This is a genomic window from Nocardiopsis sp. NPDC006139, assembly GCF_040614155.1.
Taxonomy (GTDB): Bacteria; Actinomycetota; Actinomycetes; order Streptosporangiales; family Streptosporangiaceae; genus Nocardiopsis; species Nocardiopsis changdeensis.
In genome coordinates, this window is record NZ_JBEXTT010000006.1 from 230,687 (window position 1) to 287,577 (window position 56,891).

Below are 56,891 nucleotides of genomic sequence, written 5' to 3' on the forward strand. Positions count from 1 at the left end.
CCGGGGGTGTCGGGGTGCAGCAGGCGGGCGAGCCGCCGGTGGGCGGACGAGGCCGCCGCGGGCACGGTGTCGTCGGCGGGCAGCGGCCCGAACAGGTCGGACGGGTCGCGGGCGGTGAGGACGGCGCGGGCGGCCTCCTCGACGGTCATCGGGACCTCCACGGGGGTCATGGGGCGCTCCTGAGCAGCGGCGGGTGCAGGGCGGCGGTGCCGCCCGCCCGGTACAGGCGGGGGCGGCGGCCCCCGCCGGAGCCGCCGCGGTCGGCGAGCTCCCCGGTGTCCCGGACGAAGCCGGGGGCGGCGAGGATCTTGCGGTGGAAGTTGGCGGCGTGCAGGGACCGGTCCCACACCGCCTCGTACACCTCGCGCAGGTCGGTGATGGTGAACACCGGCGGCAGGAACGCGGTGGCCAGGGAGGTGTACTCCAGCTTGGCGCGGGCCCGCTCGACGGCGTCGGCGATGATCCGCGCGTGGTCGAAGGCGGGCTCGTACCGCGCGGTGCCGCCGTGCCCGAGGTCGCGCCAGGGGACCCAGGCGGCCTCGGCGGTGTCGCGGCCCTGCTCGGGGTCGGGCAGGTCGGGGGCGAGCAGCATGTACGCCACCGAGAAGACCCGCATGCGGGGGTCGCGGCCGCGGGCGCCGTAGGTGCCCAGCTGCTCCAGGTGCAGGGTGGTGGGCAGGGCGGTCTTCTCGGCCAGGACGCGCAGCGCGGCGTCGGGCAGGTCGGGGTCGGCGGGCCCCCGGGGGTCGTCCTCGGCCCGGACGAAGCCGCCGGGCAGCGCCCACCGGCCCTTCTGCGGGCTGGCGCCCCGGCGGACCAGCAGCACCAGCGGCTCCCGGGCGCGGATGGTCATCGCCACGACGTCGACGGTCACCGCGACGGGGGCGTAGGCGTGCGGGTCGTAGGCGGCCAGGAACTCCCGTTCGTCCGCGTCCCGCCGCATCCCGTCGTCCACCATGGTCGGTCCAGTTCTTCTCAGAGTGAGTTTTTCTCGCTTCGAGAAGAACTTAGCACGGCCCCCGCCGCGGAGTCCACCCCCTTTTCCCGGCCGGGCCGCCCGGTCCGGTACGGTCGGTCCGGCGGAAGGGGAGAGCGTGGAGAGCCTGGCGGACCTGGTGGGACCGGGCGCGACCGTCGCCCTGGGCGACGGGTTCGGCGCCCCGCGGAGCGTCACCGCCGACCTGTGCGCGGCCGCCGCGCGCGCCGGCGGCGTCCGCCTCGTCCTGGGCTGGGTCCCCGAGGCCGACCCCGGGCTCGACCCCGCCGCGTTCGCCGACGCCCGCACCGTCATGCCCGGCTGGGGCCTGCGCGACCACGTCGACCGCGGCCTCATCGCCCACCCGCCGGTGCGCATGTCCGCCGTCCCCGCCCTGCTGCACGGCCTGTGGCGTCCCGACCTGCTCGTCGCCTCGGTGGTCCCGGTGCCCGGCGGGTACGCCTTCGGCAGCGAGGCCGGCTGGCTGCGCACCGCCGTCGAGGCGGGCGCCCTGGTCGCCGGGGTGGTCTCGCCGAACCTGCCCCGCGCCGACGCCGGGCCGCCGCTGCCCGCCGACCGCGTCGTCGTCATCGGGGAGAGCGACCGCACCGCCGGGACCCTGCGCCCCTCGCCCACCGGCCCCGACCAGGCCGCCATCGCCCGCCACCTGGCGCCCCTCATCCCCGCCGGCGCCCGCCTCCAGCTCGGCTTCGGCCCCGTGCCCGCCGCCCTGGCCGCCGAGCTGCGGGTCCCCGTGCGCATCGACTCCGGGCCGCTGCCCGAGGCCGCCGTCGACCTCGACGAGCGCGGCCTGCTGCTGGGCGACCCCGTGGGCATGTACCTCGTCGGCGGCCCGCGCCTGCACGCCTGGGCCGACGGCCGCCCCCTGCTGCACTCCGTGGAACACGTCCTGGCCCCCGGCCGCCTGTCCGCCGACCCCTTCGTCGCCGTCAACACCGCGGTGGAGATCGACCACGACGGCCAGGTCAACGTCGAGGGCACCGCCCGGGGCGTGCTCGGCGGCATCGGCGGCCACTCCGACTACGCCGCGGCCGCCACCCGCTCCGTCGGCGGGCTCAGCGTCATCGCCGTCCCCACCCGCCACCGCGGCCGTTCCACCCTGGTCGAACGCCTCTCCCGGCCGGTCACCACCCCCTCCCAGGACGTGGAGGTCGTGGTCACCGAGCGCGGCGTCGCCGACCTGCGCGGCCTCTCCCGGGCCGAGCGCCGCGCCGCCCTGGCCGACCTGTGGGGGACCGGCCGCGCCTGAACGCCCCCGCCCCGTCCCCGGGCCCCGGTACGCTCGACCGGCACGGCCCCCGAGACACGCCGGGCCGGGCGCGGGACTCCTGTCGTCCCGCGGCATTAGCATGGTGCGAACGAACGTTCGAGAAAGGTGTGGGGCGCGTGCGCGTGCTGGGAATCGACCCGGGGCTCACCCGGTGCGGCGTCGGCGCCGTCGAGGGCGCCATCGGCCGCCCCCTGAGCCTCATCGGCGCCGACGCCATCCGCACCTCCCCCGACGAGGACCTGCCCCAGCGCCTGCTGGGCGTCGAGCGCGGCATCGAGCGCTGGCTCGACGAGGTCCGCCCCGACGCCGTCGCCGTCGAGCGGGTCTTCGCCCAGCACAACCTCAGCACCGTCATGGGCACCGCCCAGGCCAGCGGCATCGCCCTGGTCTGCGCCGCCCGCCGCGGCCTGCCCGTCGCCCTGCACACCCCCAGCGAGGCCAAGGCCGCCATCACCGGCAGCGGCCGCGCGGACAAGGCGCAGGTCGGCACCATGGTCGCGCGTATCCTCGGACTCGACGGCCCGCCCCGCCCCGCCGACGCGGCCGACGCGGTCGCCCTGGCCATCTGCCACATCTGGCGCGGCGGCGCCCAGGCCCGGGTGGCCCAGGCACAGCAGGACTTCGCCCGCAAGGTCGAACTGGCCCGCCGCGCCCGCGGCGCCCGCCCCTAGGGAAGGAGAAGGGCACCCGGTGCCCCCATGACATGATCGCGTTCCTCACCGGCCGGGTGGCCGCACGCGGCGCCGGCAGCGCCGTCATCGACGTCGGCGGGGTCGGCATGTCCGTGCAGTGCACCCCGAGCGCCCTGTCCCGCCTGCACGTGGGGGAGACCGGCACCGTCGCCACCAGCCTCGTCGTGCGCGAGGACTCCCTCACCCTCTTCGGATTCGCCGACGACGACGAGAAGCACCTGTTCGAGCAGCTCCAGACCGCCTCCGGGGTCGGCCCCCGGCTGGCCCTGGCCATGCTCTCGGTGCACAGCCCCGACTCCCTGCGCCACGCCGTGGCCACCGAGGACACCAACGCCCTGACCCGGGTCCCGGGCATCGGCAAGAAGGGCGCCCAGCGCATCGTCCTGGAGCTGCGCGGGAAGATCGACCCGCCCGTCTTCACCGACGGCACCCTGCCGCCGGTCCCGGACGGCGCCGGGGCCGGGCCCAACGGCGCCTGGCGCACCCAGGTGGTCTCCGGCCTGGTCAACCTGGGCTGGTCCGCCAAGGACGCCGAGGCCGCGGCCGCCGCCGTCGCGCCCCAGGCCGAGGAGACCGCCGACGTCGCCGTCCTGCTGCGCAGCGCCCTGCGCACCCTCAGCCGCGCCTAGGAGGGCCCACCGTGTACGACGACCACGACCGACCGACGGGACCGGCGGACCGGGACCTCCCCGGGCCGTACGCCCGGGAGGCCGTCTCCTCCGAGGCCGGAGCCGACGAGCGCCGGCTGGAGGGCGCCCTGCGGCCGCGCGCGCTCGACGAGTTCGTCGGCCAGGAACGGGTGCGCGAACAGCTCTCCCTGGTCCTGGACAGCGCCCGCAAGCGCAACCGCGCCCCCGACCACATCCTCATGTCCGGCGGCCCGGGCCTGGGCAAGACCACCCTGGCCATGATCATCGCCGCCGAGCTGGGCTCCCCCCTGCGCATCACCTCCGGCCCCGCCATCGAGCGCTCCGGCGACCTGGCCGCGGTGCTGTCCACCCTCCAGGAGGGCGAGGTGCTGTTCCTGGACGAGATCCACCGGATGGCCCGCCCCGCCGAGGAGATGCTCTACGTCGCCATGGAGGACTTCCGGGTCGACGTGGTCGTGGGCAAGGGACCCGGCGCCACCGCCATCCCCCTGGAGATCGCCCCCTTCACCCTGGTCGGCGCCACCACCCGGGCCGGGATGCTGCCCGCCCCGCTGCGCGACCGGTTCGGGTTCACCGCCCACATGGACTTCTACTCGGCCGAGGAGCTGGAGCGCATCCTGCACCGCTCGGCCGGGCTGCTCGGCGTCCCGCTGGCCGAGGACGCCGCCCGCGAGATCGCCGGGCGCTCGCGCGGCACGCCCCGCATCGCCAACCGGCTGCTGCGCCGGGTCCGCGACTACGCCGAGGTGCGCGGCGACGGGATCATGTCCCTGGACACCGCCCGCGCCACCCTGGAGCTGTACGAGGTGGACGCCCTGGGCCTGGACCGCCTCGACCGCGCCATCCTCGACGTGCTGCTCCGCCGCTTCCGCGGCGGCCCGGTGGGCCTGTCCACCCTGGCCGTGTCGGTGGGGGAGGAGGCCGAGACCGTGGAGGTGGTCGCCGAGCCGTTCCTGGTCCGCTCCGGGTTCCTGGCCCGCACCCCGCGCGGCCGGGTCGCCACTCCGCTCGCCTGGGCCCACCTGGGGCTCACACCCCCGCCGGACGCCGCCTTCGGCGCGGCCGCCGCGGCCCAGGGCGGCGGCACCACGGGTTCCGGCGGTGCCAACGGAACCAACGGCAACGGGTCCTCGGGCACCCCCTGAACCGCCCCGGCGCGGGTCGCGGCCGCCTCCGGAGGCGGGGTGCGACCGTTAACACTCCGATCCGCGCCGGTTGGGGAACGGTGACCGGCGACACGTAAGCTGTGACGGACCGACGGAGATACGGGGTGACACCCCGGTCCGGAGAGTGCGTTCCGGCACCGAAGGAACGCATCGGCCGCCCGGAACGTTGTAGCCACCGGGTGCCGTGCGGGCCGAACACGTCCGACCGGCACGAACAGGGTGGCCGCCGCGTCGACCGCGCCGCCGGCCACAGACGAAGACTTCAGGAAGGACGCCCCGTGCAGGGCCTTTACCAACTCGCCGACGGAGCCGCGCCCGCGGGCGGAGGAATCCTCTCCTCGCTCCCCATGATCGCCCTCATCCTCCTGGTGTTCTGGCTGCTCATCTGGCGGCCCAACCAGAAGCGGCGCCAGCAGGAGGCGCAGATGCAGAGCGCCCTCGTCCCCGGGGTCGAGGTCATGACCAAGGCGGGTATCTACGGCACCGTCGTCGAGGTCCAGGACAACGACGTGATCCTCGAGATCTCGCCGGGCACCCGGATCCGCATGCTCAAGCCGGGCATCGGTGAGATCCTCACCCCGCAGGCCGACGACACGCCGGTCGAGGACCGCCCCGACTTCGGCGACGACGACCCCAAGCCCAACAACTGACGGCCGCCGCACGCGCCCCGTGGCGATACCGCCCCGGGGTCGGCGGCCCGGCGCGCCGACGCGCGGATCCTCCGGTACCGGCCCCCACCGGGGCCGGTACCGCCGTGTGCGGCCGCCCCAGCGGCCGCCCCCGCAGGAGCGCCGGCACCGCACGGCACGGACGTGCCGCAACGACAGCCACCCCGGAACACCAGTAAGGTCCACACCGCACCATGGCCCACGACGACACCCCCGCGGACACCGCCGCCGCCCCGGACCTGCTCCTGGGCCGCATCCGCGACATCCCGGACTTCCCCAAGCCCGGCATCCTGTTCAAGGACATCACGCCGCTGCTCAACGACCCCGCGGCGCTGGCCGCCACCGTCGCCGGCCTCGCCGAGCCCTTCCGGGACGCCGGCGTGGACCACGTGGTCGGTCTGGAGGCCCGCGGATTCATCTTCGGCGCCCCGGTGGCCCTGGCGCTCGGCGCCGGGTTCGTCCCCGCGCGCAAAGCCGGGAAACTGCCCGCGGCCGTGATCGAGCAGCCCTATGATCTGGAGTACGGGACCGCGACCGTGGAGATCCACGCCGACGCGGTCACCGAGGGCTCCCGGGTGCTCATCGTCGACGACGTGCTGGCCACCGGGGGCACCGGGCGGGCCGCGGTGGACCTGGTCCGCAAGGCGGGTGGTACGGTCGTGGGATTCTCCGTCCTGATGGAGCTCACGGCTCTCGGGGGGCGCGAGAGGCTGTCCGACGTGGAGCCGCACGCCCTCCTCTCGGTCTGAGAGACCCGCCCGCACCCGCCGACCCGACGTCCGGCGTACCGGGATCCGGCGTACCGGAGGCCCCCTGAGCCCGCGGCCGCCGACCGCGTCGCCGCGCGTCAGCGCCGGTGGGAGGCGGGCGGGGGACACTAGACTGGACGGGGAGCGGCACCGCGGCCGTGATCGGCGACCGGACCTGAAGATACGCACGTGCACCGGAGAAGCCGGGCGACGCCGACCGCCCGTACGATCCGGGCGGAACCGCGGGAGGTAGGCATGCCAGGCGAAGTGGTCCCGACCGGGGAGGTAACCGGGAACGGGACGCGACAGGACGCCGCCCGCCCCGGGACCGACGGGAACGCCCCCACGACCGACGACCGCCAGGAGGGCGCCGCCACGGCGGCGCCCTCCACCGCATCCACGCCCTCCACCGTGCGGGTCCGCAGGAGACTCGCCCGACTCGGCGCCCAGCGGGGAGTGACGATGAACCCGGTGCTGGAACCACTGATCAAGACCGTGCGCGCCACCCACCCCAAGGTGGACGTGCGGCTCATCGAGCGCGCCTACGAAGTGGCCGCCCACCACCACCGGGACCAGAAACGCAAGAGCGGCGACCCCTACATCACCCACCCGCTCGCCGTCGCCACCATCCTCGCCGAACTCGGCATGCAGGAGGCCACCCTGGCCGCCGCCCTGCTGCACGACACCGTCGAGGACACCGGGTACACGCTCGGCGAGCTGCGCGCGGACTTCGGCGACGAGATCGCCGAGCTGGTCGACGGCGTCACCAAGCTCGACAAGGTCAAGTACGGCGAGGCCACCCAGGCCGAGACCGTCCGCAAGATGGTCGTGGCCATGGCCCGCGACATCCGCGTGCTGGTCATCAAGCTCTGCGACCGGCTGCACAACATGCGCACCCTGCGCTACCTGCCCTCGGTCGCCAAACGAGAGAAGAAGGCCCGCGAGACCCTGGAGATCTTCGCCCCCCTCGCCCACCGCCTGGGCATGAACACCATCAAGTGGGAGCTGGAGGACCTGGCGTTCGCCACCCTCTACCCCAAGCGGTTCGACGAGATCGCCCGCCTGGTGTCCGAGCGCGCCCCCCGCCGCGACGTGTACCTCCAGGAGGTCATCGAGGCGGTCTCCGGCGACCTGCGCGAGTCCAAGATCAAGGCCACCGTCAAGGGGCGGCCCAAGCACTACTACTCGATCTACCAGAAGATGATCGCCCGCAACGTCGGCTTCGACGAGATCTACGACCTCATCGCCGTGCGGGTGCTGGTGGACAGCGTCCGCGACTGCTATGCGGCCCTGGGGACCATCCACGCCAGGTGGAACCCCGTGCCCGGGCGGTTCAAGGACTACATCGCCATGCCCAAGTTCAACATGTACCAGTCGCTGCACACGACGGTCATCGGACCCTCGGGCAACCCGGTGGAGCTGCAGATCCGCACCCGCGCCATGCACCGGCGCGCCGAGTACGGCATCGCCGCCCACTGGAAGTACAAGGAGGACCGCAACAGCGGCGGGACCGCGGCCACGCCCAAGGGCGGCTCCGACATGGCGTGGCTGCGCCAGCTCATCGACTGGCAGCAGGAGACCAAGGACCCCGGCGAGTTCCTGGAGTCGCTGCGCTTCGACCTGTCGGTGCAGGAGGTGTTCGTCTTCACCCCGCAGGGCGACGTCATCTCGCTGCCGCAGGGCGCCACCGCGGTCGACTTCGCCTACGCCGTGCACACCGAGGTCGGCCACCGCACGGTGGGCGCCCGGGTCAACGGCCGCCTGGTGTCGCTGGAGACCGAGCTGCACAACGGCGAGACCGTCGAGATCATCACCTCCAAGGACCCCGACGCCGGGCCGAACCGCGACTGGCTCGACTTCGTCAAGAGCGCCCGCGCCCGCAACAAGATCCGGCACTGGTTCACCAAGGAGCGCCGCGAGGCCGCGATCGAGCAGGGCAAGGAGGAGATCGCGAAGGTCATGCGCAAGCAGGAGCTCCCGGTCAAGCGCCTGTTCAGCGGGGAGTCCATCGTCGCCCTGGCCGACGAGCTGCGCTATCCCGACGTGGACGCCCTGTACGCGGCGGTGGGGGAGCGGCAGGTCAGCGCCCAGAACGTGGTCGCCAAGCTGGTCGACTCCATGGGCCTGGCCGACGACCACCCCGAGGACATCGCCGAGCCGGCGCTGCCCGCCAAGGCGCCCCGCCAGCGCCAGCCCGGCAACCCGGGCGTGGTCGTGGAGGGCGACGCCGACGTGTGGGCGCGCCTGTCCAAGTGCTGCACGCCGGTGCCCGGGGACGACATCGTCGGCTTCGTGACCCGCGGCAACGGGGTGTCGGTGCACCGCGCCGACTGCGTGAACATCGCGACCCTGGACCCCGAGCGCAAGGTGCGGGTGGACTGGTCGCCGACGGAGGACTCGCTGTTCCTGGTGGCCCTCCAGGTGGAGGCGCTGGACCGGGCCCGGCTGCTGTCGGACATCACCCGGGTGCTCTCGGACCAGCACGTCAACATCCTGTCGGCGACGGTGCAGACCAGCCGGGACCGGGTCGCCCAGAGCCGGTTCACGTTCGAGATGGCCGACCCCGCCCACCTGGGCAGCGTGCTGCGCGCGGTGCGCAACGTGGACGGCGTCTACGACGTGTACCGCGTCCGCAACTGACCGCCCGGGCGGGCGCCGCGGGCGTCCGCCCTCACCCGTCGGCGCGCCGCCCGTGGACGGTCATGCCGCTCGTCAGGGTCAGGGCCCAGGGCTCGTCGACCCCGTCCAGGTCCAGGGCGGTGATCAGGTGGCACATCAGGCCCATGGCCATGAAGTACCGGACCTGCTCCCGGGTGCCGCCGGACAGCTCGTGCACCAGGGTGACCGTCGAGGCGTACCCGCGCCGCATGCACTCCCGGACCTCGGGGACGTCGGCCGCGCTCTGGGCGTGCACCTGGAGCATGAGCAGGTCGCGGTCGGCGATCAGCTCCGCGTAGGAGTCGCCCATCGCGGCCAGGACCTGGGCCGCGGGGGCGCCGGGCGCCTTCTCCGCGCCCTCGCGCAGGGCCTGTTCGATGAGCCCGAAGCAGCGGTCCAGCGTGGCCGTGAACAGGCCCAGCTTGCTGCCGAACAGCCGGAAGACGTAGGCCTGCGAGATCCCGGCCGCGTCGGCGATCTCCGTCACCGGGGTGGCGTGGTAGCCGCTCCGGGCGAAGACGGGCACCGCGTGCCGCAGGATCGCCGCCCTGCGCGCCTCGGCCGTGGAACGGCCCGCTTCGGTAACGCTCATGTAAGTGAGTACACACTCATGAACGTCCGGTGTCAATCCGAACGGCGGCCCCGGCCCGCGAGGGGCCGGGGCCGCACCTCAGATGCGGATCGTCGTGGACCGCACGATCTGGAACACCGGGTGCCGGTGCGCCTCCGCCTCGAAGGCCTCGGCCGGCGCGTCCGGCGGGGCCTCGAAGTACGGTGCCACCACCAGTGCGCGGGGGTGGTCCACGTACTCGCGCAGCACCGGGGCCGCCTCCGCGGCGTCCAGTTCGCGCACGCTGACCAGCTCGATCCAGCCGCCCTTGCGCAGCGTCGCGAACCCGTCCGCGCGGATGTTGCGCACCCAGTCGACCTCCCCGTAGGGGGCGACCAGGAACCGGCCCTCGTTGTTGTCCACGAGGTTGATCGGGACGGTGCGCAGGAAGCCCGTCCTGCGCCCCCGCGTCGTGAGCAGGTACGTGTCGGGCGGGCACACCCCGTACTTGACGAAGCCGCCGAGCGCCGCGTTGAGCACCCGTCGGCCGCGCGTCATCTCGAACCGCTTCGCCGGTTCGTCCACCATCTGGCTACTCCCTCGATCGCTTGCCCCCCATTGTGGTGGTTGCCCGGGGGGAACGGCAGGCCGGAGGTCACCGGAAGGCCGAGATGCCGGTCACCGCCTGTCCGATGCTCAGCGCGTGGATCTCCTCGGTGCCCTCGTAGGTGGCCACCGTCTCCAGGTTCACCATGTGCCGCATCACCGGGTACTCCAGCGTGATCCCGTTGGCCCCGTGCACCGACCGGGCCGCCGCGGCCACCCGCTGGGCCGCGGCGACGTTGGCGAACTTGCCGAAGCTGACGTGGTTGTGGTGGGCCAGCCCCCGGTCCTTGAGCCGCCCGATCTGGAGGGCGGTCAGATCGGCGTGGCCGACGTCCACGACCATGTCGGCGAGCTTGCGCTGAGTCAGCTGGAAGCCGGCGATCGGCCTGCCGAACTGCTCGCGGGTGCCCGCGTACTCCAGCGCCGCCTCGTAGCAGGCGCGGGCCGCGCCCGCCGCGCCCCACACGATCCCGTAGCGGGCCTCGTTGAGGCAGGACAGCGGGGAGCCCAGCCCGCGCGAGCCCGGCAGGACCGCGTCGGCGGGCAGCCGGACCCCCTCCAGCACCAGCTCGGAGGTGATGGAGGCGCGCAGCGACAGCTTCCTGTGGACGACGTTGGCGGTGAACCCGGGGGTGTCGGTGGGCACCGCGAACCCGCGGATGCCCTCGTCGGTGGCGGCCCACACCACGGCGACATCGGCGACGGACCCGTTGGTGATCCACATCTTGGTGCCGTCGAGCACCCAGTCGGAGCCGTCCCGGCGGGCGCGCGTGCGCATCGAGCCCGGGTCGGAGCCGGAGTCGGGCTCGGTCAGGCCGAAGCAGCCGATGGCCTCGCCCGCGGCCATGCGGGGCAGCCAGTGCTCCTTCTGCTCCTCGGAGCCGTACTTGTGGATCGCGGCCATGGCGAGGGAGCCCTGCACGGACACGAAGCTGCGCAGCCCCGAGTCCACCGCCTCCAGCTCGCGGCAGGCCACGCCGTAGGCGACGGCGCTGGAGCCGCCGCAGCCGTACCCCTCCAGGTGCATGCCGAGCACGCCCAGGTCGCCGAACGCCTTGGCCAGGCCGCGCGGGTCGGGCAGGGTGCCGGCCTCGAACCAGTCCGCCACGTGGGGCAGCAGCTCGCGGGCGGCGAACGCCCGGACCGCGTCGCGCACGTCGCGCTCGGTGTCGTCCAGTCCGGCGTCCACGGCCAGGAAGTCGCGGGGGTCCGGGGCGGGTGCCTTGCGGTCGCTCATGGGTTTCCTTTCGGGTGCTGTTGGACGGCGCCGCGTTCGACCATCGCGTCGATCAGGTCCGCGGCCAGGCCCAGTTCGGTGAGGATCTCCCGGGAGTGCTGCCCCAGCAGGGGCGGCGCGGTCAGCGGGGGAGGCGTGTTCTCCAGCCGGAACCCGGCGCGGACCTGCTCCAGGAGGCCGGCGGTGGGGTGGTCGACGGTGCGCAGCACGTCGTCGCCGCGGGCGTCGGCGGTACGCAGCGCGTCCAGCACCCCGCGGACCCGGCCCACGGGCACGCCCGCCGCCAGCAGGCGCTCGGCCCAGTGGTCGGCGGACCGGGAGCGCAGGGTCGCGCTGATCTCCCCGACCAGCTCCCCGCGGTGCTCCACCCGGCCCGGGTTGGTGGCGTAACGGGGGTCCGCGGCCAGGTCGGGCCGCTCCAGCGCCTCGCACATGCGCAGGTAGAGCGCGTCGTTGCCGGCGGCGATGACGAGGTCGGCGTCGGCGGTGGGGAACGCCTGGTAGGGGACGATCGTGGTGTGCGCGTTGCCGACCCGGGCGGGCTCGGCCCCGGTCACCAGCGCCTGCTGGGTGAGGTTGACCAGTCCGGACAGGGTGGAGTTGATCAGGGACGCGCTGACCTCCTCGCCCCGGCCGGTGGCGCGGGCCCGCATCAGGGCGCCCAGGATGCCCACCGCGGCGTTGAGCCCGGTGAGCACGTCGGTGAGGGCCACCCCGACCTTGCTGGCCGGGCCCTCGGCGGGGCCCGTGGTCCCCATCAGGCCGCTCTCGGCCTGCACCACGATGTCGAACCCGGGGCGGCCCGCGGGCTCGTGCTCGGGCCCGAACCCGCTCACCGAGCAGTACACGACCGCCGGGTTGCGGGCGCTGACGTCGGCGTAGCCCAGGCCCAGGCGGTCGATGACGCCGGGGCGGAAGTTCTGCACCACCACGTCGGCGCCCGCGCACAGCTCCTGGACGGCGGCCCGCCCGTCGGGGTCCTTCAGGTCGACGGCCAGGCTGCGCTTGTTGCGGTTCACCGACAGGAAGTAGGCGGCCTCCCCGCCCGCCCAGGGCGGGCCCCAGGCGCGGGTGTCGTCGCCCCGGCCGGGCTGCTCCACCTTGATCACCTCGGCCCCCATGTCGGCCAGGAGCATGGTGGCGTAGGGGCCGGCCAGGACCCGGGACAGGTCGGCGACGCGCACCCCGGTCAGGGGCAGGGGTTGAGGCACGGACAACGGGTTCACTCCTCGCCGCTCGGCAACTGGTGGTCGTCCCTGAGCTGGTAGTAGCTCTCCAGGCAGCGGCGCAGCGCGGTGGTGAGGGCGGCCCCGGACTGGCCCGCGTAGCGGGTCTGCACCCGGCGCACCAGTTCGGCGATGTCCTCGGTGACCGACTCGCCCTCGACCAGGGCCCGGAAGAAGTCCTTGGCCAGGTCGGTCAGGAGCGTGGTGTCGGCGGCGACGATCCGGCCGTCGGCGGTGTCCACCGCCAGGACGACGCCCAGGCGCTGGTACTGCGAATGGCTGGCCACGGAGTCGGGCAGGCGGGCGTAGCCGGAGATCAGGACGACCCGGGGATTGCGGAAGACCTGCTGCATACGGTCGTGCACGTACGTCACCTCTTCGATCGCGGGCATGCGAAAACTCCGATGCTCTGGAGTCTCGCGCCTGGGAGGCGTCCGGGGGGAACCGGACACCCGCGACGTGAGGGCAGATGCGGACCAGTATGGCGCGCCCGTTCCCCGGCTGTCGAGCGGGGAGGCGCGAAAGGGTGTCCCGGGCCACAGCCGGACCGCCCTGTTGCGTTCCGCGAGCGCTGTGTTAACCTGCGTCGCAGGTCACGAGTACCAGCGCGAAGCCCCGGCTCGCTGGTCGGCAACCCTCCTTCCGCGGTGGGGTGCCCCGGGTGAGGACCAGGTCCCGACACGACCGTGTCGGACAAGCGCGGACCCTTGGCGCTGCCCCACCGGCACCCGTGGGTCCCACGACCCGCAGAAGAGGTGTGCCATGACCGTCGTCACTCCCATCGGCTCCGCCCGCTCCGCCCAGCCCGACCTGGGCCGGTGCACGATCGTCACCGCCGATGAGGGTGTCCCCCTGGTCTCCGGCGAGCGCGTCGAGTACGCCAACCTGGACTACGCGGCCAGCGCCCCCTGTCTGACCCCGGTCGCCGAGGCCCTGGCGGCGGCCCTGCCCTACTACGCCAGCGTGCACCGCGGCGCCGGCCACCACTCCCGGGTCAGCACCGAGGCCTACGAGCGGGCCCGCCGCTCGGTGGCCCGCTTCCTGGGGGTGCGCGCCGAGCCCGCCGACGCGGTGGTCTTCGTGCGCGGCACCACCGACGCCCTCAACCTGCTGGCCCGCGCGGTGCCGCAGGGCTGCACGGTGGTCGTGTTCGAGTCCGAGCACCACGCGAGCCTGCTGCCCTGGGAGCACCCGGCCTCCCGCGCCGGGTCGGTCGTGCGCCTGCCGCTGCCGGAGTCCCCGCGGGCGGCGGTCGACGCCGCCCGCGCCGCACTGGCCGCCGCCCCGCGGGGGCCGCGCCTGCTCTGCGTCACCGCCGCCTCCAACGTCACCGGCGAGATCTGGCCGGTCGAGGAGCTGGTGGCGGCCGCCCACGCCGAGGGCGCCCGTGTGGTGGTGGACGCCGCGCAGTACGCCCCGCACCTGCCGTTCAGCCTGTCGGCCACCGGCGCCGACTACGTGGCCCTGTCCGCCCACAAGCTCTACGCCCCGTTCGGGTCGGGCGTGCTGGCCGGGCGCGCCGACTGGCTGCGCGAGGCCGCGCCCTACCTGTCCGGCGGCGGCGCCACACGGCTGGTCACCGAGGACGACGTGGTGTGGAACGACCTGCCGGCCCGGCACGAGGCGGGCAGCCCCAACGTGCTGGGAGCGGTCGCCCTGGCCGCGGCCTGCGACACCCTCACCCCCCGCGTGCAGGAACTGCTGCACATCCACGAGACCTCGCTGGTGGAGCGGCTGCGCGCGGGACTGGCCGGGATCGACGGCGTGCACGAGCTGTCCCTGTGGGACGAGGACCACCCGCGGGTGGGCATCGTGTCGTTCGTCGTGGACGGGATCCCCGCCGACCTGCTCGCGGCGGCGCTGTCGGCCGAGTACGGCATCGGCGTCCGCGACGGCCTCTTCTGCGCCCACCCGCTGACCCGCCACCTGCTGCCCGCGGGCCACGGCCAGGCGGTCCGGGCCAGCCTGGGCGTCGGCACCACGCGGGAGCACGTGGACCGGCTCGTCGGCGCGGTCGCCGACCTGGTCGAGCACGGCCCGCGCTGGGAGTACGCGGACGCGGACGGACGCCTGGTCCCGGTGCCCGACCCCCGCTGACGCCCCGCCCCGCCGGGCCCCCTGCGGCGGGGCGGCCCTCCCGCCGCCCCCGGGACGGGAGGTCTCCGATCGGGGGCGCCGCCCGCGGGCGGCGCCCCCGATGTGCCTTTCAGGACCTACGCCTCGGAATCCCTGGGGTCACAAGGCGCAACAAACGACGAAATAGGGCACATAACACACAGGGGTGTGCCGGGAATCACTTTCCCAAGGGGTAGCATCAGGCCCTGATGGCATGGCGCGGTGCCGCGGACCCGACCGGTCCTGCCGACGGCGCGCCGGCCTCCCACGAGCGGACCGGCTGGGGGAGCGTGATCGTGACGGACGTCCGAGGCAACGAGGCGGGACCGCTCAGGGGCGCCCACCGCGAGCCGGTGCGCCGACCCGCCCGCGGATCCGGCGTCGTCGACCTGCGCGGCAGGCCCCCGCGCCCGAGCCCGGAGCCCGACGAGGCCGCCCGCCGCCACACCGCGTTCCTGGACCGGGTGACCGCCTACCTGTGCGCGGACGCCGGGACCGGCCAGTTCGTCGACTGGGGCTGCCCGGTGCCCGGCCTGGCCGCCATGGTCCGCGCCCACCGGCCCGGCGCCCGCGTCGTCCACGTCGCCCCGCCCGGGGTCGCCGGGACCCTCGCCTCCTCCGACGGGGCCGTGGTCTCCTCCGAGGGCGGCCCCTCCGCCGCCCTGCACCGCCTCGCCACCTCCGGGCTCGTCGACCTCGACGAGCCCGTCGCCGTTCTCATGACCCGGCCCTTCCCCGCCGACGCCCCGCCCGGGGGCATCGCCGACCTGTACGGCCTGCTGCGCGGCGGCGGCCACCTCGCCCTGGCCTCCACCGCGCCCCACCAGGTGCTGCTGCGCGCCCTGGCCCCCTTCCACCCCGTCGAACCCGGGGCCGCCGACCTGGTGTGGTGGCCCTATCCGGACGAGGACGTGGCGGCCCGCGGCAGCGGGATCCTGGGCGCGCTCGGCCGCGCGCCCGCACGGGGCGGGGGCGGGAACCGATGGCGACGCTGAACTGGACGGGCGAGATCCTGGCGCAGCTCCAGTTCTACTGGGACTTCTCGCTGTGGCCCCGGCTGGAGGGGCTCACCGACGCGGAGTTCCACTGGGAGCCCGCCCCCGGCGCCTGGGGCGTGCGCCCCGGCCCCGACGGCCGCTTCCGCCCCGACCGGACGAGTCCCGAGCCCGACCCGCCGCCGGTCACCACCATCGCCTGGCGGCTGGGCCACATCGTCGTCGAGGTCCTGGAGCTGCGCGACGACCGCCACTTCGGCCACGGCGCCCTGCACGGCGTCGAATGGCCCGGCACCGCCGACGGCGCCCGCGAGCGCCTGCGCCTGGCGTACCTCTCCTGGTCCGACCACGTCCGCTCCCTGGACGAGGAGGGACTGGCCGCCCCGGTCGGCGGCGCCGAGTCCCCCGAGTGGTCCGACTTCCCCATGGTCGCCCTCGTCCTGCACGTCCAGCGCGAGGTCATCCACCACAGCGCCGAGATCTCCCTGCTCCGCGACCTCTACCGCGCGGGCCCACGGTGACCCCGTGCCCTAGACGACGTGGAGGGGGTCGACGCGGATCTGGGCCAGGTGCTCCTCGCGGCGGGCGCTGCGGGCGGCCGCGGCGGCCTTGAGGGAGCGGGCCAGGGGGCCCACCCCCGCCCGGGACACCCGGAGCAGGGCGCGCTCGGTGGTGTCGGTCCCGCCCGGCCCGGCGGGGCCCCCGCGGTCGGGCCCGACGGGCACCGGGCCCAGCAGCTCCACGCCCTCGGGCAGCTCCACCTGGTCCAGGAGCTCGCGCACGTGTTCGGGGCCGCCGGTCACCGAGGCCATCGACACCGCCGGGGGGAACCCCAGCTCGCGGCGGTCGGCCAGCTCGCGTTCGGCGAACCCCGCCGGGTCCCAGCGCACCAGCGACTGCACCACCGGCGACGACGCCTCGGCGCACACCACCACCGTGCCGCCCGGGCGCACCAGCGCCGCGGCGCTCAGCCACCGCCGCAGCGTCTCCTCGGCCGCCCGCAGGTCCAACCGGTTGAGCAGCGCCCAGCCGTCCAGCAGCACCGCCGCCGCGTACCCGCCCTCGGCCACCGGTTCGGCCCCCGGGGTGGCCACCACCAGCGACGGCGTCCCCGGCACCGCGGGCAGCACCTCGTCGCGGCCGGAGGTGCGCACCGCCACCGACGGGAACGCCCGCCCCAGCTCCTCGGCGGTGCGCCGGTCGCCCACCACCACCGCGCGCATCCGGTTCACCCCGCACTCGGGGCACGCCCACGCGCCCGCCACCCGGCCGCACCACCCGCAGGAGGGCAGGGCGTGCGAGCCGCGCACCGCCAGCGGCCCGTGGCAGGCGTCGCAGCGCGCGGGCTCCCGGCAGCCCGCGCAGGCCAGCGTCGCCAGGTAGCCGCGCCGCGGCACCTGGAACAGCACCGCGCCCTCCCGGGACGCCTGCCGCGCCACCCGCAGCGCCAGCCCCGGCAGCCGCGCCGAGCGCGCCGCCCCGTCCCGTTCCAGCTCGCGGTCGTCCCCCGCGGCCCGCACCACCGGGGCGCGCCTGCGCAGCACCGCCCGGTCGGCGACCAGCTGCCCGGCCCAGCCCGAGTCCACCAGCATCTGGGCGTCGGTGGTCCGGGTGTGCCCGCCGATCAGCGCCCCCGCCCCCGCCCGGTGGGCGCGCATCGACAGCACCGTGCGCGCGTGCGGGTAGGGGGCGTGCGGGTCGGCGTGCACGTCGTCGCCGTCGTCCCACAGCACCACCAGGCCCACGTCGCGCACGGGGGCGAACGCCGCCGCCCGGGTGCCCACCACCACCCGCACCCGGTCGCGCAGCACCGCCAGCCACCGCCGGTACCGCTCGGCGGGACCCAGCCCGGCGGTCAGCGCCACGTGCCGGTCCGGACCCAGCACCGCGGTCAGCGCCGCGTCCACCCGCTCCACGTCGCGCCCGTCGGGCACCACGACCACGGTGCCCCGCCCGGCGGCCAGCGCGGTGCCCGCCGCCACGGCGATCGCCTCGGGCCAGTCCGGCCCCGGCAGCGCGTTCCACACGGCCCGGGGCGCCCTCCCCGCGGCCAGCTCCGCCAGGAACGCCGGGCCGTCGGGGTAGTCCTCCCACGGCCCCGCCCCCGGTGCGGCGAACCCCCCCTCGGCGCCCCCGGCGGGCTCCTCCTTCTCGGCCCGGGCGTGCCGGGGCGGCACCGCCAGCCGCAGCACGTCGCTCAGGGTGCCCGCGTACCGGTCCGCGACCGCGCGGGACAGCCCCAGGACCTCGGGGGTGAGCACCGGCTCGGGGGAGACCACCGAGTCCAGGTAGGCCAGCCGGCCGGTGAACTCCGACGCCTCCACCCGCTCGGCCAGGAACCCGGCCAGCTTCCGGTTGTTGAACCTCACCCGCACCCGGCAGCCCGGCACCGCGGCCTCGTCCATGTCGGCGGGCACCCGGTAGTCGAAGTACCGGTCCAGGTGCGGCAGCGGGGTGTCCACCACCACGCGCGCGACCGGCAGCCGCTCGGCGGGCGTGCGCGGGGCCGGGCGGCCGGACCGCTTCTTCTCCTGCTTCTTCTCCGCCGGGGGCGCGGCGGGAAGCTCGAAGAGGACCCCCTCGGGTCCGGTGGGCTGGGATGTCATCACCCTCTGGTGTACCAGAACCCGGCGACACCGGCCGTGGGACGCCCGGTACGGCTGGTAGAACTGGGAACCGCGGCGGTGGGCCGCGGACCGCACAGCCAGGGGGGACCCGCATGAAACTCGTCTTCGCCGGAACACCGCAGGTCGCGGTTCCGTCCCTACAGGCGCTGATCGACTCCGACCACGAGGTCGCCGCCGTCGTCACCCGCCCCGACGCCCGCTCCGGGCGCGGGCGCAAGGTGGCCCCCAGCCCGGTCGCCGAGCTCGCCGAGAAGGCGGGCATCGAGGTCCTCAAGCCCGCCAAGGCGGGCGACCCCGACTTCCTGGCCCGCCTGGCCGAGATCGCCCCCGACTGCTGCCCGGTGGTCGCCTACGGGGCGCTGCTGCCCCAGGCCGCCCTGGACATCCCCCGACACGGCTGGGTCAACCTGCACTTCTCCCTGCTGCCGGCCTGGCGCGGCGCCGCCCCGGTCCAGCACGCCGTCCTGCACGGCGACGACGTCACCGGGGCCTCCACGTTCCGGATCGTCAAGGAGCTGGACGCCGGCCCCGTCTACGGCACCCTCACCGAGGCCGTGCGCCCCACCGACACCAGCGGCGAACTCCTGGAGCGGCTGGCCGACGCGGGCGCGGGGCTGCTGGTCCGCACCGTCGACGGCATCGCCTCGGGCGAGCTGTCCCCGGTCCCGCAGCCCGACGCCGAGGTCTCCTACGCCTCCAAGCTGGAGCCCTCCGACGCGGAGGTCGACTTCACCGCCCCGGCCCAGCGCGTCGACCGGCTGGTGCGAGCCTGCACGCCCGCCCCCGGCGCCTGGACGACCTTCCGCGGCGCACGGCTCAAGCTCGGCCCCCTCGTCCCCGTCACCGACGCCGACACCCCGGCCCTGGACCCGGGCCGCCTGCACGCCGACAAGAAGCGGGTCCTGGTCGGCACCGCCACCCACCCGGTGCGGCTGGGCGAGGTGCAGCCCCAGGGCAAGCGCGCGATGAACGCCGTGGACTGGGCCCGTGGCGTGCGTCCCACCGCGGATGACCGCCTGGGCGACTGAGCTGCCGTAGGCTCGACCGGGTGGGGCCGCGCCCCACCCGGTCACGTCCTTCAGGCCCAGGAGCAGCACACCTTGAGCGAGCAGTCCCGATCCCCGTACCGCCGTCCGCGCCGCGGGCCCCGCCCAGGCGGGGCACGGTCCGGCGGGGCCCAGGGCGCTGCCGCGAAGCCCGGCGCGCCCCGCGACCCGGCCCGCCGGGTCGCCTACGACGTCCTGCGCGCGGTCCAGGACCGCGACGCCTACGCCAACCTGCTGCTGCCCTCCCTGCTCAACGAACGCGGCATCGCCGGCCGCGACGCGGCCCTGGCCACCGAGCTGACCTACGGCACGCTGCGCCTCCAGGGGACCTACGACGCGATCATGGAGACGTGCGTGGACCGCACCCTGGCCTCCGTGGACGCCGAGGTGCTGCCGCTGCTGCGGCTGGGCGCCCACCAGCTGCTGTCCACCAAGATCCCGCCGCACGCCGCCGTCAGCGCCACCGTGGACCTGGCCCGCCGGGTGGTCGGCCGGCACCGGGCCAGGTTCGCCAACGCCGTCCTGCGCAAGGTGTCCGCCCGCGACCTGGACGAGTGGACCGGGGTCGTGGCCCCGGACCGCGCCGTCGACCCCAGCGGGTACCTGTCGGTGGTGCACAGCCACCCGCGCTGGATCGTCAAGGAGCTGGCCCGCGCCCTGGGGGAGCGGTCCAAGACGGGCCTGGTGGAGACCGAGCGCCTGCTCGCCGCCCACAACGAGCGCCCCAGGGTGACCCTGGTGGCCAAGCCGGGCCGCGCCACCGTCGAGGACCTGGTCGCGGCCGGGGCCGAGCCCACCCCGTACTCGCCGTTCGGCGCGCGGCTGACCGAGGGCGACCCGGCGGCGATCCGCGAGGTCCGCCAGGGCCGCGCCGCGGTCCAGGACGAGGCCAGCCAGCTGGTGGCGCTCGCCCTGACCCGGGTCGACGTCCAGGGCCGCGACGAACTGTGGCTGGACATGTGCGCGGGCCCCGGCGGCAAGGCCGGGCTGCTCGCCTCGCTGGCCGGGCGGCGCGAGGCCCGCCTGGTGGCCTCGGAGGTCCAGCCGGCCCGCGCCGGGCTGGTCGCGGGCGCGGTGCGCCGCGCCCCGCGCGACGCCGGCCGGGCGATCGCCGCCGACGGCACCCGGCCGGCCTGGCGCCCCGGGACGTTCGACCGGGTCCTGGCCGACGTGCCCTGCACGGGTCTGGGCGCGCTGCGCCGCCGCCCCGAGGCGCGCTGGCGGCGCACCGGGGACTCCGCGGCCGAGCTCGCCCCGCTCCAGCACGATCTGCTGGTCAGCGCCGTGGAGTCGGTGCGGCCGGGCGGGGTGGTGGCGTACGTGACGTGTTCCCCGCATCTGGACGAGACCGACGCGATCGTGCGCCGCGTCCTGGCCGAGCGCGACGACCTCACCCTGCTGCGCGCCCCCGACCTACTGGACGAGGTGCCCGGCCTGGCGGCGGGGGAGGACGGGAACTACGCGCAGTTCTGGCCGCACCGGCACGGCACCGACGCCATGTTCCTGGCCCTGCTGCGCCGGAACTGACGCGGCGCCCGGCGGCGCTCCCGCCCGGAGCGCCGCCGGGCTTTCCCGGCAGAACCGGACAAGCGTGATCTACATCGTCAAGTTGGTGCTTTTCGCGAAAGCACCCAGGTCCGACCGGACGCCCCGGCACCGCGGCCGCCACCGCCCTGGCTACACTGCCAGGCGTGGCAATCCAGATCTCACCCAGCATCCTCAGCGCCGACTTCGCGCGCCTGGCCGACGAGGCCGCCGCCGTCCCCAACGCCGACTGGCTGCACGTCGACGTGATGGACGGGCACTTCGTCCCCAACCTCACGCTCGGCCTGCCCATCGTCGAGTCCCTGCTCAAGGCGACCGACACCCCCCTGGACTGCCACCTCATGATCGAGGACCCCGACCGCTGGGCGCCCGCCTACGCCGAGGCCGGGGCGGGCAGCGTCACCATCCACGCCAAGGCCGCGAGCGCCCCCGTGCGCACCCTGCGCGAGATCCGCCGCCTGGGCGCCCGCGCCGGGCTGGCCCTCAACCCCGCCGAGCCGGTCGAGCCCTACGCCGACCTCGTGGGCGAGATGGACATGCTCCTGCTCATGACCGTCGAGCCCGGCTTCGGCGGCCAGAAGTTCCTCGACCTGGTCCTGCCCAAGATCCGCCGGGCCCGCGAGATCCTCGACGGCCGCGAGGCCTCCGTCTGGCTCCAGGTCGACGGCGGTGTCGGTGACGAGACCATCGAACGCGCCGCCGAGGCCGGGGCCGACGTCTTCGTCGCCGGGTCCGCCGTCTACGGCGCCCAGGACCCCGCCAAGGCGATCGACTCCCTGCGCGCCCAGGCCGTCGAGGCCGCCGCCCGGGGATAACGATCCCGGTGCGGCCGGGAACCCGACTGGCCACCGCCCCGCCGCACCCCCTAGGCTGGCGCACCGTAGTCGTCGATTCAGCTTGGTCGCGGCTCCGTCTTCCCCCCGCGCCGGCGGTCTGGGGGAGCGGCGCGGCGTGAGCACGTAGCCAAGCGCGGACACCTGGGGTGCGCGCTGTGATCATGGACGTGCTGTGGGACGCGGAGACCGCGCCCATCGAGTGGCTCCAGGGCCTGGCCGACTGGCCGGTCCTGCCGTTGACCGCCGTCACCGGCCTCGGTGCCCAGGCGGTCGTCATCCCCCTGCTGGCGCTGGTCTTCTGGTGCGTCAGCCCCGGCCTGGGCGGCCGGCTGCTGGTCCTGGCCATCTCCTCGTCGGTGGTCAACCACCTGCTCAAGCTCTTCGTCCACGGGTCGCGCCCCTCCTGGTACAGCGCGCAGATCACCCAGCACACGAGCGAGTCGAGCTTCGGCATGCCCTCGGGGCACGCCCAGGGCGCCACGGTGGTCCTGGGGTACGCGGGGATCAGGTCCGGCCGCCGCGGGCTGCTGTGGGCCGCGCTCGCGCTGGCCGCCCTCATCTGCTTCTCCCGCGTCTACCTGGGCGCGCACTTCATCAGCGACGTCGTCGTCGGCGTCCTGCTGGGGGCGCTGATCCTGTGGGCGTTCCTGCGCTGGGAGGACCGCGTCCTGGCCTGGTGGCGCGGGCTGCCGACGGCGCGCTGGGCGTCCCTCGCGGTCGCGGCGGCGCTGGTGCCCTGCGTCCTGGCCGCCCTGTGGCGCTACACCGCCCGCGGCGACTGGACCGTCCCCGCCGAGTGGATCGGGGCCGTCCCGCCCGACCCGGCCGGGTACACCCTCTCCGGCGTCTACTCCACGTCGGGCGCGCTGCTGGCCGTCCTCGTCGGGCTCACGCTGCTGGACCGCCGCGGCTGGTACTCGGCCCGGGGGCGGATCGGCGCGCGCGCCGCCCGGTTCGTCCTGGGCCTGTCCGTGGTCCTGTGCATCGAGGTCCTCTCCCGGCTGCTGTCCGGGCCGCTCACCGGGATGGCCGACGCCGTCGCCTCCTTCGCCGCCTCCGGCGCGATCCTGTTCTGGATCACCTTCGGCGCGCCGGAGCTGTTCGTGCGCAGCGGGCTGGCGGAGCGCCCCGGCACGCCCCCCGGCCAGGGCGGACACGCGCGGGACCGGCTGGACGACCTGCCCGGGGCATGATCCCCATCACACGAACTATGCGCTGTTGCTACTGCGGCGTTAAGATCGTTGGCGTCTCAGACATCAGTTGAGAATGCGTGCTCCGGGGTCGGTGAAAGTCCGAACCGGCGGTGACAGTCCGCGACCCGGCCGAGTCCATCGGCCGGTTGAACCGGTGGAATTCCGGTACCGACGGTGAAAGTCCGGATGGGAGGCAGCACGCGTCGGGACGGTCTGTGCGCCGTGGTGCCCCCGTGCCCGCGGCCCTTCGCCGACCCGCCGTGGACGCATGTTCCGCACACGCCCCGGAGCCGTACCAGGCTATTGGGAAGGCAAGGGCGTGTTCACAGGAATCGTGGAAGAGCTCGGCGAGGTCGTCTCCCTCACCCCCGCGGGCACCGCGGGCGAGGCCGTGCGGCTCACCGTGCGCGGCCCCCTGGTCTCCTCCGACGCCGGCCACGGCGACTCCATCTCCGTCAACGGCGTGTGCCTGACCGTCGTCGACCGCGGCGAGGGCACCTTCACCGCCGACGTCATGAAGGAGTCCCTGGACCGCTCCTCCCTGGGCTCCCTGGCCGCCGGCTCCCCGGTCAACCTCGAGCGCGCCGCGCGCGTCGACTCGCGCCTGGGCGGGCACATCGTGCAGGGCCACGTGGACGGCACCGCCCGCCTGATCTCCCGGAATCCGGGCGACAACTGGGATGTTCTACGGTTCGAGCTGCCCGCCGGGCTGTCCCGGTACGTGGTCGAGAAGGGGTCGATCACGGTCGACGGCACCAGCCTGACCGTGTCGGCCGTCAGCGACCCGGGCGCGGCCCGGGGGTTCTTCGAGGTCAGCCTCATCCCGGAGACCCTGCGCGCCACCACTCTGGGCTCCCTGGCCGTCGGCGCCGCCGTGAACATCGAGGTCGACGTGGTCGCCAAGTACGTGGAGCGCATCACCGCTGTGGCCGCCGCCGAGGGCCGCGCGCACACCTGACCCCCGCCGGAGCGGACCCCGACGGCCCGCCACCGATCCCACACCACACCCACCGACACCTGGAGCGGGAATGACCGTCACCGACACCACCCCGGCCGCGGCCGACGCCGAGCGGCCCGTGGTCCTCGACCCGATCGAGGACGCCATCGCCGATTTCGCCGCCGGACGCGCCATCGTGGTGGTGGACGACGAGGACCGCGAGAACGAGGGCGACATCATCTTCGCGGCCGAGCTCGCCACCCCCGAGCTGCTGGCGTTCATGATCCGCTACACCTCCGGCGTGGTCTGCGTGCCCATGGAGGGCCCGGACCTGGACCGGCTCGACCTGCCGCTGATGACGGCGCGCAACGAGGAGAGCCTGCGCACCGCCTACACCGTGACGGTGGACGCCCGCGAGGGCGTCAGCACCGGCATCTCCGCCGCCGACCGGGCGCACACGATCCGCCTGCTGGCCTCCGCCGGGAGCCGCCCCACCGACTTCGTGCGCCCCGGGCACATCCTGCCGCTGCGCGCCCGTCCGGGCGGCGTGCTGGCCCGGCGCGGCCACACCGAGGCGTCGGTGGACTTCGCCAGGCTGGCCGGCCTGCGCCCCGCCGGCGTGCTGGCCGAGGTGGTCGAGGACGACGGCACCATGGCGCGGCTGCCGCGCCTGCGCGAGTTCGCGGACGAGCACGGCCTGAAGCTGGTGTCGGTGGAGCAGCTGGCCGCGTACCGCCTGGCGCTGGGCGAGTCGCTCACCGAGGAGGAGGCCCACCCGCCGCTGGTGACCCGCCTGGTGGAGACCCGTATGCCCAACCGGTACGGGCAGTGGCGCGCCGTCGGGTTCAAGGGCACGGCCGACGGCGCCGAGCACGTCGCCCTGGTCATGGGCGACCTGGGGGACGGCACCGACGTCCTGGTGCGGCTGCACTCGGAGTGCCTGACCGGCGACGCGTTCGGGTCGCACCGCTGCGACTGCGGCCCGCAGCTGGACGCGGCCATGGCCGACATCGCCCGCGAGGGCCGCGGCGTGCTCGTCTACCTGGGCGGCCACGAGGGGCGCGGCATCGGGCTGCTGCACAAGCTGCGCGCCTACGCCCTCCAGGACGAGGGGATGGACACCGTCGACGCGAACCTGCGGCTGGGGCTGCCGGCGGACGCCCGGGAGTTCGGCGCCGGGGCGCAGATCCTCGCCGACCTGGGCGTCTCCTCCGTGCGGCTGCTGTCCAACAACCCGGAGAAGGCCCAGGGCCTGGAGCGGCACGGGGTGCGGGTCAAGGAGCGGGTGCTGATGCCCGCGTTCCTCACCGCCGACAACGCCGCCTACCTGCGGACCAAGCGCGACCGGATGGGGCACGACCTGTCCGGCGTCACCGACTGACCCACGAGAACGAGACGACTGGAGCGAAGAAGCGATGAGCGGTGAAGGACGCCCGCAGGGGCAGGACGTCGACGCCTCCGGCATGTCGGTGGGCATCGTGGTGACCCGGTGGAACGCGCCGATCGTGGAGCCGATGCTGGCCAACGCGCTGGCGGTGGTCAAGGGGTCGGGCGCCGCCGAGCCGGTGGTGGTCCGGGTGGCCGGGGCGGTCGAGATCCCGGTGGTGGCCCAGGAGCTGGCCCGCCGCCACGACGCGGTGATCGCGCTGGGCGCGGTCATCCGCGGCGGGACCCCGCACTTCGAGTACGTGTGCCAGTCGGTGACGCAGGGGCTCACCGAGGTGGCGCTGCGCCAGTCCACCCCCGTGGGCAACGGCGTGCTGACCTGTGACACCCTGGAGCAGGCGCGGGACCGCGCCGGCCTGCCGGGCAGCGCGGAGGACAAGGGCGCCGAGGCGGCCCTGGCCGCGCTGGAGGCGGCCGTGGTCCTGCGCGGACTGCGGAGCTAGGCCGTTCGGGGAGTGGGGGTCACGAGTGCGGACGAGGGAACAGACCGTGGACGAGGCGGCGCGGCGGCCTGAGGGGCCCAGGGTCTGGCGTCCCCGGGCGGTGCGGATGGTCGCCTACGGGCTGGGGCTGCTGATCGTGGCCACGATGGCCGTTCTGGCGTCGGTGCTGCCGGGCGACTGGCGGTTCATGGACCGGCTGCTGCTCGTGGGCGTGGGCCTGGCGATCGCCGCGACCCTGCACCTGCTGGCCCGGCCCAGGCTGGAGGCGTCGCGGGACGGGGTGACGGTGGTCAACAGCATCCGCACGCACGTGCTGTCGTGGGCGGAGATCGTGGACGTGCGGATGCCCGAGGGCGAGCCGTGGCCGTCGGTGGACCTGTCCGACGGGACCACGCTGGCGGTGATGGGCATCCAGAGCGCCGACGGCGACCGGGCCCGGGCCGCCCTGGAGGAGTTCCGGGAGCTGCTGCGCGAGCGCGGCGAGGCCGCGGAGCCGGACCGGGACTGACCCCGGGACCCGCGGTCCCGCCCGCCTTGTGCGAACGTCCAACGGGAGCCTTCGTTTCTTGACGGAACGGAGGCTCCCGTCATGCCGGGCGGAGCACATAGTTTGGTGGTGAAGGCCACAGAACGTGGAAGCCGACGGGGAGCGGGGGGCCGCGTGCGCGATATCCGAGAGGCCGTGGCGGAGATGTACGCCTCGGGGGAGAGGTTCGCCGTCGCGACGGTGATCGACACCTTCAAGAGCGCGCCGCGCCCGGCCGGGGCGGCGATGGCGGTGAGCGCCTCGGGGGAGGTCGTCGGGAGCCTGTCGGGGGGCTGCGTGGAGGGCGCGGTCTACGAGGAGGCGATGGAGGCGATCCGCACCGGGGTACCGGTGCGCCGGACCTACGGCGTCGCCGACGAGGACGCCTTCAGTGTGGGGCTGACCTGCGGCGGGACCCTGCACGTGTTCGTGGAGCCGGTGGACCGCGGGCTCCACCCCTCGCTGGGCTCGGTGCTGGGCGCCCTCGACGAGCACCAGCCGGTGGCGGTGGCCACCGTCGTGTCGGACCCCTCCGGCGGGGACCGGGTGGGTCGGCGCCGGGTCGTGTGGCCCGGGCACGCCGAGGGCGACGTGGGCGGCGACCGGCTGAACGACGCCCTGGACGACGACGTGCGCGGCATGCTGGCCCAGGGCACCACGGGCCTGCTGCGCTACGGCGCGGACGGGCAGCGGCGCGGTGACGAGCTGGAGGTGTTCGTGCAGGCGTTCGCGCCGCCGCCGCTGATGCTGGTGTTCGGCGCGATCGACTTCGCGGCGGCCGTGGCCAGGATGGGCGCCTTCCTCGGCTACCGGGTGACGGTGTGCGACGCCCGCCCGGTGTTCGCCACCGCCAAGCGGTTCCCCGCCGCGGAGGAGGTGGTGGTCAAGTGGCCGCACGTGTACCTGGACGAGGTGGCCGACCGCGTCGACGAGCGCACGGCGATCTGCGTGCTCACCCACGACCCCAAGTTCGACGTGCCGGTGCTGACGGCGGCGCTGCGCACCCGCGCCGGGTACATCGGGGCGATGGGGTCGCGGCGCACCCACGAGGACCGGATGGCGCGGCTGCGCGAGGCGGGGCTGTCCGAGGGGGAGCTGGCGCGGCTGCACTCGCCGATCGGCCTGGACCTGGGGGCGCGGACCCCGGAGGAGACGGCGGTGTCGATCGCCGCCGAGCTGGTGCGCTCCCGCTGGGGCGGCAGCGGCCGGGCGCTGAGCGAGACCACGGGCCGGATCCACCGGGACGTCACCGTGGCGCCCTTCCTTCCGGCCGGATTCGGTCACGTCGAGAGGTGAACCGGAACACGGGGGCGGGCGGAACCGCAGGTCGTCCCCGGCGCCCGGACCGGGGCGGGGAAGACTTTCGGACGGGGTCGCCCGGGCGGCCGGTACGCGGTGCCCGCGCGTGGCATCATCGCGTCATGGGAAGCGGCGTGGGGGAACACGGCCGGGTGGCGGGGCTGCTGCTGGCCGCCGGCTCCGGGAGCAGGCTGGGCAGGCCCAAGGCGCTGGTCGAGGTCGGCGGTGAGCGCCTGGTCGACCGGGGGGTGCGCACCCTGCGCGCCGGCGGCTGCGTGCCCGTCGTGGTGGTGCTGGGCGCCGCGGACACGGCGGTCCCCGACGCCTGGACGGTGCTCAACCCGGAGTGGGCCTCCGGGATGGGCTCGTCGCTGCGGGCCGGGATCGACGCCCTGCCCGACGGGGTCGACGCGGTCCTGATCTCGCTGGCCGACCAGCCGCTGGTCACGCCCGAGGCGGTGGCCCGGCTGGTGGCGGCGCACGCCGAGGGCGCCCGCGCCGCGGTGGCCACCTACCGGGGCAACCAGCGCAACCCGGTGCTCATCGGGCGCGAGCACTGGTCCACGGTGCACGCCATGGCCGTCGCCGACGTGGGGGCGCGCCCGTTCCTGCGCGCCTACTCCCACGTGGTCACCCCGGTGGCCTGCGACGGCGTCGCCAGCCCCGAGGACATCGACACCCAGGAGGACCTGCTGCGCCTGCGCGACCTGATCGGCCGCTAGAGCGGCGTTCTTTCGAACCTCCGCCGCGCTTCGGCCCGCCCGCCGCCGGCCACCGCCCCGGACGTCTCCTCCGGGCCTTCGGGACCCCGCCGGGCGCTTCACACAGCGGAGGCGGTGATGCCGAAGGCGTGCCGGGTGGTCGCGCCGGGTTCCAGGACGATGAGCCCGGTGCCGGTGTTGAACGCGTCCGGCGGGCAGGTCATGGGCTCCACGGCCAGGTGGGCGCGGCGGTCGGCGCCGGCGAGGGTGTCGGAGCTGAACAGCTGCAGGTACCCGAAGCTCGCGTCGCACCACACCGAGACCCGGTGGCGGGGCCCGTCCACGTGGGTCCAGGCCCGGCCGTCGGCGTCGCGCTCCCCGATGACGAAGGCGGTGTCCAGGACGGTGTCGCCGAGTCGGCGGCCGGGCGGGCGGAAGTCCATGCCGGTGCCCTGTACCGGGACCGGGTCCCCGACCGGCAGCAGCCGGTCGTCGACGGGCTGGCGGGCGGCCACGGGAGCGCTCAGTGTGAGCTCCCCGCGGTCGGCCAGGTCCCGCACGGGCTCGCCCAGGTCCAGGTAGGGGTGGAAGCCCAGCCCGAACGGCGCGGGTGAGTCCCCGGTGGCGCGCGCGGTGGTGGTGACGGTCAGGCCGTCCCCGTCGAGCCGGTAGGCCAGGTCCAGTGCCAGCGGGAAGGGGTAGCCGGCGGTGGCGGGCAGGTCCAGGTGCAGCACGGCCTCCGCGTCGGAGGTCCGCACCGGGGTCCACACCCGGTCGTGGACCAGGCCGTGGATGGCGGACCCGGTGGCGGGGTCGTTGACCTCCAGCGTGTGCTCGCTCCCGCCGAACCGGTAGCGGCCCCGGCCGATCCGGTTGGGCCAGGGGGCCAGCACCTGTCCCTGGAACGCGGTGGGTGTTCCGGTGTAGGGCCACACCAGGTCCCGCCCCCGCCAGGTCAGCGCCTGGAGCGCGGCGCCTTCGACGGCGACGCGCGCGCCGAAGTCCCCCGAGCGCAGTTCGATGGTCTCTCCCACGTGCGGCCTCTTCCTCGTGCCCGGTTCCCCACCGCGGTCCGGCCCCTTGCCGAACCGGGAGATCTTAACCGAGCAGGCCGTCGAGCGGGATGAGCACACCCGAGCCCAGCGCCAGCAGTCCGGTGGACAGCAGCACCACGAGCATGAACACCGACCCGGCCACGGCCATCCGGTACGCGGCCAGGCGGCGGCGCGCCCGCGAGGAGTCCTTCTTGCTCGCCGCGGTGCGGCCCATCGCGATGAGCGCGACGGACAGCAGCACCGGGAGCGGCCAGGAGGCGCCCAGCTCCCCGGGCAGCAGCCCGGTGACCGCGCCGGCGGCGTCGGCCAGCGTTCCCAGGAGCGGCCCGTGGGCGGCGTCGAGCAGCCCGGTGTAGGCGTCGGTGACGAACGGGCTCTGCGGGTAGAAGCCGTCCTCCGGGCGCAGCGCCCGGCCCAGCCCGTCGACCAGGCCCAGCAGGGCGGCCGGGTAGGCGAAGCGGCGGCACCTGCCGGCGGACATGGCCTTCTGGATCTGGGTCATGGTGCGCTGGACCCGTTTGGCGGCGCGCTCCTGCTGCCTGCGGGCGGCGCCGGGGTCCTGCGGTCCCGTGTTCCGGTCGTCGGGCCGCTGCGCGGCGCCCCACCGGTTCCAGCGGGGGCGGGCGGCGTCCTGCGGCGCGGTGCCGCCGACCACGGGGGTGTCGCCGGTGGCGGCCTCGGCCCGGCGGCGGCGCGCGTCGGAGACCCGGCCGCGGGTCTCGTCCCAGCGGGCCCGGGCCGAGCCGGTCAGCGCGGCCCACCGGTCCTGGCGGCGGGCCCGGCCGTCGGCGCGTTCGCGGTCGGCGATGGATCCGCCGATGCGGACGGCCTCGGGGAGGAGCAGCACGGCGGTGAGCAGGGCGGCGCGCGGGGCGATCGGGTCGCCGCCGCCGTCGCGCAGGCCGGTGCGGCGCTGCTCGTTCCACCAGGGGGCGTGCGGGGCGGGGCTGCGCTGGGCCGGGTGCCAGGACTGGCGGCGCAGCAGGGCGCGGTGCCGGGAGGCGGTGTCGGGTTCCAGGACCAGTTCGACGGCGCGCGCCCAGGTGGTGTCGATCTCGTGGGCGGCGGGCCGGTCCGGCCGGTCGGCCCCGGGGCCGGTGACGCGGTCCAGGGTCTCGGTGACCCGGCGCATCAGCAGGGGGACCTCGTGCTGGGCGCGTTCGAGCAGGACGCAGCGGCCCGAGCCGTCGCTGCGGCAGCCCGGGTGGGGGCACCAGTGCTGGGAGGCCAGGCCCACCGCGCCCGACTCCAGGGCCTCGCGCACCACGGCGTGCCGGCTGGCCTCGCCGGTGGCCAGCTCCAGCAGGCCGTCGGCGCTGATCTCGTGGCCGCGGTAGCGCGGCGGCATGCCCGGCACGTAGCGGGCGGCCAGGGCGCTGATGGCGATGTGCGCGCGCTCGGGGTGGCCGTCCAGGCCGGTGAGGTAGGCGCGGTCGAAGGTGTGGTCCTTGACCTCGCGGTCCAGCCAGGTGCGCAGCTCCGACCAGTGGGTGCGCAGCCACAGGGCGCCGGTCTCGGAGCGGTCCAGCAGGTCGAAGGCCAGGCTCGGCGGGTCCTCGTGGGAGGCCCCGGCGAACACGATGGGGCGCAGCCGGCGCGCGGTGCGCAGGGCGGGCCGCTCCCCGGCCAGCCACTGGGCGACCTCGGCGTACCCCCAGCGGGCGGCGGGGGAGGGGGCGAGCAGTCCGCGCACCAGCAGCCGCCAGTGCTCGTCGGTGACGGCGGAGATGTCCACCTCGGAGTTGCGGGCGGTGAGCCAGTTGCCGCCGCGGTCGGGGCGGCGGCCGGTGACCAGCTCGTGCGCCATCACGCCCAGGGACCACCAGGCGGCCGGGGCCTCGCGGCGGCCCTCGACGACCTCGGGGGCGGCGTAGTCCTCGGTGATGGCCAGGCCGCCGTAGACGCGGCTCATGGTGGCGCGGACGGCGCCGCCGAAGTCGGTGAGCGCCAGTACCGGCGGGTCCAGGGAGCGGACCAGCAGGTTCTCGGGCTTGACGTCGGTGTGGTTGTGTTGGAGGTCGTCCTGCCAGTGGCGCAGGCACTCGGCGACGGCGGAGACGACGGCGCGGGCGCGGGCGTCGTCCAGCGGGGCCCGGTCGATGACGGCGCGCAGGGAGCCGTGCTCGAAGTACTCCTGGGCCTCCCAGGCCAGGTCCTCCTCCCAGGAGCTCTTGGCGTGGCCGTAGCCCTGGACGGCCGGGGTGTGCGGGGAGGCGGTGCCTCGGGCGCGCAGCCGGTCCAGCAGCTCGCGGTTGATGTCGTGGCCGGGCCGGTACACCTTCAGCGCCAGGCGGCGGCCGGGGGAGTCGGTGGGTTCGACCAGGTAGACGACGGCCTCGCCGCCCGCGCCGATGCGGTCCAGGACCTGGTAGCGGCGGCGCAGCTCGGCGGGGACGGCGTAGTCCAGGTCGCTGGCCGGGCCGACGACGACCCGGGAGACGAGGCGGGCCAGCCAGTCCAGGAAGGGGCCGAACAGGGTGCGCCACCAGGGGGCGCGGGCGTCGCCGCCGGGGCGCGGGGCGCCGGGGCCGGCGGTGGCCCCGGCGGGCCGGTCCACCCGGGTGGGCGGGGCCGCCGGGCCGGGGCCCTGGACGCGGGTGGGAGGGGTCGCGTCGCGGCCGGAGCCCGGCCGCAGGACACGGGTGACCCACCGCGTGGCCCGCGGGGCGGGATCCGCCTTGGCGGTGGGCGCGGTGGGTTCGATCCGTTGCGTCGGCGCGTTGTCGTCACCGGTGTGGGGCGTGACCATGGAGGTCGGTGCCGTCCTTCGGTTGCGTGGGTGTCGTGGCCGGGATCGGCGGGCCGTCTCCAGGTTAGATGCCCGGCGACGGCCGGTGTCGACCGTGCGCCCGCGGACCCCCGTCGACGATGCGCGCCTCTCCCCGTCTTTCACCCTCTAGGACTCCGGTCACGCCCTCCGGGTTCCCGCTGTACGGGTCCGTTCGCTCACAGGCCGTCAGTGGCCGCGCGGGGTGACGCCGAGCTTCTCGCAGGCCTCCCGGTACATCCGCACGACCTCCTGCCGGATCTGGGCGCGCTCGGTGAGCGGGTGGGCCCAGGGGATCCGCACGGTGTGCTCGGTGCCGCCGACGGTGACGGCGTACTCCCCGGCCTCCCCGTCCAGGCCGGTCATGCGGGCCCCGGTGGCCTCGGGGTGCCCGCCCAGGGCGCGGCAGATCAGCAGGGTGTCCTCGGGGTGGTCGCCGTTCATGTGGGCGGTGACGGCGGTGACGACCTCGGGGGAGAAGGGGCCGGACATGGCGGTCCTTCCTGTCGGGCGCGGGTGCGCGGGGCGAGGGGCGGGGGACCGTCCCGCCCCGGTCGACGATAGCCGAGCTTCTCCGAAGATGGCGACACAGTGTCGTCAAAGTCCGGTGTCGTCCGAACCCGGGGCCGCCCCCGGCGGCCGGGGGCGGCCCCGGGGAAAGGCGAAGGCGCCCGCGGGACGGACGTCCGCGGGCGCCTTCGGAGGGCGGCCTCCCGCCCCGCCCCCGAGGGGCGGGGGGCCGCACGGCGCGTCCGCTCCGGCCGGCGCGGCCGGAGCGGACGCCGGTCCCCGGGGTCAGGGGGGACGCGCCGCCGGGCCGGTCAGGCCTGGCGGGTGAACTCGGCGTCGATCGTGATGGTGATCTTGTCGCCGATGACCACGCCGCCGCCGTCCATCGGCATCTCGATGTCGACGCCGAACTCCTTGCGGCTGATCTGGGTGGTGGCGGAGAAGCCGGAGCGGTCCAGGCCGTAGGGGTCGAGGGTGGAGCCGTTGAACTCCAGCTTCAGCTCGACGGGCTTGGTGTTGCCCTTGATGGTCAGGTCGCCCTTGAGGACGAAGTCCTCGCCGTCGGCGGCCAGGCCGGTGGAGCGGAAGGAGAACTCGGGGTGGTCCTCCACGTGGAAGAAGTCCGCCGAGCGGATGTGGTTGTCGCGGTCGGCGTTGTCCGTGTTGATCGAGGTGGCGTCGATCGTGGCCTCGACCGAGGACTGCGCGGGGTCCTCGGGCACGGTCAGGGTGGCGTCGAACTTCTCGAACCGCCCGTGGACCTTGCTCACCATCATGTGGCGGACGGAGAACCCGACGGTGCTGTGAGCGGCGTCGATCTTCCAGGTGCCGGCCTTGAGTTCCTGCGCTGCCATCTGACTGTCTCCCTGTCGCGGGTCGGGGACCCGGTTCTCGGGCCCTTCTGTTGCCTAGGAACAAGGTACCTTAGAAATATCTTCCTGGGAAGAATCTAATGTGGTCGACGCCCCATGCGCAACCGCCGCCACTAGAATCGCCCCCATGGAGAACCCGGCATGGCTCGACGACGGCGAACAACGGGTCTGGCGGAGCTTCCTGCGCGTCAACGCCTGGATCTACGACGAGCTCGAACGCGACCTGCGCGGACGCGGCGGCCTCGGCCTCATCGAGTACGGGATCCTCGTGCACCTGTCCGAGGCCCCCGGGCGGCGCATGCGCATGCGGGCCCTGGCCGACAGCGTCATCGTCTCCAAGAGCCGCCTCTCCCACCAGATCGCCCGCCTCGAACGCGACGGCCTGGTCGGCAAGGAGGAGTGCACCGACGACCGGCGCGGCCTGTGGGCCGTCCTCACCGACGAGGGGGCGCGCCTGCTGGCCGAGGTCGCCCCCGGGCACGCCGCCCGGGTCCGCGCCCTGATGTTCGACCGCCTCGGACCGCTGGGCACCGCCGAACTGGAGGGCCTCCTCGCCGCCCTGGAGCCGGACGGTGACGCCCCGGCGGCCGCCGGGCGGCGTTCCGGTGTCCAGCGGGCCACCGTCGGTGACGGGTGAGCGCGAGGCCGCCCCGCCCGGACCCCCGCCCGGGTAGAGTCGGGGGTCGTGAGCAGACCAACGATCATCGGCGCCCAGAACTTCCGTGACGACGACGGGAGCGCCGACCCCGAGGTCGAATCCCGCCTGCGCGCCCACGCCGCCGGCGAGATCGGCGACCGCCAGGTGCTGGCCGCCCTGAGCGGCTCCCGCGTCCTCATCCCCGTGGTCGCCGTGGCCACCGAGACCGAGGAGGGCGTCGGCGGGCTCACCAAGGACAAGAACAGCGAGGTCGCCGTGCCGGTCATGACCGGCAGGGACGGCCGCCGCGGCGTGCTGGCCTTCACCTCGGTCGACGCCGTCCGCCGCTGGCGCTCCGACGCCCGTCCCGTCCCCTTCACCACCAAGGACGCCTGCCAGGCCGCCGTGGAGGAGGGCGCCGACGCCCTGGTCATCGACGTGTCCGGCCCCGTGCCCTACACCGTCCAGGGCCGCTTCCTGACCATGCTCGCCGAGCAGGGCACCGTCCCCGAGCCCAAGGACGACCCCCAGGTCCTGGCCCTGGTCTACCGGGTCACCCACACCGAGTTCGGCATCGAGCGCGTGCGCATCCACCCCTCCCAGCGGGCCGACATCGGCATCCGCCTGGAGCTGGAGGAGCGCGACGACGAATCCCTGCGCCGCGTCGCCGAGCGCCTGGCCGCCGAGCTCCGCCACGTCCTGCCCGGCGGGATCGAGCTCAGCGCGGTCGTGCGCGCCAGGCGCGAGACCGACTGAGGGCCGCGGAGTTCTCCACAGGCGGCGCCCGGGCCTGTCGGCGCGGCGCGCCGACGGGTAGCTTCGCATCATGCCCACCCCCTCGGCACTCGCGCCCCTCGCCGACCACTGGGCGGTCGCCGTCATCGCGGTCACGGCCCTGGCCGGCCTGCTCGCCGGACACGTCGGCGGCCGCCTGGTACCCCTGTTCGGACCGGCCGGCCCGCACACCCGCGCCCCCCTCGACGCCGCCGCCACCAGGGACGGCGCCGCACAGGCCCGTGCCGGGCACGCGGGCGCGCCGGAACCGGAGCCCGCCCCGGGCGAGGACGGACCGCCGCCGCCGCGCTGCCCGCACTGCCTGGCCGAGCTCCGGTTCTGGCGGTGGTTCCCCCTGGTGGCCGACCGCGCCTTCCGCGGCCGCGGAAGCTGCCCGCACTGCGAGCAGACCGTGCGCTCCCACCCCGGGGCCGTCCTGCTGGCCGTGCCCGCCGCGGCCCTCGCCGGGGCCGCCGCCGTCCTGCACCCGGACTGGACGCCCCTGTGGCTGCCCGCGGTGCTCTGGCTCATCGCGGTGGGCTCCGCCCTGTCCGTCGTCGACCTGCGGGTCCAGCGCCTGCCCGACGCCCTGGTCCGGCCCGCCTACCCGGTGGCCGCCGCCCTCATCGCCCTGGCCGCGCTGACACCGCCGGACGGACCGGCCCCGGGACGGCTCCTGGACGCCCTGCTGGGCATGGTCCTCGTCACGGTCCTGTACTGGCTGCTGTGGCGGATCCACCCGCGGGGGATGGGCCTGGGCGACGTCCGCCTGTCCGGGCTGACCGGCCTGTACGCCGGGTGGGCGGCCGGGCCGCTGGGCGCGCTGACCGCCGTCTTCTGGGCGTTCGCGGCCTTCTCCGCGGTGGGCCTGGTCCTGATCGCGCTGCGCCGCGCCTCCCCGGGCTCGACCTTCCCGCTGGGGCCCTTCATGCTCGCCGCGACCCTCGCCACCGTCCTGGCCGCCGGACCCCTGCTGCCCGAACTCTGAGACCGGATGCCACCCCTCGGACCGATCCGTGAAAAGATCGGTCCATGTTGCGTTGGCTGACCGCAGGGGAATCCCACGGGCCGGCACTCGTCGCGATTCTGGAGGGCCTCCCGGCCGGTGTGTCCGTCACCTCTGACGACATCGCCGCCGCGCTGCTCCGCCGCCGCGCCGGGTACGGTCGTGGCGCCCGGATGAAGTTCGAGCAGGACCAGGTCTCCGTCATCGGGGGCATCCGACACGGCCGCACCCTCGGGGGCCCGGTCGCGATCGAGGTCGGGAACACCGAGTGGCCCAAGTGGGAGCAGGTGATGTCCCCCGACCCGGTGCCCGCCGAGGTGCTGGACGGCATCGCCCGCAACGCCCCGCTCACCCGCCCCCGGCCCGGCCACGCCGACCTCGTCGGCATGCAGAAGTACGGGCACACCGAGGCGAGGCCCATCCTGGAGCGCGCCAGCGCCCGGGAGACCGCCGCCCGCGTCGCCATCGGCGAGGTCGCCCGGCGGTTCTGCCGCCAGGCGCTGGGCGTGGAGATCCTCAGCCACGTGGTGTCCATGGGGCCGGTCTCCGTCCCCGACGACGCGCCCGAGCCGGGCCCGCAGGACCTGGCCGCGGTCGACGCCGACCCGCTGCGCTGCTTCGACCCGCAGACCAGCGCCCGCATGGTCGAGGAGGTCGACGACACCAAGAAGTCCGGGGACACCCTCGGCGGCGTCGTCGAGGTCCTCGCCTACGGGCTGCCCCCGGGCCTGGGCACCCACGTCCACTGGGACCGCCGCCTGGACGCCCGGCTGGCCGCCGCCCTGATGGGCATCCAGGCCATCAAGGGCGTCGAGGTCGGCGACGGGTTCCGCACCGCGGCCCGCCGCGGCTCGCAGGCCCACGACGAGATCGAGCCCGGACCCGACGGGGTCCGCCGCCGCACCAACCGCGCCGGGGGCGTCGAGGGCGGCATGAGCACCGGCGACCCGCTGCGGGTGCGCGCCGCCATGAAGCCCATCGCCACCGTGCCGCGGGCGCTGGACACCATCGACACCGAGACCGGTGAGCCCGCCCGGGCCCACCACCAGCGCAGCGACGTCACCGCGGTCCCGGCCGCCGGCGTGGTCGCCGAGTCGATGGTCGCCCTCGTCATCGCCGAGGCCGCCATCGAGAAGTTCGGCGGCGACTCGGTCGAGGAGACCGCCCGCAACCTCCGGGGCTACCTGGACTCCCTGGAGATCCGCTGACCCGTCCGGGGCCCGCCGACGGCGGGCCCCGGGACCGAGACGAAGGTGGGAAGTAGCGTGTCACGAGCGATCGCGGTCCTGATCGGGTCGCCCGGCTCGGGCAAGTCCACGGTCGGGGAGGCCCTGGCCCGGCGCCTGGGCGCCGACCTGCTGTGCACCGACACCGAGATCGAGAAGCGGGCGGGCAAGCCCGTCGGCGACATCTTCCTGGAGGACGGCGAGGAGCACTTCCGGGCGCTGGAGCGCGAGGTCGTCGCCGAGGGGCTGCGCTCCTGGGAGGGCGTCATCGCGGTCGGCGGCGGCGCCGTCCTGGACGAGGACACCCGTCGCGACCTGGCCGACCACCACGTGGTCTACCTCCAGGTGGAGTTCGCCGAGGCCGCCAAGCGCGTCGGCATGGACGCCGCCCGGCCCCTGCTGGTCGGCAACCCCCGGGCCCGGCTGCGCAAGCTCCTGGACGAGCGGCTGCCGGTCTACGAGTCCCTCGCCACGGTGACGGTGCCCACCACCGGGTTCCACCCCGAGGAGATCGTCGACGCCATCGTGCCCACCCTCGACACCGGGAAGGCCGCACCGTGACCACCACCCGCATCCGCGTCGGCGACGACGCGGGACGCTACGACGTCGTCGTCGGCAGCGGCGTGCTCGCCGAGCTGCCCTCCCTGGTCGGGGAGGCCTCCCGCGTCGCGGTGATCCACCCCGAGGGCCTGGACGCCGTCGCCCGCCCGGTCGCCGGCGCCCTGCGGGCCGCCGGGTACACCGTCCACCCCATGCCCGTCCCCGACGGGGAGGCCGCCAAGACCGCGGCCGTCGCCGCCGACCTGTGGACCCGGCTGGGGCTGAACGGCTTCACCCGCAGCGACGCCGTCGTGGGCGTGGGCGGGGGCGCCACCACCGACCTGGCCGGGTTCGTCGCCGCCACCTGGCTGCGCGGCGTGCGGGCCGTCCTGGTCCCCACCACCCTGCTCGGCATGGTGGACGCCGCCGTCGGCGGCAAGACCGGCATCAACACGCCCGAGGGCAAGAACCTCGTCGGCGCCTTCCACCCCCCGGCCGGGGTGCTGTGCGACCTGGCCACCCTGCCCACCCTGCCCAGGGCCGACTACATCGGCGGGCTCGCCGAGATCATCAAGGCCGGGTTCATCGCCGACCCCGTCATCTGCGACCTGGTCGGGGACGACCCCGAGGGGGCCGCCCTGCCCGAGGGCCGCCACACCCGCGAGCTCATCGAACGGGCCGTCCGGGTCAAGGCGGAGGTGGTCTCCGGCGACCTCCGGGAGAGCGGCCTGCGCGAGATCCTCAACTACGGCCACACCCTGGGGCACGCCATCGAGCGCGCCGAGAACTACACGTTCCGGCACGGGTACGCCGTCTCCATCGGCATGGTCTTCGCCGCGGAGCTCGCCCGGCTCGACGGGCGCATCGACGCGGACCTGGTGGCCCGCCACCGCGAGCTGCTCACCTCCGTGGGCCTGCCCGTCTCCTACGGGGCCGCCGCCTGGCCGGGGCTGCGCGCCTCCATGAGCGTCGACAAGAAGGCCCGCGGCGCCACCCTGCGGTTCGTGGTCCTGGACGGCCTCGCGAAGCCGGCCATCCTGGCCGGGCCCGCGCCGGAGCTGCTCGACGCGGCCTACGCCGCCGTCGCGGGCGACGCCCCGGTTCCGGGGAGCCACTAGACTGGCAGCCAGGCGGCCTGTGCACAGGCGCGCCCGGGACGGCTCCCGGGGCGCCCGCGGCCCGCCCCACCGAACCGCCGACCGGGCCCTGCGAGGTTCCGGTCCCCGACGTGTCAGACCCCTGGGAGAGACGACCGAAGTGGCCACGACGAACGACATCAAGAACGGCACGACCCTGCGGATCGACAACGTTCTGTGGAACGTCCTCGAGTTCCAGCACGTCAAGCCGGGCAAGGGCGGCGCGTTCGTCCGTACCAAGCTGAAGAACGTCCTCACCGGCAAGATCGTGGACAAGACCTTCAACGCCGGCGCCAAGGTCGAGTTCGCCAACGTCGACCGCCGCGACATGGAGTACCTGTACCACGACGGCGAGTCCTACATCTTCATGGACACCCAGACCTACGACCAGCTCCCGGTCCCCGAGGCAGTGGTCGGCGACGACAGCAACTTCCTGCTGGAGAACACCAAGGTCACGGTGGCCACCAACGAGGGCAACCCGCTCTACATCGAGCTGCCCGCCGCGGTCGAGCTGGAGATCACCCACACCGACCCCGGCGTCCAGGGCGACCGCTCCACCGGCGGCACCAAGCCCGCCACCGTCCAGACCGGCGCCACCATCCAGGTGCCCCTGTTCATCTCCACCGGCGAGCGCGTCAAGGTCGACACCCGCACGGGCGACTACCTCGGGCGAGTCAACTGATGAGCGGAGCACGGCGCAAGGCGCGGCGGCGCGCGGTCGAGGTCCTCTACGAGGCCGAGGTGCGCGGCATCTCGGTGGAAGAGGTCATCCGCCGCCGCCGGGCCCAGCCCGAGCCGCCGATCAACGAGTTCACCGAGCAGCTGGCCCGCGCCGTCGACGGACACCGGGACCGCATCGACGAACTCCTCGACACCTACGCGATCGGCTGGACCCTGGAGCGGATGCCGGTCGTGGACCGCAACATCCTGCGGATGGGCGCCTACGAGCTGCTGTGGGCCGAGGACATCCCCGACGCGGTGGCGATCGCCGAGGCCGTGGGGGTCGCCAAGGAACTGTCCACCGACGAGTCTCCCAACTTCGTCAACGGGCTGCTGTCCAGGCTGATGGAGAACAAGGCGACGCTCGCCCTGTAGGCGGGGGCGGGCCGGCGCGCGCACGGGGTGTGGGCGGGCCGGGTGGGACGAGCACTGTGGGGGACCGGTGGGTGACAGGAGCGAGGCGGCAGTGAGCGGTCTGGGAGAGGGCGGGGCCACCGGCCCGGGCCGGGCGGCCAACACCGCGCGGACCGCCGTCGTGTGGGAGGCCCTGGCCGGACTGCTGGACCGCCTCGGCGGCGACTCCCCCCTGGACATCGTCGACGCCGGGGGCGGGACCGGAGGGGCCGCCGTCCCGCTCGCCGAGCTCGGCCACCGGGTCACCGTCGTCGAGCCCAGCCCCGACTCGCTGGCCGCCCTGGAGCGCCGCGCCGCCGAGCGCGGGGTGCGGGTGCGCGGCGTGCAGGGCGACACCGGCGACCTGGCCACGCTGTTCCCCGAGGGGAGCACCGACCTCGTCCTGGTCCACAACGTGCTGGAGTACGTCGACGACCCCGTCGCCGCCCTGCGCGACGTGGTCGGCATCACCCGGCCCGGCGGCGCGGTCAGCCTGCTGGTCACCAACGCCGTCGCCGGGGCCCTGCACCGCGCCCTGGCCGGACACCTCACCGACGCCCGCGCCCTCCTGGAGGACGCCGAGGGCCGCTGGGGCCCGGGCGACCCGATCCCGCGGCGGTTCACCCGCCGCGGCGTCCTGGAGCTGGTCGGCGCCGCCGGGCTCACCGGTGAGCGGGTCCGCGGCGTCCGGGTGTTCGCCGACCTGGTCCCCGGCCACGCCTGGGAGGGCGACGTGCACGCCGGCCGCCACCTGGTGGAACTGGAGAAGGCCGCGGCCGATCATCCCGAGCTGCTGGGCATCGCCACCCAGCTGCACGTCACCGCCCACCGGCCCTGAGAACCGTCCCGCCCGGCGCGTAGCCTGACCGTATGAGCCGACGTCAACTGGAGCGCGGGGCCGCGCTGCGGGGCATGGTCACCCCGCAGGGCATCGTCCCCCTGGGCGCGGACTTCCCGCGCGACGGGTCGGGCCCGGACTCCGACTGCAACGTCCTGCACCTGGACATGGACGCGTTCTTCGCGAGCGTGGAGCGGCTGCGCAACCCCGGCCTGGCGGACACGCCGATCATCGTCGGCGGCACCGGCCCGCGCAGCGTCGTCTCCTCCGCCGACTACCGCGCCCGCGCCCGAGGGGTCCACTCCGCGATGCCGATGGCGCAGGCCCTGCGCCTGTGCCCCGGCGCCGCCGTGTTCCCGCCCGACGGGCGCGCCTACCGGGAGGTCTCCCGGGCGGTCATGGAGATCCTGCGGGCGGTCACCCCGCTGGTGCAGCCGCTGTCCCTGGACGAGGCGTTCCTGGACGTCTCCGGGGCGCGCAGGCGCCTGGGCGGGCCGGTGCGGATCGCCGCGATGATCCGCGAGAGGGTCCGCGCGGAGCAGGGGCTGACCTGCTCGGTGGGGGTGGCCGCCACCCGGTTCACCGCCAAGCTCGGCTCCACCCACTGCAAACCCGACGGCCTGCTCCTGGTGCCGAGCGCGTCGGTCCGCTCCTTCCTGGACCCGCTGCCGGTCGGCGCGCTGCCCGGGGTGGGGGACAAGACCGAGCGGACCCTGGCCCGGATGGGCGTGCGCACCGTCGGCGCCCTGGCCCGGTACGACCGCGACCTGCTGCGCATGGAACTGGGCGACAAGCACGGCGCCCGGCTGGCCGACCTCGCCCACGGCGTCGACGACAGCCCGGTGGAGCCCGAGAGCGAGGACAAGAGCATCGGCGCCGAGGAGACCTTCGCCGTCGACGTGGCCGACCCCGAAGAGGTCCACCGCGAGCTGCTGCGGCTCTCCGAGAAGGTGGCGAGGAGGCTGAGGGCCTCGGGGCAGATGGGGCGCACGGTGAGCGTCAAGCTCCGCAAGGGCGATTTCTCGACCATCACCCGGGCCCGCACCCTGCCCGACGCCACCGACGTCGGCCGGGAGATCAACGCCGTCGCCCGGGCCCTTTACGCCGAATCCGGGCTGAGGGGAACCCCGATGCGCCTGGTCGGCGTTCGCATGGAGGGGATCGTTCCCGCCTCCGGGGTGCACCGCCAGCTGGCCCTGGACGAACAGGACACGGGGTGGCGCGACGTCGAGCGCGTCATGGACCGGGTGGCGGAACGATTCGGACCGGGCGCGCTACAGTCGGCGGTATTGGCCAAGCGTGACGAAAACGACGTATGATGCCGCAACTTCCGGGCCGTCCTCAGCGTTACATGGGGTAGGACCGGAGTCAGGGTAGACAGAGAGGCATGGAAGCCGGTGTTTCCGATACAGCGCGGGGGTATCGTGGCCTTGGTCGGTCAGGTCCGCACGCAGCTTTTCCTTCCACGGTGCGCTAGCGCACCGTATTCTGGGCATACCACTGACCAAGAGATCATTGATCAGTACCCGTCACCCCAACCGGGGACTGTTGTAGGGAGGCGCCGTGCCGCTCTCTGAACACGAGCAGCGCATGCTCGACCAGATCGAGCAGGCGCTGTATGCCGAGGACCCGAAGTTCGCGAACACCGTTCGGCAGACGAACCCCGTGGTCCATCACAAGCGCCGGATCATCAAGGCCGGGCTCGGGTTCGTCCTCGGCCTCGTGCTGATGCTGACGGGCCTGCTGCTCGGCAGCAGCGTCGGCCTCGCGGTCGGTGTCACCGTCAGCGTGGGCGGCTTCCTCGTGATGCTGGCCTGTCTGCTGTGGGGGCTCAACGCCTGGCGCCGGGCCGCCGTCGGCGGACCTGCCGAGGCCCCGCCGGACGAGCCCAAGCGCCGCAAGGGCGACCGCCCGGGCATGATGAATCGCTTCGAGGAGCGCTGGCGCCGCCGCCAGCAGGGCGACGAGTGATCTCGCCACCCTGACCGACCGGATCACGAACGGGGCCCCGCACACCGTGCGGGGCCCCTTCGTCGTCTCCGCCTCCGTTCCGCCGGCCGGGGGCGGTGACCCCTGCCCGGGCGGGTACTCCGGGGCCAGAGAGGATCCGCTCCCGGAAGGCGGCGTGTCCGTGCCGGGAGCGGTGGCCCTGCCCGGACGGGCGTCCGCGTTCCGTCCGGGGCGGGCACTCCGGGGCAGGGAGTGTCCACCCCCGGAAGGCGGCGGGTCCGGGCCGGGGGGCGCCCCCGGCCCGGGGCGGTCAGGCGTTCTGCGGGGTGGGGTCCGCGACCGGGCGGCGGGGGCGGTCCCACAGGGAGCGGGGGAGCAGCGCCGCGCGCAGGCGCACGCCCCGCGGCACCACGGCGGGCAGGCCGCGCACGATGGCGCGCAGGTCCGCGCCGACCTCCTCGCTCCAGGAGGCCGCCGGGGCGTACCGGTCGCGCTCCTCGGCCAGCGCCAGGCGGTGCAGGGCCGCGCGCGCCTCCTCCGGGAGCGGCACCCGGTCCGCGTCGCGCAGGGCCGCCAGGCGGGCCGCCGTGCCGCGGGGGCTCTCCGCCAGGTCCCAGCCCAGGCCCAGGTCCACACAGGTGTCGCGCAGCTCCCGCCAGGCCGCGCCCGGGCGGCCCAGGCGGGACCGGCGCACGGACGCGCGCACCGCGGCGGGCAGGAACGGCAGCAGGAGGAGGGCCGCCACGGCCGCCGCGGCGGGCAGCCACGACAGGTCCGGGGCGTCCCGGCCGCCCCCGGCGGGCGCGGCCGCGGCCTCCTGCTCCTCCTCGGCGGAGGGGGACGGGGAGGGGGAGTCCTCCGGAGTCGGCTCCGGCTCCTCCTGCTCCGGGGTCGGCGCCTCCGTCGAGCCGGGCGTGGGCTCGGGGTCGGGGCGCTCGGCGGTGAGCCCGCCCCCGTCGGTGTACTCGGGCTCGGTCGCCGAGCCCTGGCCGCCCACCCCGCCCGGCGTCGGCTCGAAGCGCACCCATCCGGCGCCCTCGAAGTACAGCTCCGGCCAGGCGTGGGCGTCGCCGCTGGTCACGGTCCAGCGCCCGTCGCCGGTGCGCTCGCCCGCCGTGTAGCCGACCGCGACCCGGGCGGGGATGCCCGCCTGGCGGGCCATCACGGCCATCGCCCCGGCGAACTGCTGGCAGTACCCGGTCCGGTCCACGGTCAGGAAGTGCACCAGCGGGTCGGCGTCGGCGGGCACCTCCGGCGGGCGCAGGCTGTAGGCGAAGTCCCCCGAGGTGAAGAACTCCTGGAGGGCGACCGCCTTGAGGTAGGGCGAGTCGGTGTGGCCGGTCACCTCGTCGGTGAGATCCCGGACCTCCCGCCCGACGGAGGAGGGCACCGAGCGGAAGTCGCCCGGCAGCGACAGCGGGGACCCCGCGGCCCCGGCAAGGTCCTCGGCGGTGACCTCCCGTTCGGTGGTCTCCACCGTGAAGCTCAGGCCCGTGGGCGGCTGCTCGGTGGTGAACACCATGAGGCTGTCGGGGTGCACGTACCAGTCGCCGGAGACGTCGACGGTCCGCGCCCAGTACGGCAGCGGCAGGAAGTCCATGCCCTCGACGTCGGAGTCCAGGGACACCCGTGTCATCACGGTGTCCTCCTCCGGCGCGGACGGCCACCCGGTGGGCAGCGGGAGCTCGTCCTGGACCCGGGTGTCCCCGGAGGCGTCGACCGGGCTCATCGTCCAGTTGACGCCGTCGAACTCGTCCAGCACGTACCGGCGCAGGTAGCCGGGCTCCTCGGCGTCGGTGCGGTAGGTCAGCACGGTCCGGTCGGAGCTGGACAGCAGGTCCCGGCGCATCGACACCAGCGGGTGCGTGGTGGTGATGACGTCGTTCTGGCGGCCGACGTAGGTTCCCTGGGCCAGGGTGTGGAAGGCGTCGGTGCGCAGGCCCGGCAGCGCGGCGGGCAGGGCCAGCGCCGGCACGACGGCGACGGTCGCGGCCAGGGCCGCGGCGGCCCCGTGCCGGAGGGCGCCCAGCGGCGGCGCGGGCACCGCCACCCCCCACTCGCGGCCGCGCACCCACATGTCCACGGCCAGCAGCTGGACGAACCCGAACACGCACACGACGACCGCGCCGGTGCCGATCCCGGACCCCTCCACCACCAGCGGCACCACGGCCAGGGCCAGCAGCAGCCCGCCGACCATGCCGGGGCAGCGGGCGGTGGCGGCCAGGAAGTCGGCGGCGACGAGGAACAGCGCGAACGCCAGCGCGATGATCAGCATCACCCCGGCGGTCGCGGTCACCGGCGGTTCGTTGGTGTCGATGACCTCCAGCCCCTGGGAGAAGGCGGTGAGCACGTGCTCGACCGCCGCACCGGAGGGCAGCACGCCCAGGGGGGCCAGGTGCCCGGCGAACAGCGGGACGACGAGCAGCGCCACCACGGCCAGCTGGAGGACGGGCACGAGCAGGCCCAGCCACCCGGTCAGCATCCGGTAGAGCACCGACACGGCGGTGGCCGCGCCCATGAGCAGGACCGCGGGGAGCCACCAGTCGTCACCGCGCACCAGCGGCGCGATGAGGGGGAGGGCGCACAGCAGGGAGACCAGTGCGGCCAGGGGCATCAGGGCTTTCAACGCGGGACCTTCCCGAGGGGTGCGGCGTCGCGCCACAGCGAAGGCAGTTCGGAGAGGGCCGGCAGGTGCACGACCCGCCAGCCGGAGGCGGCCAGGATCTCGCCGGCGCCGGCGCCGGCGCGCGCCCGCTCGGAGGGCCAGGCCGCCCCCGCGCACAGCACGGCCACCCGGTGCCCGCCCCCGCTCCTGGCCAGGGCCGCGGCCTCCTCCGCGGTGAGCGCGCCCGTCACCGCGACGGTCAGGGAGGCGCCGGACGCGGGGAGGGCGGGGAGGGCGGCGGCGTCGGAGGCCTCCAGGACGGCGAGTCCGTCCAGCAGGGCGCCGGGCACGGCGGCGGGCATCCGGCCGCGCTCGGTGTGCAGCCGCACCTCGTGGTTCCGGTCGAGCAGGTGCAGGGCGACGGAGGCGGCGGCGCCCACGGCGGTCTCCAGGGAGTCGGCGGGCCCGCCGCCCGCGTGCGCGCGGCGCCGGGTGTCGAGCAGGACGACGCCGTACTCGCGCCGGTGCTGCTCGTCGCGGCGCACCATCAGCTCGCCGTGCTTGGCGGTGGAGCGCCAGTGGACCCGGCGCAGCTCGTCGCCGTACTGGTACCCGCGGGGGACCGGGTCCTGCTCGCCGATCCCGCTCTGTGTGCGGCGCGGCGAGTCGTCCCCCTGGGTGCCGCCCGAGCTTCCGCTCCGGTCCAGGGGCACGGTGGCGGGGGTGACGAGCAGGTGCTCGGGGGCTCCGGGGTGCTGCTCCACCCGCACCAGGCCCAGCGGGTCGGTGAGCGCGATCCACAGCGGGCCCAGCGGGTAGTTGCCGCGCACGGCGGGGCGGACCAGGTAGGCGAGGTCGCGGACGCCGCGCGGGCCCAGGAAGCCGATGGAGTAGCGGGGCTCGTGGCCCAGCCGGGTGGGCAGGGTGTCGCCGACCGACACCGCCGCCACCGGCCAGGTGTGCGAGGAGTTGCCGATCCGGATCATGATCCGGGCGTCGTGCCCCGCCGGGACCCGGGAGGGTACGACGCTGCGGCTGTGCACCACCCGGTCGGCGGCCCCGATCAGGGAGAGCGCCGCCGCCGGCGGCAGCGCCGTGGCCAGCACGCCCAGGACCACCAGCTCCCGCTGCCCGACGACGAACCCGGCGACCAGCGCGGCCAGGCCCAGGAGCAGCATGCACACGCCTCGGGCGGTGAGGGTTCGTCGCGGGCGCATGGACCCTCTTCTCGTAGGGGACCGGTCGGCGGACCGGCGCGGGGGATCAGCGGGGGGCGGGGACGGGCAGCCGGGCGACCAGCTCGGCGACGATCCGCTCGGGGGCCGTGCGCTCCATCTGCGCCTGCGGGCCGACCAGCAGGCGGTGCGCCAGGACGGGCACGGCCAGGTTCTGGACGTCGTCGGGGACGACGTAGTGGCGGCCCTCCAGGGCGGCGTGCGCGCGGGCGGCCCGCACCAGGTGCAGGGTGGCCCGCGGGGAGGCGCCCAGGTCCAGGTCGGGGCTGGTCCGGGTGGAGTTGACCAGGTCCACGATGTAGCGGCGCATGCCGGGGGCCACGTGCACCTCGCGCACCAGGTCGGCCAGGCGGCGGACGGTGCCCGCGTCGGTGACCGCGGCCAGGCCCTCCAGCGGCGACCCGGTGCCGTGCGAGTCGATCATGTCGAGCTCGGCCTGGGGGGAGGGGTAGCCCACGGAGACACGGGCCATGAACCGGTCCCGCTGGGCCTCGGGCAGGGCGTAGGTGCCCTCCATGTCCGCCGGGTTCTGGGTGGCCACGACCATGAACGGCCGCTCCAGGGGGCGGGTGCGCCCGTCGACGCTGACCTGCCGCTCCTCCATGCACTCCAGCAGGGCGGCCTGGGTCTTGGGCGAGGCGCGGTTGATCTCGTCGCCCAGCACGATGTTGGCGAAGACCGGCCCGGGGTTGAACTCGAACTCGCGCCGCTCCTGGTGGTAGACGCTGACCCCGGTGATGTCGCCGGGCAGCAGGTCCGGGGTGAACTGGACGCGCTGCACGGAGCAGTCCACCGCCCGGCCCAGGGCCTTGGCCAGCATGGTCTTGCCGACACCGGGGACGTCCTCGATGAGCAGGTGGCCCTCGGACAGCAGGACGGTCAGCGCGATGCGCAGGACCTCCGGCTTGCCCTCGATGACCGTCTCGATGGCGCCGCGGATGCGGTCCGCCACGGCGACGACCTCTTCCACGTCCGCCTGGACGCCGCCCCCGCGGCCGCCGTGGTGTGTGCCGAGTGACACGAGACCCCTCCCGCTGCGTGTGTCGGTGTTCGGAACCGAGGCTAGGGCCAATCAGAGCGATTGCAAACCAAAGTGCCGGAATCGGTCGTCGAATGCGGTCCAGTGCTACGAAAGTGCACTAAAGCGCGAGAATTGCTCATCTGATCATTCGTGGAGCCCGGGGTGGGGCGAACGGTGCGTTGGTGAATAAGGGGGCGAAGCGGTCGCCGGGGCTTTCTCGGAGCCACCCCGGTCCCCGCCCGGAGCCCCGGTGGCGCGGCACGCCCGGGGGCCCGACCTCCCCCACTCACACCCCACCGCTGTGACCTGCGAATTCATCGTCCAATCGGCCATTGTGCCCGCATCGGAGCTGTTGACGGTGGGGAAGAGTGGAGTAAGGTGGAGCAGCGTGGAGAGGGCGAATTCTCCACATCGGGGGGAGGTCGGGAGTGTGTTCCTCGGTACCCACACGCCCCGCCTCGACCAGAAGGGGCGCCTGTTCCTCCCCGCGAAGTACCGCGACGAGCTGTCGGGGGGTGTGGTGATCACCAAGGGCCAGGAACGCTGCCTCTACGTCTTCCCGGTCAAGGAGTTCGTGCGCATCACCGACTCCCTCGCCCAGGCCCCCGTCACCGACCGCGCGGTCCGCGACTACGGTCGCATCTTCTTCGCCGGCGCCTCCGACCAGACCTGCGACGGCCAGGGCCGGGTCACCGTTCCGGCCCCCTTGCGCGCCTACGCGGGGCTCACCCGCGACTGCGCCGTCATCGGGGCCAACACCCGGCTGGAGATCTGGGACGCCGGGGCCTGGTCGGAATACGAGGCCGCACGCGAACGCGAGTTCGCGGACCTGGCGGAGGAGGTGCTGCCCGGGGTGCTGTGAGTCCGGACACCCCCGGACCCACGGCACCGGCGAGTCCACACCCTCGCAGTCGGGGTCCGGCGACGGCCTCCGAACGCGGTGACACGAGCTGGCGCGACTTCCCCGGTGCCAGACCGTCAACGCCGGTCCGCCGAAAGGTGGACAATAGCGGCCGTGTTCGGAGGCCCGCCGGAACCCGGTGAGGCCACGCCACACCGCGGAGCCCGGCCTGGGCCGGACGCGACCGCGGCGGAACGAGGGGGAGCGCGACAGCGTGGAGGAACGGCAGCGCATGGGGGACGACACCCGGGAGCGCGGGAACGAGGGCGCGGGAGCCGGGGGGACCGGCGACGACCGCGTCGCGGCCGCCCGCACGGGGGCCGACCCCCTGCACGTCCCGGTCATGCTCGACCGCATCGTGGACCTGCTGGCACCGGCACTGGACCGGCCCGGCGCCGTGTTCGTCGACGGCACCCTGGGCCTGGGCGGCCACTCCGAGGCGATCCTCGCGGCCTGCCCGAACGCCCGCCTGGTCGGCGTCGACCGCGACACCACCGCCCTGGAGCGCAGCGCCGCCCGCCTGGCCCCCTACGCCGACCGCGTCCACCTGGTCCACGCGGTCTACTCCGAGATCCCCCGCGCCCTCGACGAGGCCGGGGCCGCGGAGGCCGACGCCGTCCTGCTCGACCTGGGCGTGTCCTCACCCCAGCTCGACGAGACCGACCGCGGCTTCGCCTACGCCCACGACGCGCCGCTGGACATGCGCATGGACCGCACCCAGCCGCTCACCGCCGCCGAGGTCGTCAACACCTACCCGGTGTCCGAGCTCACCCGCGTCCTGCGCGCCTACGGCGAGGAGCGGTTCGCCTCCCGCGTGGCCCGCGCCATCGAGCGCCGCCGCGCCCAGGGCCCCATCGAGTCCACCCGCGAACTCGCCGAACTGGTCCGCGACGCCATCCCCGCGGCCACCCGCCGCACCGGCGGGCACCCGGCCAAGCGCACCTTCCAGGGGCTGCGCATCGAGGTCAACGCCGAGCTGTCCATCCTCGAGCGCACCCTGCCCGCCGCCCTCTCCCGGCTGGCCGTCGGGGGGCGCATCGCCGTGCTGTCGTACCACTCGCTGGAGGACCGCCTCACCAAGAAGGCGTTCGCGGCCCTGGCCACCGACACCACGCCCGCCGACCTGCCCGTCCCCCTCCCGGACCGGCAGCCCGAGCTCCGGCTCCTCACCCGGGGGGCCGAACTCCCCACGGACGAAGAGAACGAACGCAACCCCCGCGCCCAGTCGGCACGCCTGCGCGCGGCCGAACGCGTGCGGCCCGCGCGGTAGTAGGGAGAGCACATGACGACGACCAGGACGGACACCCGCCGCTCCGGCAAGCGCAAGGCGCCCGCGCCGCGGCGCACCGCCGCGCGCCCGGCGGCGCCCCCGGCCGAACGCGCGCCCGCACGGGGCCCGGCCGCCGCGGCACGCGCGCGCGCACCCAGGATCCCGTTCGTCCTGCTCATCCTGTGCCTGCTCGGCGGCGCCCTGGTCAGCCTCCTGCTGCTGCGCGGCGTCATCGCCCAGGAGGCGTTCGCCATCTCCAGCCTCCAGACCCAGAACCGTGAGCTGTCCTACGAGGAGCAGAGCCTGCGGGGCAGCGTCGCCCACCTGGAGACCTCCGAGCGCATCGCGGAGGAGGCCGAGGGCATGGGAATGGAGCAGGGTGACGCGCCCCGGTTCCTGGACCCCGGCAGCGGTGAGGTCACCGGAAACGCCGCCACCGACGGCGGGAGCACCGGTTGAGCACTCCCCGACGCCCCCGCGACCCCCGCAGGCCCGGCGGTACCGGGAAGTCCGGATCCCGCCCGGCCCGCAGTACCTCGCAGAGCGGCTCCCCGCGCGGCGGCGCGCGGGGCTCCAAGGCCGAGGGCAGGCCACCGCGCGAGGCGCGCACCGCGCCCACCGAGCGCAGGCGCCGCCGCCCGGCACCGCCCGCGCCCCCGCCGCTGCTGCGCCGCACCTTCCGGCGGGGCGCCCCGGGCAAGCGCATCCGGATCGGCGGCGCCCTGGCCCTGGCCGTCCTCGTGCTGTTCGCCGGGCGCCTGGTCCAGATCCAGGGCTTCGAGGCGGAGCAGTACGCCGAGGCCGCCTCCGAGCTGCGCCTGCAGACCATCGACATCCCGACCCTGCGGGGCGCGATCACCGACGCCGACGGCGACCCGTTCGCGCTCTCCATGGAGGTGCGCACCGTCTTCGTCGACCCCGAGGAGGTCCGCGAGGACGAGCGCGACCGGCTCATCGACGAACTCGTGACGCGCTTCGACCTCGACGAGGAGGAGGTCGCAGCCAAGGTCGACGCCAAGCCCAGCCGCTACCAGGTGGTCGCCCGCAAGGTGCCGCCCGGCGACTGGCAGGAGCTGCGCGACCTGGAGCTGCGCGGCGTGGGCGCCGAGGTCGACTACGAGCGTGTTTACCCGGAGGAGACCGGCGCCGCCGACCTGGTCGGCTTCGTCGGCAGCGAGGGCCACGGCCTGGAGGGCCTGGAGGCCTACATGGACGGGGTGCTCGCCGGCGAGGCGGGCGAGCGCCAGGTCGAGGTGGGCGTGGACGGCACCCAGATCCCCATGGCGGGCGGTGTGGCCAAGGACCCCGTGCCGGGCCAGGACGTGCGCCTGACCCTGGACCGGGACGTGCAGTGGTACGTCGCCCAGACGCTGGCGGCCCGGGTGGAGGAGCTCGACGCCGACGGCGGCAGCGCCATCGTCATGGTCCCCGACACCGGCGAGATCATCGCGATGGCCGACTACCCGACCTACTCGCCCACGGACATCGCCGCCAGCGGGCCCGAGCAGTGGTCCAACGGCGCGGTCGCCGAGACCTTCGAGCCCGGCAGCACCAACAAGGTCATCACCATCGGCGCCGCGCTGGAGGAGGGGCTGACCACCCCGGAGACGGTCTACACCGTCCCCTACGCCCTGCGGTACTACGACCAGACCTTCCGCAACTCCAGCAACCACGGCACCCAGCGCCTCACGGTCAACGGCATCATGGCCCAGTCCAGCAACGTCGGCACCATCAAGGTCGCCGACCAGGTGGGCGCCGGGGTGCTGCACCGCTACATGACCGAGTTCGGGCTCGGCCAGCCCACCGGCCTGGCCCTGCCCGGCGAGGAGACCGGGATCCTCACCGACCCCGAGGACTGGTGGGGCACCCAGCTGCCGTCGGTGTCCATCGGCCACAGCGTCACCGTGAACGCCGCCCAGATGGCGTCGGTGTACGCCACCGTCGCCAACGGCGGCGTCCGGGTGGAGCCGAGCGTGGTCGCCGGGACCGTCGACACCGAGGGGAACTTCACCCCCGCCGACGAGCCCGAGCGCACCCGCGTCATCAGCGAGGAGACCGCCGAGCGCCTGGCGCTCATGCTGGAGGCGGTCACCAGCGACGAGGGCACCGCGCCCCAGGCCCGCATCGACGGCTACCGGGTGGCGGGCAAGACCGGCACCGCCAACCGGGTCAACCCCGAGACCGGGAGCTACGAGGGCGGCGGGTACACCTCGACCTTCGCCGGGTTCGCGCCCGCCGACGCGCCCGAGGTCGTCGTCCAGGTGGTCCTGCACAACCCGCAGGGCACCTACTACGGCGGCGAGGCGGCCGGCCCGGCGTTCAACGACATCATGTCGTTCGCGCTCAAGACCCTGAAGGTCCCGCCGACCGACACCGACCCGCCCGCCATCCGCCTCTTCGAGGAGGAGGGCGCCGGCTAGGGCCCGTTCTCCCGGGCCTCCGCCGCGCCGCGGCCCGCCCGCCGAGAAGGTCCTCGACGGGCGGGCCGCGGCTCCACCGCCGTGTCCGGCGCCCCCTGGGGGAGAGGACCCGCGGCCCTGCCTCGGCGCCCCCGTCCGCCGAGTGGCGAAGGTCCCGGCGGCCTGCGGCCGCGGGCCCTCCCCGGGGACGCCTCCCACGGGCCTACGGAACCCCGCCGTGCAGGTGCCGCCGCACCGACCGGATGTGCTCCGGTCCGGTGCGGCAGCACCCGCCCACCAGCACCGCGCCCGCCCGGTGCCACCGCACCGCCTCGGCGCCGAACTCCTCCGGCTCCGACACGCCGGTCCAGCGCCGCGCCCGGGCGTCCCACACCTCGCCGGAGTTGGGGTAGGCCACCGCGGGGAACCCGGCCGCCGCCACCGCCCGGACCAGGTCCGGCACGAACCGCGGAGCCGTGCAGTTCACCCCCACCGCCACCAGCCGCCCCGCCGCCCCGGACGCCGCCAGTTCCGCGGCCAGCCCCCGCACCGGGGTCCCGTCGCCCAGCCGCTCCCCGTCCCGGCAGGACAGGCTCAGCCACGCCCGCACCCCCGGCGTCTCCCCGACCAGCCGCACCAGCGCCCGCGCCTCCGCCGCCGACGGCACCGTCTCGCAGGCCAGCAGGTCCGCCCCGGCGTCGGCCAGCACCCGCCACCGCTCCCGGTGCCAGGCGTACAGGCCGTCCTCGTCCAGGTCGTAGGCGCCGGTGTACTCCGAGCCGTCCGCCAGCGCCGCGCCGTAGGGCCCCACCCCGGCCGCCACCAGCCCCGAACCGAACGCGTCGCGCTCGGCCCGGGCCAGCTCCACCGAACGGCGCACCAGCCCCAGCGCCTCCGGCCGCGACCACCCCCGGGCCACCAGCGCCGGAACGCCCGCCTGGTAGCCCGCGGCCGTCGCCACCTCCGCGCCCGCCTCGAAGTAGGCGCGGTGCACCCGCCGGATCGCGTCGGGGGCCTCGGCCAGCAGCCGCGCCGACCACAGCCCGCCCGACAGGTCGTACCCGTACTCCTCCAGCAGCGTCGCCAGCCCGCCGTCCAGCACCACCGGCGGCCCCCCGGCCACCGCCTGCGCCACCCGGTCCATCCGCCCCACCCCCGCCCACCACGGTATTCGGGTGCGACGGGATCCGCCCCGCACCAGCGTGGAAATTACCGGCCGGTCCGCTCGAACGGTTACCCTCCACACGTGCCACCGGTAATGCGACCTGAACATACGCCCCTGCGTCCCCTGTCCGACCTCGTGCCGCTGCTCGGCCCGGACGCCGTCCTGCTGCGCCCGGACCTGGCCCCGGACCACCCGGTCCCGGCCCGCGAGGTCCAGGTGCGCGGCATCACCCACGACTCGCGCCAGGCGGGCCCGGGAGACCTGTACGCGGCCCTGCCCGGGACCCGGGTCCACGGCGCCGAGTTCGCCGAGCAGGTCGCCCTGGCGGGGGCCGCCGCCGTCCTCACCGACCCCGAGGGCGCCGACCGGGCCGCCGCCACGGGACTGCCGACCCTGGTCGTCCCCGACGTGCGCGCCGCCCTGGGCACCGTCGCCTCCTGGGTCTTCAAGAACCCCTCCGAAGACCTGCTGCTCATCGGCACCACCGGCACCAGCGGCAAGACCACCGTCTCCTACCTGGTGGAGTCGGGCCTGCGCCGCGCGGGGATGGGCACCGGCCTCATCGGCACCGTCGAGATGCGGGTGGGCGACGAGCGCGTCGCCTCCTCCCTCACCACCCCCGAGGCCACCGACCTGCACGGCCTGTTCGCCCTCATGCGCGAACAGGGCGTCACCGGCGCCGCCATGGAGGTCTCCAGCCACGCCCTGGCCCTGGGCCGGGTCGGCGGCGCCCGCTTCGACGTCGCGGTCTTCACCAACCTGTCCCAGGACCACCTGGACTTCCACAGCGACCTGCGCGAGTACTTCGAGACCAAGGCCCGCCTGTTCACCCCGGAGTACTGCGACATCGCCGTCGTCAACGCCGACGACCGCTTCGGCCGCGCCCTCGTGGACATGGTGCAGGGCGAGGGCAAGGTGCCCGTCACCACCTTCGGCGTCGAGGGGTACTCCGACGCCGACCCCGAGACCGCCCTGGAGGCGGACTGGAACGCCGTGGACGTGCGCCTGGGCGCCGCCGGCAGCACCTTCCGCATCGTCGGCCCCGGCGGGATGGAGGCGCAGGCCTCCGTCTGCCTGCCCGGGCCCTTCAACGTCTCCAACGCCATGGCCGCCGTCGTCGGCCTGGTCGAGGCCGGGCTGCCCCTGGAGACCGCCATCGAGGGCGTCGCCGCGGCCCCCGGCGTCCCCGGCCGCATGGAGAAGGTCGTCGCGCGCGAGGTCCCCGCGTCCTTCCAGGACTTCACCGCCCTGGTCGACTACTCCCACAAACCCGGCGCCGTCGAGGCCGTCCTGACCTCGGTCCGCTCCATCGCCGAGGGCGGCGTCACCGTCGTCCTGGGCTGCGGCGGCGACCGCGACCGCGCCAAGCGCCCCCTCATGGGGGAGGCCGCGGCCCGCCTCGCCGACCAGGTCGTCATCACCAACGACAACCCGCGCTCGGAGGACCCCGTCGCCATCGCCGCCGCGATGCTGGAGGGCGTCACCCGCGTCCCCGAGGACGAGCGCGCGCGCGTCACCGTCGAACTCGACCGCGCCGACGCCATCCGCCTGGCCGTCGCCCGCGCCCGGGCCGGCGACGTCATCGTCGTCGCGGGCAAGGGCCACGAGACCGGCCAGTACGTCAAGGGCGAGGTCCTGCCCTTCGACGACCGCGAGGTGCTGCGCGCCGCCATCGAGGAGCACCTGTCCGTGGACGTCCGCGAACGCCTGGGCGTCGCCCTGCTGGACGTCCACAAACCCACCGGCGGCGGCTGAGGACGCGCCGGCGGGCCCGCTCCGTGCGTTCCGCGCACGGGGCGCGGCCCAGGGTCACGAAGTGGCGGATATTGCCGTGCACAGGCCCTGCCGGGACCCCGGACACCCCAACATGTTCTAAGGTGGGTGCGGCAATCGCAGCCCGAACACCCGCCGCCCACTGGTGGCGCCATGGACGTGGTCGCCCCCGTCACCACCGCTGTGGGACCCGGCGCGGCACCGCGTGCGCGCCCGCCCGCGGTGCCATCCCCCGACCCGAGTCCTTTGGCCGGGTGGCCTCACGTCATCCCGTGGTCGCCGCGGGTCGGGCCTGACCTGAGGAGTGGATTTGATCGCGCTCACGCTCGATCGGATCGCCGAGATCACCGGAACCGCCCTCGGCGGAGCAGCCGGCCCGGACACCACCGTCGACGGACCCGTCGTGGTCGACTCGCGGCTGGTGGAACCCGGCTCCCTGTTCGTCGCCCTGAGCGGCGAGCGGGTCGACGGACACGACTACGCGCGGGCCGCGGTCGAGGCGGGGGCGGCCGCCGCCCTGGTCTCCCGCCCCGTCGACGCGCCCCACCTGCTGGTGAAGGGCGGCGACGACGAGGTCGTCGAGGCGCTGGCCCGGCTCGCCCGGTACGCCGCCGACACCCTCGCCGCCCCCTCCCGAGGCGACGACGCGGCGGAGATCATCGGGATCACCGGCTCTTCCGGCAAGACCACCACCAAGGACCTCATCGCCCAGGTCGTCGGGCGCCTGGGCGCCACCGTCGCGCCCGCCGGCTCGTTCAACAACGAGATCGGCCACCCCCTCACCGTGCTGCGCGCCGACACCGGCACCCGCCACCTGGTGCTGGAGGTCGCCGCCCGCGGCATCGGGCACATCGCCCACCTGTGCCGCGTGGCCCCGCCCCGCATCGGCGTCGTCCTCAACGTCGGCAGCGCCCACATGGGGGAGTTCGGCGACCGCGAGGCCATCGCCAAGGCCAAGGGCGAGCTCGTCGAGTCGCTGCCCGCGGCCGGCGGCCCCCGCGGCGGTGTGGCGGTCCTCAACTCCGACGACCCCAGGGTGAAGGCCATGGCCGCGCGCACGACCGCGCGCACCGTGTTCTACGGCACCGGCGAGGACGCCGAGGTGCGCGCCACCGACATCGTCATCGGCGACACCGGCGCCGCCTCCTTCACCCTGAACGCGGACGGCGCGACGGCCCCGGTGGAGCTCGCCCTCGTCGGCGCCCACCAGGTGCACAACGCCCTGGCGGCCGCCGCCGTCGCCCGCGAGCTCGGCATGGACCTCCCCGGCATCGCCGCCGCCCTGGGCGCGGCCACCCCGGTCAGCCGCTGGCGGATGGAGGTCACCGAGTACGACGGTGTCACCCTCGTCAACGACGCCTACAACGCCAACCCCGAGTCCATGCGGGCCGCACTGACCACCCTGGGCGCACTCGCCCGGGGCCGCCGACCCATCGCCGTCCTGGGCCACATGGCCGAACTCGGCGACGGGGGACGCATCGAACACGAGAAGATCGGCGAACTCGCCGCCGCTACCGGCGTCTCCCACCTGATCGTGGTCGGAGATCAGGCCGAAGGGATCGCGGCCGGGGCCGAGCGCACCGGCCGAGAGGGACTGTGGGCGGGCGAGACCGTCCGGGTCGCGGACGCCTCGGCGGCCGCCACGGCCCTGCGCGCACGGATGCGCGCGGGAGACGTCGTCATTGTGAAGGGATCACGGGTGGCAGCACTCGAAAAGGTTATCGACCTCATCACCGAAGGTGATGCCCGGTGATCGGCATCTCCATAGCGGCCGCGCTGTCGCTGATCGTCTCCATGGCGCTGATGCCGCCGCTGATCAAGCTCCTGTACCGCTTCAAGTTCGGCCAGGAGGTCCGCGACGACGGCCCCGAGGGCCACAAGACCAAGCAGGGCACGCCCACCATGGGCGGCATCGTCATC

The 56,891-nt window shown here is 74.9% G+C and carries 54 protein-coding genes and 2 riboswitches (2 of these 56 running past the window's edge); of the genes, 38 read left to right on the forward strand and 16 right to left on the reverse strand.

The features are described 5' to 3' along the window. Both ABZ249_RS10315 and ABZ249_RS10320 read right to left on the reverse strand, forming a co-directional pair. Positions 1-170, reverse strand: the start of a protein-coding gene (locus tag ABZ249_RS10315; RefSeq protein ID WP_355260038.1) for a molecular chaperone DnaJ. The gene continues 904 nt to the left of window position 1, outside the view; 170 of the gene's 1,074 nt are visible here — the first part of the coding sequence; its start codon is at positions 168-170; its stop codon lies beyond the left edge, outside the window. Next, positions 167-958, reverse strand: a complete 792-nt coding sequence (locus tag ABZ249_RS10320; protein WP_355260041.1) for an NUDIX domain-containing protein — start codon at positions 956-958, stop codon at positions 167-169. The genes ABZ249_RS10315 and ABZ249_RS10320 overlap by 4 nt, the downstream gene beginning before the upstream one ends. Before the next feature lie 136 nt (positions 959-1,094). Here ABZ249_RS10320 and ABZ249_RS10325 point away from each other — a divergent pair, with 136 nt between their 5' ends. From ABZ249_RS10325 to ABZ249_RS10355, 7 genes are all read left to right on the forward strand, one after another. After that, positions 1,095-2,246 (forward strand): acetyl-CoA hydrolase/transferase C-terminal domain-containing protein, encoded by a 1,152-nt coding sequence (locus ABZ249_RS10325; RefSeq protein ID WP_355260044.1) that lies wholly within the window; start codon positions 1,095-1,097, stop codon positions 2,244-2,246. A gap of 137 nt (positions 2,247-2,383) precedes the next feature. Further along, positions 2,384-2,938: a crossover junction endodeoxyribonuclease RuvC gene (gene ruvC / locus ABZ249_RS10330; RefSeq protein ID WP_220562549.1), complete on the forward strand. Its 555-nt coding sequence runs from the start codon at positions 2,384-2,386 to the stop codon at positions 2,936-2,938. Between the two features lie 32 nt (positions 2,939-2,970). After that, positions 2,971-3,588 carry a Holliday junction branch migration protein RuvA gene (gene ruvA / locus ABZ249_RS10335; RefSeq protein ID WP_355260047.1) on the forward strand — a complete coding sequence of 206 codons (618 nt, stop codon included), beginning with the start codon at positions 2,971-2,973 and terminating at the stop codon, positions 3,586-3,588. 11 nt (positions 3,589-3,599) lie between these two features. After that, a complete protein-coding gene (gene ruvB / locus ABZ249_RS10340) occupies positions 3,600-4,754 on the forward strand; it encodes a Holliday junction branch migration DNA helicase RuvB (protein ID WP_355260050.1) in 1,155 nt (384 codons plus the stop codon). 299 nt (positions 4,755-5,053) lie between these two features. Beyond that, positions 5,054-5,425 (forward strand): preprotein translocase subunit YajC, encoded by a 372-nt coding sequence (gene yajC, locus ABZ249_RS10345; protein ID WP_220562546.1) that lies wholly within the window; start codon positions 5,054-5,056, stop codon positions 5,423-5,425. Positions 5,426-5,637: 212 nt separating this feature from the next. Continuing rightward, the gene (locus tag ABZ249_RS10350) at positions 5,638-6,192 is read left to right on the forward strand and encodes an adenine phosphoribosyltransferase (protein ID WP_355260053.1); all 555 of its coding nucleotides are present in this window, start codon (positions 5,638-5,640) and stop codon (positions 6,190-6,192) included. Positions 6,193-6,654: 462 nt separating this feature from the next. Beyond that, a complete protein-coding gene (locus ABZ249_RS10355) occupies positions 6,655-8,832 on the forward strand; it encodes a bifunctional (p)ppGpp synthetase/guanosine-3',5'-bis(diphosphate) 3'-pyrophosphohydrolase (protein WP_355260269.1) in 2,178 nt (725 codons plus the stop codon). A 31-nt stretch (positions 8,833-8,863) separates the two neighbouring features. Here the strand turns inward: ABZ249_RS10355 and ABZ249_RS10360 are convergent, their stop codons facing one another. From ABZ249_RS10360 to ABZ249_RS10380, 5 genes are all read right to left on the reverse strand, one after another. Next, entirely contained in the window at positions 8,864-9,442 is a 579-nt protein-coding gene (locus ABZ249_RS10360) for a TetR/AcrR family transcriptional regulator (protein ID WP_355260056.1), read from the reverse strand. A 78-nt stretch (positions 9,443-9,520) separates the two neighbouring features. Beyond that, positions 9,521-9,988, reverse strand: coding sequence for a nitroreductase family deazaflavin-dependent oxidoreductase (locus ABZ249_RS10365; protein WP_220562543.1), 468 nt, complete (start codon positions 9,986-9,988; stop codon positions 9,521-9,523). A 67-nt stretch (positions 9,989-10,055) separates the two neighbouring features. Continuing rightward, on the reverse strand, positions 10,056-11,243 hold the full coding sequence (locus ABZ249_RS10370) for an acyl-CoA dehydrogenase family protein (RefSeq protein WP_355260059.1): 1,188 nt from the start codon (positions 11,241-11,243) through the stop codon (positions 10,056-10,058). Continuing rightward, on the reverse strand, positions 11,240-12,454 hold the full coding sequence (locus ABZ249_RS10375) for a CoA transferase (protein WP_355260062.1): 1,215 nt from the start codon (positions 12,452-12,454) through the stop codon (positions 11,240-11,242). Before ABZ249_RS10375 ends, ABZ249_RS10370 begins: the two co-directional genes overlap by 4 nt. 11 nt (positions 12,455-12,465) lie before the next feature. Further along, positions 12,466-12,822, reverse strand: a complete 357-nt coding sequence (locus ABZ249_RS10380) for a DUF3870 domain-containing protein (RefSeq protein ID WP_220565262.1) — start codon at positions 12,820-12,822, stop codon at positions 12,466-12,468. Between the two features lie 238 nt (positions 12,823-13,060). Continuing rightward, positions 13,061-13,175, forward strand: a riboswitch (SAM riboswitch). A 56-nt stretch (positions 13,176-13,231) separates the two neighbouring features. On the opposite strand from ABZ249_RS10380, the gene ABZ249_RS10385 reads away from it, so the two are divergent. The 3 genes from ABZ249_RS10385 (at position 13,232) to ABZ249_RS10395 (ending at position 16,100) form a co-directional block, all read left to right on the forward strand. After that, complete coding sequence (locus ABZ249_RS10385) at positions 13,232-14,566, forward strand: aminotransferase class V-fold PLP-dependent enzyme (protein ID WP_355260065.1); 1,335 nt, start codon at positions 13,232-13,234, stop codon at positions 14,564-14,566. 227 nt (positions 14,567-14,793) lie between these two features. Beyond that, the gene (locus ABZ249_RS10390) at positions 14,794-15,579 is read left to right on the forward strand and encodes an SAM-dependent methyltransferase (protein WP_220562539.1); all 786 of its coding nucleotides are present in this window, start codon (positions 14,794-14,796) and stop codon (positions 15,577-15,579) included. Continuing rightward, a complete protein-coding gene (locus ABZ249_RS10395) occupies positions 15,567-16,100 on the forward strand; it encodes a DinB family protein (RefSeq protein ID WP_355260068.1) in 534 nt (177 codons plus the stop codon). Before ABZ249_RS10390 ends, ABZ249_RS10395 begins: the two co-directional genes overlap by 13 nt. Before the next feature lie 9 nt (positions 16,101-16,109). On the opposite strand, the gene ABZ249_RS10400 is transcribed toward ABZ249_RS10395, so the two are convergent. Next, positions 16,110-18,185: a primosomal protein N' gene (locus tag ABZ249_RS10400; protein WP_355260071.1), complete on the reverse strand. Its 2,076-nt coding sequence runs from the start codon at positions 18,183-18,185 to the stop codon at positions 16,110-16,112. A 113-nt stretch (positions 18,186-18,298) separates the two neighbouring features. On the opposite strand from ABZ249_RS10400, the gene fmt reads away from it, so the two are divergent. The 10 genes from fmt (at position 18,299) to ABZ249_RS10450 (ending at position 28,199) form a co-directional block, all read left to right on the forward strand. After that, entirely contained in the window at positions 18,299-19,234 is a 936-nt protein-coding gene (gene fmt / locus ABZ249_RS10405; RefSeq protein ID WP_355260074.1) for a methionyl-tRNA formyltransferase, read from the forward strand. 72 nt (positions 19,235-19,306) lie between these two features. Continuing rightward, the gene (locus ABZ249_RS10410; protein WP_355260077.1) at positions 19,307-20,779 is read left to right on the forward strand and encodes a transcription antitermination factor NusB; all 1,473 of its coding nucleotides are present in this window, start codon (positions 19,307-19,309) and stop codon (positions 20,777-20,779) included. A 164-nt stretch (positions 20,780-20,943) separates the two neighbouring features. Next, on the forward strand, positions 20,944-21,612 hold the full coding sequence (gene rpe, locus ABZ249_RS10415) for a ribulose-phosphate 3-epimerase (protein WP_355260080.1): 669 nt from the start codon (positions 20,944-20,946) through the stop codon (positions 21,610-21,612). Positions 21,613-21,779: 167 nt separating this feature from the next. Next, positions 21,780-22,826: a phosphatase PAP2 family protein gene (locus ABZ249_RS10420; protein ID WP_355260083.1), complete on the forward strand. Its 1,047-nt coding sequence runs from the start codon at positions 21,780-21,782 to the stop codon at positions 22,824-22,826. 73 nt (positions 22,827-22,899) lie between these two features. Beyond that, positions 22,900-23,030, forward strand: a riboswitch (FMN riboswitch). Positions 23,031-23,145: 115 nt separating this feature from the next. Continuing rightward, positions 23,146-23,784, forward strand: coding sequence for a riboflavin synthase (locus ABZ249_RS10425; protein ID WP_355260086.1), 639 nt, complete (start codon positions 23,146-23,148; stop codon positions 23,782-23,784). Positions 23,785-23,854: 70 nt separating this feature from the next. Then, positions 23,855-25,144, forward strand: a complete 1,290-nt coding sequence (locus ABZ249_RS10430) for a bifunctional 3,4-dihydroxy-2-butanone-4-phosphate synthase/GTP cyclohydrolase II (RefSeq protein WP_220562531.1) — start codon at positions 23,855-23,857, stop codon at positions 25,142-25,144. A gap of 34 nt (positions 25,145-25,178) precedes the next feature. Further along, entirely contained in the window at positions 25,179-25,652 is a 474-nt protein-coding gene (gene ribH / locus ABZ249_RS10435; RefSeq protein ID WP_220562530.1) for a 6,7-dimethyl-8-ribityllumazine synthase, read from the forward strand. A 46-nt stretch (positions 25,653-25,698) separates the two neighbouring features. Continuing rightward, a complete protein-coding gene (locus ABZ249_RS10440; RefSeq protein WP_255647281.1) occupies positions 25,699-26,160 on the forward strand; it encodes a PH domain-containing protein in 462 nt (153 codons plus the stop codon). 153 nt (positions 26,161-26,313) lie between these two features. Continuing rightward, positions 26,314-27,474 (forward strand): XdhC/CoxI family protein, encoded by a 1,161-nt coding sequence (locus ABZ249_RS10445; protein WP_355260090.1) that lies wholly within the window; start codon positions 26,314-26,316, stop codon positions 27,472-27,474. 155 nt (positions 27,475-27,629) lie between these two features. Next, complete coding sequence (locus tag ABZ249_RS10450) at positions 27,630-28,199, forward strand: nucleotidyltransferase family protein (RefSeq protein WP_355260272.1); 570 nt, start codon at positions 27,630-27,632, stop codon at positions 28,197-28,199. A gap of 98 nt (positions 28,200-28,297) precedes the next feature. Here ABZ249_RS10450 and ABZ249_RS10455 read toward each other — a convergent pair whose 3' ends face one another. The 4 genes from ABZ249_RS10455 to ABZ249_RS10470 all read right to left on the reverse strand — a co-directional run bounded on the left by ABZ249_RS10455 (position 28,298) and on the right by ABZ249_RS10470 (position 33,364). After that, positions 28,298-29,212 (reverse strand): aldose 1-epimerase family protein, encoded by a 915-nt coding sequence (locus tag ABZ249_RS10455; RefSeq protein ID WP_355260093.1) that lies wholly within the window; start codon positions 29,210-29,212, stop codon positions 28,298-28,300. 64 nt (positions 29,213-29,276) lie between these two features. Next, a complete protein-coding gene (locus ABZ249_RS10460) occupies positions 29,277-31,982 on the reverse strand; it encodes a serine/threonine protein kinase (protein ID WP_355260096.1) in 2,706 nt (901 codons plus the stop codon). A gap of 207 nt (positions 31,983-32,189) precedes the next feature. Next, entirely contained in the window at positions 32,190-32,492 is a 303-nt protein-coding gene (locus ABZ249_RS10465; protein ID WP_355260099.1) for a DUF2470 domain-containing protein, read from the reverse strand. A gap of 329 nt (positions 32,493-32,821) precedes the next feature. After that, entirely contained in the window at positions 32,822-33,364 is a 543-nt protein-coding gene (locus ABZ249_RS10470) for a YceI family protein (protein ID WP_355260102.1), read from the reverse strand. 145 nt (positions 33,365-33,509) lie between these two features. Between ABZ249_RS10470 and ABZ249_RS10475 the strand changes: the two genes are divergently transcribed. From ABZ249_RS10475 to ABZ249_RS10525, 11 genes are all read left to right on the forward strand, one after another. Continuing rightward, positions 33,510-34,019: a MarR family transcriptional regulator gene (locus ABZ249_RS10475; protein ID WP_355260104.1), complete on the forward strand. Its 510-nt coding sequence runs from the start codon at positions 33,510-33,512 to the stop codon at positions 34,017-34,019. A 48-nt stretch (positions 34,020-34,067) separates the two neighbouring features. Beyond that, positions 34,068-34,775, forward strand: coding sequence for an SseB family protein (locus ABZ249_RS10480; protein WP_220562523.1), 708 nt, complete (start codon positions 34,068-34,070; stop codon positions 34,773-34,775). A 70-nt stretch (positions 34,776-34,845) separates the two neighbouring features. Continuing rightward, positions 34,846-35,781, forward strand: a complete 936-nt coding sequence (locus ABZ249_RS10485) for an A24 family peptidase (RefSeq protein WP_355260107.1) — start codon at positions 34,846-34,848, stop codon at positions 35,779-35,781. Positions 35,782-35,825: 44 nt separating this feature from the next. Continuing rightward, entirely contained in the window at positions 35,826-37,007 is a 1,182-nt protein-coding gene (aroC, locus tag ABZ249_RS10490; RefSeq protein WP_220562521.1) for a chorismate synthase, read from the forward strand. Between the two features lie 57 nt (positions 37,008-37,064). Beyond that, entirely contained in the window at positions 37,065-37,586 is a 522-nt protein-coding gene (locus tag ABZ249_RS10495; RefSeq protein WP_220562520.1) for a shikimate kinase, read from the forward strand. Beyond that, positions 37,583-38,683, forward strand: a complete 1,101-nt coding sequence (aroB, locus tag ABZ249_RS10500) for a 3-dehydroquinate synthase (protein WP_355260112.1) — start codon at positions 37,583-37,585, stop codon at positions 38,681-38,683. The genes ABZ249_RS10495 and aroB overlap by 4 nt, the downstream gene beginning before the upstream one ends. A gap of 139 nt (positions 38,684-38,822) precedes the next feature. Continuing rightward, positions 38,823-39,383, forward strand: coding sequence for an elongation factor P (gene efp, locus ABZ249_RS10505; protein WP_355260115.1), 561 nt, complete (start codon positions 38,823-38,825; stop codon positions 39,381-39,383). Next, positions 39,383-39,796: a transcription antitermination factor NusB gene (nusB, locus tag ABZ249_RS10510; protein ID WP_220562517.1), complete on the forward strand. Its 414-nt coding sequence runs from the start codon at positions 39,383-39,385 to the stop codon at positions 39,794-39,796. Before efp ends, nusB begins: the two co-directional genes overlap by 1 nt. A gap of 67 nt (positions 39,797-39,863) precedes the next feature. Beyond that, positions 39,864-40,652, forward strand: coding sequence for a methyltransferase domain-containing protein (locus ABZ249_RS10515; RefSeq protein ID WP_220562516.1), 789 nt, complete (start codon positions 39,864-39,866; stop codon positions 40,650-40,652). A 32-nt stretch (positions 40,653-40,684) separates the two neighbouring features. Beyond that, positions 40,685-41,971, forward strand: a complete 1,287-nt coding sequence (gene dinB, locus ABZ249_RS10520; protein WP_355260120.1) for a DNA polymerase IV — start codon at positions 40,685-40,687, stop codon at positions 41,969-41,971. 244 nt (positions 41,972-42,215) lie between these two features. After that, complete coding sequence (locus ABZ249_RS10525; RefSeq protein ID WP_220562514.1) at positions 42,216-42,623, forward strand: DUF3040 domain-containing protein; 408 nt, start codon at positions 42,216-42,218, stop codon at positions 42,621-42,623. 289 nt (positions 42,624-42,912) lie between these two features. Here ABZ249_RS10525 and ABZ249_RS10530 read toward each other — a convergent pair whose 3' ends face one another. The 3 genes from ABZ249_RS10530 to ABZ249_RS10540 are packed head-to-tail and all read right to left on the reverse strand — an operon-like array spanning position 42,913 to position 47,463. Then, a complete protein-coding gene (locus ABZ249_RS10530; protein ID WP_355260124.1) occupies positions 42,913-45,228 on the reverse strand; it encodes a transglutaminaseTgpA domain-containing protein in 2,316 nt (771 codons plus the stop codon). Continuing rightward, the gene (locus tag ABZ249_RS10535) at positions 45,225-46,424 is read right to left on the reverse strand and encodes a DUF58 domain-containing protein (RefSeq protein WP_355260127.1); all 1,200 of its coding nucleotides are present in this window, start codon (positions 46,422-46,424) and stop codon (positions 45,225-45,227) included. The genes ABZ249_RS10530 and ABZ249_RS10535 overlap by 4 nt, the downstream gene beginning before the upstream one ends. 46 nt (positions 46,425-46,470) lie before the next feature. Next, a complete protein-coding gene (locus tag ABZ249_RS10540) occupies positions 46,471-47,463 on the reverse strand; it encodes a MoxR family ATPase (RefSeq protein WP_355260130.1) in 993 nt (330 codons plus the stop codon). A 430-nt stretch (positions 47,464-47,893) separates the two neighbouring features. Here ABZ249_RS10540 and mraZ point away from each other — a divergent pair, with 430 nt between their 5' ends. From mraZ to ABZ249_RS10560, 4 genes are all read left to right on the forward strand, one after another. Then, positions 47,894-48,325: a division/cell wall cluster transcriptional repressor MraZ gene (gene mraZ / locus ABZ249_RS10545; protein WP_355260133.1), complete on the forward strand. Its 432-nt coding sequence runs from the start codon at positions 47,894-47,896 to the stop codon at positions 48,323-48,325. Between the two features lie 271 nt (positions 48,326-48,596). Then, positions 48,597-49,634 (forward strand): 16S rRNA (cytosine(1402)-N(4))-methyltransferase RsmH, encoded by a 1,038-nt coding sequence (gene rsmH, locus ABZ249_RS10550; RefSeq protein ID WP_355260136.1) that lies wholly within the window; start codon positions 48,597-48,599, stop codon positions 49,632-49,634. A 12-nt stretch (positions 49,635-49,646) separates the two neighbouring features. Beyond that, the gene (locus ABZ249_RS10555; RefSeq protein WP_355260139.1) at positions 49,647-50,093 is read left to right on the forward strand and encodes a hypothetical protein; all 447 of its coding nucleotides are present in this window, start codon (positions 49,647-49,649) and stop codon (positions 50,091-50,093) included. Continuing rightward, complete coding sequence (locus tag ABZ249_RS10560) at positions 50,090-52,054, forward strand: penicillin-binding protein 2 (RefSeq protein ID WP_355260142.1); 1,965 nt, start codon at positions 50,090-50,092, stop codon at positions 52,052-52,054. Before ABZ249_RS10555 ends, ABZ249_RS10560 begins: the two co-directional genes overlap by 4 nt. Positions 52,055-52,256: 202 nt before the next feature. Here the strand turns inward: ABZ249_RS10560 and mmuM are convergent, their stop codons facing one another. After that, positions 52,257-53,177 carry a homocysteine S-methyltransferase gene (gene mmuM / locus ABZ249_RS10565; protein ID WP_355260145.1) on the reverse strand — a complete coding sequence of 307 codons (921 nt, stop codon included), beginning with the start codon at positions 53,175-53,177 and terminating at the stop codon, positions 52,257-52,259. 114 nt (positions 53,178-53,291) lie between these two features. Here mmuM and ABZ249_RS10570 point away from each other — a divergent pair, with 114 nt between their 5' ends. From ABZ249_RS10570 to mraY, 3 genes are all read left to right on the forward strand, one after another. Beyond that, entirely contained in the window at positions 53,292-54,953 is a 1,662-nt protein-coding gene (locus ABZ249_RS10570; protein ID WP_355260148.1) for a UDP-N-acetylmuramoyl-L-alanyl-D-glutamate--2,6-diaminopimelate ligase, read from the forward strand. Between the two features lie 328 nt (positions 54,954-55,281). Then, positions 55,282-56,724, forward strand: coding sequence for a UDP-N-acetylmuramoyl-tripeptide--D-alanyl-D-alanine ligase (gene murF / locus ABZ249_RS10575; RefSeq protein WP_355260151.1), 1,443 nt, complete (start codon positions 55,282-55,284; stop codon positions 56,722-56,724). After that, positions 56,721-56,891 carry the start of a phospho-N-acetylmuramoyl-pentapeptide-transferase gene (gene mraY, locus ABZ249_RS10580; protein WP_220562504.1) on the forward strand. Its footprint extends 903 nt past the window's final position, so the window shows 171 of its 1,074 coding nt (coding positions 1-171); it begins with the start codon at positions 56,721-56,723; its stop codon lies beyond the right edge, outside the window. Before murF ends, mraY begins: the two co-directional genes overlap by 4 nt.

What these genes read in the sequence shown, in the direction of transcription:
- ABZ249_RS10320 (WP_355260041.1), bottom strand. Translation starts at nt 958, where the DNA reads ATGGTGGACGACGGGATGCGGCGGGACGCGGACGAACGGGAGTTCCTG.
- ruvA (WP_355260047.1), top strand. Translation starts at nt 2,971, where the DNA reads ATGATCGCGTTCCTCACCGGCCGGGTGGCCGCACGCGGCGCCGGCAGC.
- ABZ249_RS10350 (WP_355260053.1), top strand. Translation starts at nt 5,638, where the DNA reads ATGGCCCACGACGACACCCCCGCGGACACCGCCGCCGCCCCGGACCTG.
- ABZ249_RS10355 (WP_355260269.1), top strand. Translation starts at nt 6,655, where the DNA reads ATGAACCCGGTGCTGGAACCACTGATCAAGACCGTGCGCGCCACCCAC.
- ABZ249_RS10360 (WP_355260056.1), bottom strand. Translation starts at nt 9,442, where the DNA reads ATGAGCGTTACCGAAGCGGGCCGTTCCACGGCCGAGGCGCGCAGGGCG.
- ABZ249_RS10365 (WP_220562543.1), bottom strand. Translation starts at nt 9,988, where the DNA reads ATGGTGGACGAACCGGCGAAGCGGTTCGAGATGACGCGCGGCCGACGG.
- ABZ249_RS10370 (WP_355260059.1), bottom strand. Translation starts at nt 11,243, where the DNA reads ATGAGCGACCGCAAGGCACCCGCCCCGGACCCCCGCGACTTCCTGGCC.
- ABZ249_RS10380 (WP_220565262.1), bottom strand. Translation starts at nt 12,822, where the DNA reads ATGCAGCAGGTCTTCCGCAATCCCCGGGTCGTCCTGATCTCCGGCTAC.
- ABZ249_RS10385 (WP_355260065.1), top strand. Translation starts at nt 13,232, where the DNA reads ATGACCGTCGTCACTCCCATCGGCTCCGCCCGCTCCGCCCAGCCCGAC.
- ABZ249_RS10390 (WP_220562539.1), top strand. Translation starts at nt 14,794, where the DNA reads ATGGCATGGCGCGGTGCCGCGGACCCGACCGGTCCTGCCGACGGCGCG.
- ABZ249_RS10395 (WP_355260068.1), top strand. Translation starts at nt 15,567, where the DNA reads ATGGCGACGCTGAACTGGACGGGCGAGATCCTGGCGCAGCTCCAGTTC.
- ABZ249_RS10400 (WP_355260071.1), bottom strand. Translation starts at nt 18,185, where the DNA reads ATGACATCCCAGCCCACCGGACCCGAGGGGGTCCTCTTCGAGCTTCCC.
- fmt (WP_355260074.1), top strand. Translation starts at nt 18,299, where the DNA reads ATGAAACTCGTCTTCGCCGGAACACCGCAGGTCGCGGTTCCGTCCCTA.
- ABZ249_RS10430 (WP_220562531.1), top strand. Translation starts at nt 23,855, where the DNA reads ATGACCGTCACCGACACCACCCCGGCCGCGGCCGACGCCGAGCGGCCC.
- ribH (WP_220562530.1), top strand. Translation starts at nt 25,179, where the DNA reads ATGAGCGGTGAAGGACGCCCGCAGGGGCAGGACGTCGACGCCTCCGGC.
- ABZ249_RS10460 (WP_355260096.1), bottom strand. Translation starts at nt 31,982, where the DNA reads ATGGTCACGCCCCACACCGGTGACGACAACGCGCCGACGCAACGGATC.
- ABZ249_RS10465 (WP_355260099.1), bottom strand. Translation starts at nt 32,492, where the DNA reads ATGTCCGGCCCCTTCTCCCCCGAGGTCGTCACCGCCGTCACCGCCCAC.
- ABZ249_RS10470 (WP_355260102.1), bottom strand. Translation starts at nt 33,364, where the DNA reads ATGGCAGCGCAGGAACTCAAGGCCGGCACCTGGAAGATCGACGCCGCT.
- ABZ249_RS10475 (WP_355260104.1), top strand. Translation starts at nt 33,510, where the DNA reads ATGGAGAACCCGGCATGGCTCGACGACGGCGAACAACGGGTCTGGCGG.
- ABZ249_RS10485 (WP_355260107.1), top strand. Translation starts at nt 34,846, where the DNA reads ATGCCCACCCCCTCGGCACTCGCGCCCCTCGCCGACCACTGGGCGGTC.
- aroC (WP_220562521.1), top strand. Translation starts at nt 35,826, where the DNA reads ATGTTGCGTTGGCTGACCGCAGGGGAATCCCACGGGCCGGCACTCGTC.
- nusB (WP_220562517.1), top strand. Translation starts at nt 39,383, where the DNA reads ATGAGCGGAGCACGGCGCAAGGCGCGGCGGCGCGCGGTCGAGGTCCTC.
- dinB (WP_355260120.1), top strand. Translation starts at nt 40,685, where the DNA reads ATGAGCCGACGTCAACTGGAGCGCGGGGCCGCGCTGCGGGGCATGGTC.
- ABZ249_RS10535 (WP_355260127.1), bottom strand. Translation starts at nt 46,424, where the DNA reads ATGCGCCCGCGACGAACCCTCACCGCCCGAGGCGTGTGCATGCTGCTC.
- rsmH (WP_355260136.1), top strand. Translation starts at nt 48,597, where the DNA reads ATGGGGGACGACACCCGGGAGCGCGGGAACGAGGGCGCGGGAGCCGGG.
- ABZ249_RS10555 (WP_355260139.1), top strand. Translation starts at nt 49,647, where the DNA reads ATGACGACGACCAGGACGGACACCCGCCGCTCCGGCAAGCGCAAGGCG.
- mmuM (WP_355260145.1), bottom strand. Translation starts at nt 53,177, where the DNA reads ATGGACCGGGTGGCGCAGGCGGTGGCCGGGGGGCCGCCGGTGGTGCTG.
- ABZ249_RS10570 (WP_355260148.1), top strand. Translation starts at nt 53,292, where the DNA reads ATGCGACCTGAACATACGCCCCTGCGTCCCCTGTCCGACCTCGTGCCG.